The organism is Saccharopolyspora gloriosae (assembly GCF_014203325.1).
GTDB lineage: Bacteria > Actinomycetota > Actinomycetes > Mycobacteriales > Pseudonocardiaceae > Saccharopolyspora_C > Saccharopolyspora_C gloriosae.
In genome coordinates, this window is record NZ_JACHIV010000001.1 from 626,909 (window position 1) to 684,112 (window position 57,204).

Here is a 57,204-nt window from a genome sequence, read left to right on the forward strand (position 1 = left end):
GCATGGCGCTGGTCCCGCCGACCGAGGCGGAGGTCGAATCGGCCCGGCAGTACGCGATCGGCGGGCTGCTGACCTCGACGTCCTCGCAGTCCGGGATGGCGTCGATGCTGCTGACGCTCGCGGTCGCCGGGCTCGACCACCACTGGCTCACCGCGCACCCGGACCGGTTGCGCGCCGTCACCGCCGAGCAGGTCGCGGAGGCGGCGCTGTTCTACGCGCCGACCCGGTTCACCGGTGTCGTGGTGGGCGACGCGGACAAGATCGGCGACCGGCTCGCGGCGCTCGGCGGGGTGGTGCTGCCGTGACGGAGGCGTGGGCGCCGCCGATCGCGGCGGACGGCGGTTTCCTGCTCGACTCGGCGCCGCTGCTGTCCCGGTCCACCGTGGATCGTACGGAACTGCTGCGGGAGGGGCCGGTCACCGAGCTGTGGTCGTCCGGCCGGGTGCTGCTGGTCGACGGCAAGGGCCGCGCCCAGATCGGCCCGGACGGGCGCCTCGTCTACGAGGACGCCGCGGTGTTCGGCGAGCAGCCCACGCCGCACGCGGTGCTGCTGGGCAGCCAGCAGGGCACCGTGTACTGGGCGCTGCGCACCGAGCGCGACGGGTCGCAGGAGGGCTGGCAGGACCTGCGGATCGCGGGCGCGCAGCTCGACGACACCGACGCGGGCCTGCTCACCACCGCGGTCGGCCTGCTCAACTGGCACGACCACTCCCGCTACTGCGCGGTGTGCGGCGCGGCGACGAACCGGGTCAAGGTCGGCTGGGCGCGGCGCTGCTCCGGCTGCGACCGCGAGGAGTACCCGCGCACCGACCCCGCGGTGATCTGCCTGGTCCACGACGGCGCCGACCAGGTGCTGCTGGCCCGCCAGCCGGTGTGGCCGCCGGAGCGGTTCTCCGTGCTCGCCGGGTTCGTCGAGGTCGGCGAGTCGCTGGAGGCCTGCGTGCAGCGGGAGGTGGAGGAAGAGGTCGGCGTGCACGCCACCGACATCCGCTACCTCGGCAGCCAGCCGTGGCCGTTCCCGAGGTCGCTGATGCTGGGGTTCGCCGCGGTCGCGGACCCGGCCACGCCGCTGCGGCCCGCCGACGGCGAGATCGAGGAGGCCCGCTGGGTCTCCCGTGCCGACGTGCGGGCGGCGATGAGCACCGACGACGGCATCATCCCCGGCTTACGCCTGCCGCCTAGCGTCTCCATCGCCCACCGAATGCTCAAAGGCTGGGCCTTCTGGTCCTGACGTGAACAGGAGGAACTCCCCGTCGCCGGACGAGAACACCGGCGACGGGGACGTTCCCCCGTCGATCGCGACCACGAAAGCCGCCGATCTCGTCTTGTCGGCGCCGAATCCGCGAACGGCTCTGCAGTGTGACTTTGCGGCGAAGCCGTGCTCTGCGGCGTAGCCGTGCTTGTATGCGCGAAGCGCATAGCCCACGTCGAGAACCCGCCACCCGACCCCTGCGCAGAGCACGAACGATGCGAGGATGCCGGGCATGGCCGATCAACCGCGACTGCTGGAAGGGCTCGATCCGGAGCAGCGGGCGGCGGTCACCGCGCCACGTGGGCCGGTGTGCGTGCTCGCGGGTGCGGGCACCGGCAAGACCCGGACCATCACGCATCGCATCGCGCACCTGGTCCAGCGCGGGCTCGTCGTTCCGCAGCAGGTCCTGGCGGTGACGTTCACGGCTCGCGCGGCCGGTGAGATGCGCACCCGGTTGCGCGCCCTCGGTGCCGCCGGGGTGCAGGCGCAGACCTTCCACGCCGCCGCGTTCCGGCAGTTGCGCTACTTCTGGCCGCGGGTGCACGACTCGCAGGTGTGGCCGCTGGTGGACAACAAGTTCCGGCTGGTCATGCAGGCCGCGAACCGGGTCGGCCTGTCCACCGAGAAGGAATCGGTGCGGGACCTGGCGGGCGAGATCGAGTGGTCGAAGTCCTGCCTGATCTCCCCCGACCAGTACGCCACCGCCGCCGCCCGCGCCGGGCGCGACGCACCGGTGGTCCCGCAGCAGCTCGCGAAGGTCTTCGCCACCTACGAGGAGCTCAAGAACGACGCGCGGATGCTGGACTTCGACGACCTGCTGCTGCACACCGTCGCCATCTTGGAGGAGCACGCGGAGGTCGCCGAGGAGTTCCGCGGTCGCTACCGCTCCTTCGTCGTCGACGAGTACCAGGACGTCAACCCGCTGCAGCAGCGCGTGCTCGACGCGTGGCTCGGAGGCCGCGACGACCTGACGGTGGTCGGCGACGCGAACCAGACCATCTACTCGTTCGCCGGGGCCGCCCCGAAGTGGCTGATCGGGTTCCCGAAGCGCTTCCCGGAGGCGGCCGTGGTGCGCCTGGAACGGGACTACCGCTCCACGCCGCAGGTCGTGTCGCTGGCGAACCGGGTGATCGGAGCCGCCCGCGAACGTCCTGCGGGCACCCGGCTCAAGCTGATCGGGCAGCGCCCGGACGGCCCGGAACCGGACTTCGCCGAGTACGACCACGAGCCCGCCGAGGCGGAAGCCATCGCCCGCAAGATCGCCGCGCTGGCGGGCAAGGGCGTGGCGCTGTCCGAGATCGCGATCCTGTTCCGGGTCAACGCCCAGTCCGAGGTGTACGAGAAGGCGCTGTCCGACGCCGAGATCCCCTACCAGGTGCGCGGCGGCGAGCGGTTCTTCAACCGCCCCGAGGTGCGCCAGGCCGTGGTGGCGCTGCGCACGGCGGCGAACCGCGGCGCCGATCCGGGCGCCGACCTGCCCGCGTCGGTGCGCGCCGTGCTGGCCGAGGTGGGGCTCACCGAGGAACCCCCGGCGGGGGGTTCGGCGCGGGAGCGCTGGGAGTCGCTGATCGCGCTGGTCGAACTCGCCGAGGAGCTCGCGGCCGTCGCCGACGAGGCGGACCTGGCCCGCTACGTCGCCGAGCTGGAGCTGCGCGCCGAGGCCCAGCATCCGCCGACGGTCGAGGGCGTCACGCTCGCGTCGCTGCACTCGGCGAAGGGTTTGGAGTGGGACGCGGTGTTCCTCGCCGGGCTCGCCGAGGGCACGATGCCGATCCAGCACGCCGACGACGACGCGGGCGTCGAGGAGGAGCGCAGGCTGCTCTACGTCGGCGTCACCCGGGCCCGCGAGCACCTGCACCTGTCCTGGGCGCTGGCGCGGGCCGCCGACGGCCGTCGCTACCGCCGCCGCAGCCGCTTCCTCTACGGCGTGATCCCGGAGCGGCACCCGGCGGCGCTGACTTCGAAGGGCCGCACCCCCGAACCCGGCCCCACCCGCAAGCAGGCCACGCCGCGCTGCCGCAACTGCGAGTCGGTCCTGGTGAGCACGATGGACATCAAGCTGGGCCGCTGCTCCACGTGCCCGTCCGACGTGGACGAGGGACTGCTGGACCGGTTGCGCGCCTGGCGCGGTGATCGGGCGAAGCAGCTGAAGGTGCCCGCCTACGTGGTGTTCACCGACGCGACGCTCACCGCCATCGCCGAGCAGCGCCCCACCGACGAGGCGGCCCTGGTCGCGATCTCCGGGATCGGAGCCAGCAAGGTCCGCCGGTTCGGCGACGACGTGCTGGCGTTGATCCAGCGCGAGCACGGCCGGAACTGAACGCCCGCTGACCAGGAATTCCGCCTCCATCGGCGGAACTTCGAAAAATCGGTTGCGGCGCGCTTCCGGCGCCTCATAGTCTGCAACTGCGCAAGCCGTGGTGGACGGAACCCGGCGTGATCCGGAGGGGAGGTGGCAGCGATGACCGACACGCAGATGCTCGGTACCCCTGGCCACCTGACGTCCGGGGGTATCGCGCTGTTCCGCGGTCGCACAGCGACCCAGCCTGGCTATGAGCGAGTCATCGATGTGCCGCGTCCGAACGACGGCGGCCTCCCGTTTGATGGCCGTTTCCCGCCGGTTCGCGCGGAGCTCGATCCTTGATCTCCTGACCGAGGACACGCTCCAGGCTCTTCTTGAAGGCCGCGGACCCGCACCAGCCGGGTCCGCGGCCTTTTTTGTATCTCCACTTCGAGAAGTAGCGCCATGTCGATGTGTTCCTGGGGAACCACCCACCGTCCGTGCGGGCACGTGCACTGCCCCGAACAGACAGGAGGAGAGATGTTGACCACCAGCGTCCCGATGCAGCCCGAGGGCAGGGCTGTCGACGCAGGATGTGACGGCGCCGTCGGAGCTCTGCTCGACGGCGCCACCGACCGGGCCGACGAGGTGCCCTGTCGGCGCGACCCCGACCTGTGGTTCGCCGAGAGCCCCGGCGACCTGGAACGGGCGAAGACCTTGTGCGGGGGGTGCCCGCTCAAGCAGCGCTGCTTGGACGGCGCGCTGTCCCGCGGCGAACCCTGGGGGGTCTGGGGCGGCGAGATCTTCGAACGCGGAGCGGTGGTCGCGCGCAAGCGATCCCGCGGACGCCCCCGCAAGAACCCCGAACCCGCCCGTCCCGCGACCGTCCAGGTCGCGACCGGCGATCCCGCACGACGACCCGAGGAGCACGCGGCATGACCCGCTTCGACCACACCCGCATCCACCCGCACGCCCCCACCGGCTCGACGGAAGTGAATCGAATGCTGATGCCCGAAGACATGGCACGGATCCGACAACACGACTTGTTGATCGAGGCGCGCCGCGACCGGCTGGCCCGCCAGGCCACCGCCGGTCGCTGGTGGCGCCGCTTGGCGCGGTACGCGCATCAACGCGCGGACCACGCGGAGGGAGCGATCACCAGGCCGTAAAGTGCACGTTCGTGGCTCACTCGCACGATGGAATCGACTGGGACGCCAAGATCGCGCGGTTGCGCGAAGGCGACGAACTGGCCGCCCCGGAGACCGCTGATCTGGTGCGCGACCTGCTCCGCCCGCAGGACCGCACGGTGATCGACATCGGTTCCGGCGCGGGTGGTGCCGCGACCGCGTTCGCGGACGCCATGTGGGACACCGGGGGGACGATCATCCTCGTCGACTCCGCGCCGGAGCTGCTGGCCGCGGCGGCGCGCAACACCGCCGCCACGGCCGGTCCCGACGTCCGGGTGCTCTCGGTGCAGGCCGACGTGGCCCGCGGCGACCTGTCCGCCGTGGGCCAGGCCGACCTGGTGTTCGCCTCGTTCGTGGTGCACCACCTGCCGGACCAGCTCGCGGGCCTGCGGCGACTGCTGAAGCTGGTGCGGCCGGGCGGGCGGCTCACACTGGTCGAGTCCGGCCTGGAACCGCGGGTGCTGCCGTGGGACGTCGGCGTCGGAGAACCCGGCCTGGAACCGCGGCTCGCGGCGGCGCGGGCCGACTGGTTCCGCGAGATGCGCGCCGAGATGCCCGGCTCGGTCCGGTTGCCGACCGGCTGGGCGCGGGCCATGGCCGACGCCGGGCTCGACGGCGTGCTGTCCTGGACGCAGCTGGTGGATCGGCCGGCACCGGTGTCCGGGGCTGCGATGACGGCGGTGCTGCGCAGGCTCGAATGGCTGCGCCGGGGCGCGGAGGGACGTGTCGCGCAGGCCGACTTGGACGCCGTCGACGCCCTGCTCGACCCGACCGGCCCGCACTACGCGGGCTCCCGGGACGACGTCTACTACCTGCTCGCCCAGACGATCCACGTCGGCACCCGCCGAGCGTGATCCCGGCGGCGGAGGGCAGGTTCAGTCCGCGGCCGGTTCGGGGTCGGCGAAGCCCGGCTGCCAGCGGACGATGATCTCCTGAGCTTCGAACTCGGCGTCGAGCTGGCAGAGGATGCCCGTCGCGCCCAGCGTCACGCGGTGGATCAGCAGGTAGTCCGGGGGCAGGTTCAACGCCCTGCCGGTGCGGAAGTCCGGGCTGCGCAGGTCGCCGACCCGCTCCGCCTGCCGCTGCATCCAGGAGCGGCTGAAGTGGAACCGCGGCTCGCGCACGGGGTCCACGAACGGCCCCAGGTAGGCCAGCACGTCCTCGGCGCGCAGTTCGCTGTCGGTGTGCACGAAGCGTTCGGCGCGCAGCATCTCCAGCAGTTCCTCGGCCCGGTCCTCCATGGCCAGCCGGAGCATCCGCCCCATGTCCGCGGGCAGCCCGTCGGGCAGCCGAGCGACCGCGCCGAAGTCCAGCACGATGAGCCTGCCGTCGGGCGCCAGCAGGAAGTTGCCGGGATGCGGGTCGGCGTGCAGCAGCCCGGACCGCTCCGGTGCGGAGAAGTGGAATTCCGCCAGCCTGCGGCCCGCCTCGTTCCGCTGCCGCCGATCCCCGTCGGCGATGATCGCGGAGAACGGGGTGCCCTCGACCCATTCGGTGACCATCACCTGCGGTGCGCTGGCGACGACCTTCGGGATCAGCACGTTCTCGTCGCCGTCGAAAGCGGCGGCGAAGGTCCGCTGGTTGTCGGCTTCCGTGCGGTAGTCGAGCTCCTCGACCATCCGGTCCTGCAGCTCGGCGAGCAGCGGTTTGATCTCCGCGCCGGGAGCCAGCGACTGGAACAGCCGGGAGAACCGGCTCAGCTGGCGCAGGTCCGAGCGCAGCGCCTCGCCCGCGCCCGGGTACTGGAGCTTGACGGCGACGTCCCGGCCGTCGTGCCACACCGCGCGGTGCACCTGCCCGATGCTGGCCGCGGCGGCCGGAACGTCGTCGAACTCGGCGAAGCGGTCCCGCCAGGTCCGCCCCAGTTGCTGCTCCAGCACCCGCCGCACGCTGTCGGCGGACATCGGGGGAGCGGCGGACTGGAGCTTCGTCAGCGCTTCCCGGTACGGCTCGGCCATCTCGTCGGGCACGGCGGCCTCGAACACGCTGAGCGCCTGGCCGAACTTCATCGCGCCGCCCTTGAGCTGTCCCAGCACCGCGAACAGCTGCTCGGCCGTGCGTGCGGTGAGCTCCGCGTTGATCTCGTCGGCGGATCGGCCGCTGAGGCGCTTGCCCCACCCGGCGGCCACCCGCCCCGCGACGCCCAGCGGAAGGCTGGCCAGTTTGGCGGTGCGGTGCGCCGCCCGGCGGGGAATGTCGGTCACGAGGGCTCCTTTGCCGCGCGCAGGAGAACCACCCCGGCTCCGAGAGGTATTCGGATATCCGGGGCCGGAGCACATCGTAGTGGTTCACCGACCGGTTGTGGGACGCCTGAGCGCCGCTGTGGTGGTGTTCGTTCCGAACCTCACTCGTGGCGCGGGCCGGCCGTGAAGCCGGCTACCGGGCGAGACATCACCTCGAGGTGCCGTCGCCCGGTCACCCGAGCCGCGTTGGTTCCGCCCCCGGCCGTCAGGCCTTGCCGAGGATTCGGGTCATGCGGGTGCCGCACACCGGGCAGGTTCCCTTGGCCATCCGGCGTCCGTTGGTCTCCGTGATCTCGCCGGGGAAGTCCCGCTTCTCCCGGCATTTCACGCAGTAGCCGTTGTAGGTCTCGGCCACGGCGTCCTCCTTGGTGTTGTGATCGCTACGGCGCGTGCCCGTTCGGGCTGCGCTGGAGGAACCGTACAGGTGGCCGTATCGATATCACTGCATTCAGCTGATCGCATGTTAGGGGGAATGGAGTAATGCTTTAGGTGATCACGCGCAGTAGGCATGTGGAAAACCGCACTGTCGTGTCCTCATGTCGGTACCACTCGCTAAGGTCAGGTCTCGTGGCAGAACCGCAGGTCGAGGTGCGTCGCAGCAAACGCCGACGCCAGACGGTCAGCGCGTACCGGGACGGTGACAAGGTCATCGTGCTGCTCCCGGCTCGGATGAGCAGAGCCGAGGAGAAGAAGTGGGTGGCGGAGATGCTCAGCCGCCTGCAGCGCAGCGAGACCCGCCGCCGGTCACCCGCGCGGGACTCGGACACGGCGTTAGCGCAACGCTGCGTGGAACTCTCCGAGCAGTACCTCGACGGCCGCGCCGAACCCCGCTCGATCCGCTGGGTGCCGCCGATGCGCACCCGCTGGGCGTCGTGCACGCCCAGCACCAAGGCCATCCGGATCAGCGATCGGCTGCGGGACGTGCCCGGTTGGGTGCTGGATTACGTGCTGGTGCACGAGCTCGCGCACCTGCTGGTCCCCGGCCACGGCGCCGACTTCTGGAAGTGGGTCAACCGGTATCCGAAGACCGAGCGGGCCGTCGGCTACCTCGAAGGGCTCTCCGCGGCGGCCAACCTGGGCCTGACCATGGGCGACCAGGAGGACTGACCGCTCGCGAAGCGGCGGACCCGCGCACGAGCGGATCCGCCGTCAGGGGGGAACGTGAGCGCGGGCGGTGCGGAGCCGGGCTCCGCACCGCCCGTCGCGGCTCACTTCGCGCCGGGGCCGTCGCCCTCGTCGTCCGAGTCCTCGGAATTCCCGGCGGAGTCCGCCGGCTTGCCCTCGCCGGATTCGGCGGCCCGCTGCTCGGCCTCCTCGGCGCGCTTGATCGCCGCGATCGGGTCGTCCAGGTCCGAGGAGCCGCCCCAGCGGTCGGCGAAGTCCAGCGGCTCGTCCAGGTCGGAGGCGTCCGGCAGCAGGTCGGGGTGGTCCCACACCCGGTCCCGGCTGTCGGTGCCGTGCCGCTCGGTCATGAGCCGCCACAGGTTCGCCGCGTCCCGCAGCCGCCGCGGGCGCAGCTCCAGCCCGATCAGGGTGGCGAAGGTCTGCTCGGCGGGGCCACCGCTGGCCCGGCGCCTGCGGATCGTCTCGCTCAGCGCGCCCGCGCCCGGCAGCCGCTCGCTCAACGCGTCGGACACGACCACGTCGACCCAGCCCTCGACGAGCGCCAGCAGCGTCTCCAGCCTGGTCAGCGCAGCTTCCTGCTCCGGGGTGGTCTTCGGCTCCAGCAGGTTGGAGCCCATCAGCTCCTGCATCGAGCTCGGGTCCGTCGGGTCGATCTTGCTCGCGAGGTCCTCCAGCGAGGACGTGTCCACCTGGATGCCGCGCGCGTACTCCTCGACGGTGGCCAGCAGCCGCTGGCGCAGCCACGGCACGTGGCTGAACAGGCGGTGGTGCGCGGCTTCGCGGGCGGCGAGGAACAGCGTGACCTCGTCCAGCGGCCGGTCCACGCCCTCCGCGAAGCGGGACACGTTCGCAGGCAGCAGCGCGGCCGTGCCCTCCGGTGCCAGCGGCAGGCCCACGTCGGACGAGGTGAGCACTTCGGCGCCGAGCTCGGCGAGGCTGTTGCCCAGCTGCGAACCGAACCCGAGCCCGCCCATCTGGCCGAGCATGGACAGCAGCGGCCCGGCGGCCTGCTTGGCCTCCTCGGGCATCGCGTCGAGCCATGCGGTGGACATCCGCTGCGCCACCGGGTCGCACAGCCGCTGCCAGGTCGGCAAGGTCTGCTCCACCCAGTCGACCGACGACCAGACCCGCGCCGTGCGCACGCCCGCGGGCAGCGCCGTCGTCGGGTCGAGCCACAGCTCCGCGAGGTGCACGGCGTCCTCGACGCCCTTGACCTCCTGCTGGCTGGGGCGTTCCGTGCGCTGCTTCGAGTGCAGCTGCTGCACCGCGAGCTGCTTGGCGAGGTCGTAGTTCACCGGCCCGGAACCGCCGCTGCCCGAGTGGCTCAGCACCTGGCCGAGCTGCGAGAACATCTGCCCCAGCTGGCCCATGTCGAAGTTCATGCCCCCGGGCATGCCGCCCATGCCGCCCGGCAGGGCGCCGCCGAAGCCGAAACCGGACTGCTGTCCGGAGTTGCCGGCGCCACCCTCGGAGCGCCCTTCCGACGACTCCCCTTTGTTGCGGTCGTCGTCGGGATCCTGCGGGCTGAACCCGAACGGCATGTCATTCATGCCTCCACCGTACGCGGATCGCGCCCACGCGGATAAGCAGCTCGCCACCTCCGCGGGCGCGATGTCCGCAGCTCGCGGCTCGGTCGGCGATCACCCGCCCGGGGATCTCGCCGAGGGCGAACACGTACCCTGTCGCCTCGTGAGCCGTCGAACCTGGACGTTAGTGACCAGCGTCATCCTGGTGGCCGCTTTCGGGCTGCTCGGGGCATTCGTCCCGGTGCCGTTCGTGGCGCTCGGTCCGGGACCGACCTACAACACCCTGGGCGAAGAGGCCGGCACGCCGGTCATCCGGATCGACGGTCAGCGGACCTACCCGACCGCCGGGAACCTGAACATGACCACGGTGTCGGTGACCGATCACCTCTCGATGCTCGGCGCGCTGGGGTTGTGGGTCAGCGGTCGCTACGCGCTGGCGCCGCGCGAGGTCTACTACCCGCCGGAGAAGTCCGAGCAGCAGATCGAGCAGGAGAACACCCAGGCGTTCAACGACTCGCAGACCTCCGCGGAGACCGCGGCGATGCACCACCTGGGCTACCCGACGAAGGTGCTGGCCGGGCAGGTCGTCACCGGCAGCCCCGCCGACGCGGTGCTCGAACCCGGTGACCAGCTGATCGCCGTGAACGGCAAGCCGATCACCGATCCGGCGGCGCTGCAGGCCGAGGTCGGGCGCTACAAGCCGGGCGACCCGATCCGGCTCACCTACCGCCACGGCGCCGATCCGGAGCGCACGGTCCCGGTGGTGCTGGGCTCGAACGCAGACGGGCGCCCGCAGGGCTTCCTGGGAGTCGGCGCGGTCGGCCGCCCGGACGTGCCCTTCGAGATCGAGATCAGCCTCGCCGACGTCGGCGGTCCCTCCGCGGGACTGATGTTCTCGCTGGCCATCGTGGACAAGCTGACGCCGGGCGAGCTCAACGGCGGCCGGTTCATCGCGGGCACGGGGGAGATCGACGAGACCGGCAAGGTCGGCCCGATCGGTGGCATCCCGTTCAAGATGACCATGGCCAAGGAGGCCGGGGCGACCACGTTCCTGGTTCCCGCGGGCAACTGCGCCGAAGCGAAGTCCCAGGCCCCCGACGGGCTCCAGCTCGCCCGGGTCGGCACCTTGGGCGAGGCGACGCACGCCCTCGACGTGATCCGCGAAGGCGGCGTCCCGCCGAGCTGCTGATGCGACGCCGGTGGCGGGCGGGTGACCCGGCCGCCACCGGTCCGGCTTCAGGCCGCGAAGGTCTCGTGCAGGGCGCGCAGGAGGTTCGGGGCCAGCGACGGGTCCTGCACCCGCTCGCCGGCTTCGCCTTCCTCGCCGCTCGCGCGCAGCCGCAGCACGCAGGTCTCGTGACCGGCCCGCAGCACCGCGGCGACCAGTCGCGCCTCCTGCCGGTCGGGGTGCTCGGCGGCGGCGTTGCGGGCCTGCTCGTCCTCGGCGGGCAGCGAGGCCTCCGCCTCCGGGGGCAGCACCACGATCTCCTGCACCAGCGCGCATCCCGCGACCTGCTCCGGCCACACGATCCGGGACAGCGCCTCAGCGAGGTCCTCGGCGGGCAGCGACTCCTGCGCGATCGGCGTCAGCGGGGAGTTCCCGTCCACCTCGTCGGCCAGGTTCGGCTCGGCGGCGAGCAGCTGCTCGGTGGGGACCAGGGCGAACACCTGGGTGGGCTGGTCCCAGCCCGCGGCGGCCACGAAATCCTCGATCTCGCGGGCGGCTCCGGGCAGGGCGGCGGCGAGGTCCTCGCCGTGAGCGGCTGACATGCGTTCCATGGTCGCACCCCGCGTGCGACCACCCCGGACCCGCCACGACCAGGCGAACTGATGTCGGATTCGCCGGAATTCGAGTGCGATCGGGGGAACCCGGCGGGACATCGTAGAGTTGAACATCGCGAGGGGCGTGCAGCGCCCCGGCCCGTCGATCGTCGCCTGGAGTGTGCCCTGTGGCCATGCGGCCCCCGGTTGGAATGCCGAAACTGTCCCGGCGGAGCCGGATCCTGCTGATCATCGGCGTGGTCGTGCTCGCCGCCTTGATCGTCTGGTCCAGCCTCGTCGGCGCCTACGTCGACTGGCTGTGGTTCGGCGAAGTGGGCTATCGGGGGGTGTTCACCACCCAACTGCTGACCCGGATCGGACTCGGCGCCGCCGCCGCGGTCTTCCTCGGCGCCGTGCTGCTGCTGAACCTGTGGATCGCCTACCGGAGCCGGCCGGTGTTCGTGCCGATCACCGGCCCCGACGATCCGCTGGCCCGCTACCGGACGGTGATCAGCGCGCGGCCGGTGCTGCTCGCCGTCGGCGTCTCCGGCGCCGTCGCGGTGCTCGGCGGACTCGCGGCGCAGGCCGATTGGCAGACGTTCCAGCTGTTCCTCAACAGCGTGCCGTTCGGGCAGACCGATCCCGAGTTCGGCCACGACGTCAGCTTCTACACGTTCCAGCTGCCGTTCTACCGCTGGCTGCTGTCCTGGGCCTTCGTCGCGGTGACCATCGCCTTCCTGGGGTCCTTGGTCACGCACTACATCTTCGGCGGCGTGCGGCTCGCCGGACGCGCCGGGCAGCTGTCGGCCCCCACCCGGGTGCAGCTGGCGATCCTGGCCGGGCTGTTCGTGCTGCTGAAGGCGGTCGACTACTTCTTCGACCGCTACGACCTGCTGCTGTCGCGGCGGAACTCGCTGTTCACCGGTGCCACCTACACCGACCTGAACGCGGTGATGCCGGCCAAGCTGATCCTGCTGTGCATCGCGGTGTTCTGCGCCTTCGCGTTCTTCGCCGCGGTGTTCCTGCGCGACCTGCGGATCCCGGCGCTGGCCACGGTCCTGCTGGTGCTCTCCAGCGTGCTCGTCGGCGCGGTCGGCCCGGCGCTGCTGGAGCAGTTCTCGGTGCGGCCCAACGCCAACCAGCGCGAGGCGGAGTCCATCCGCCGCAACATCGCGGCCACCCGCCAGGCCTTCGACATCGGCGAGGACAAGGTCGAGGTGCACGACTACCCGGGCGTGACGAACCTGCGTCCGCAGCAGGTCGCCGACGACACCGGGACCATCCCGAACATCCGGTTGCTGGACCCCAGCGTCCTGTCCGACACGTTCACCCAGCTCACCCAGCAGTACAACTTCTACGGCTTCCCGGACAAGCTCGACGTCGACCGCTACCGGGACGAGAACGGGAAGCTGCAGGACTACCTGGTCGCGCTCCGCGAGATCAACACGGCGGGGCTGGCCGAGAACCAGCAGTCGTGGATCAACCAGCACATGGTCTACACGCACGGCAACGGGTTCGTGAGCGCGCCCGCCGACCGCGTCGACTCCACCCTCGAGGACGGCCGCACCCAGGGCGGCTACCCGGTGTTCTCCGTCAGCGACGTCGCCAACGACGGCCGCGGCAAGATCCCGGTGGACCAGCCGCGCAGCTACTTCGGCGAACTCGCCTCGACCTACGCCATCGTCGGCGGCAATCCCGGCGAGGCGCCCCGCGAGTACGACACCGACCGCAGCGCCTACACCTACGACGGCAAGGGCGGCGTGCCGCTCGGGAACTGGTTCAACCGGCTCGTGTTCGCGGCGCACCACGCCGAGCGCAACATCCTGTTCAACCAGGCCATCGGGGAGAACTCGAAGATCATCTACGAGCGGAACCCGCGGGACCGGGTGCAGAAGGTCGCACCCTGGCTCAAGGTCGACGGCGACCCGTACCCCGCCGTGGTCGACGGGCACATCAAGTGGATCATCGACGGCTACACCACGCTGAACAACTACCCGTACTCCGAGATCACCGAGTTCGGCGAAGCCACCAACGACACGTTGCGCGGCGTGCAGCGCCAGCCGAACCAGCAGATCAACTACATCCGGAACTCGGTGAAGGCCACCGTCGACGCCTACGACGGCACCGTCGACCTGTACGAAACCGACGACACCAAGCCCGACCCGGTGCTCAAGGCCTGGGAAGGCGTGTTCCCCGGCGTCGTCAAGCCCTCCTCGGAGATCAGCCCGCAGCTGCGCGAGCACTTCCGCTACCCGGAGGACATGTTCAAGGTGCAGCGCTCGCTGCTCACCAAGTACCACGTCGACAACCCCGGTGACTTCTACTCCACCCAGACCTTCTGGGAAGTCCCGCCGGACCCCACCAGCGGCGGACAGGGCGGCGCGGCCGAAGACGGCAACCAGCAACCGCCGTACTACGTCGTCGCCCAGGTCGAAGGCCAGGACCAGCCGACGTTCCAGCTCACCAGCGCCCTCACCGCGCTGCGGCGGCAGAACATGGCCGCCTGGGTCTCCGCGTCCTCCGACCCGGAGAACTACGGCAAGCTCAACGTCCTGCGGTTGCCGACCGACACCCAGACGGCCGGGCCCAACCAGGTGCAGAACCAGATGGAGTCCACCCCGGAGGTCACCGAGAACCGGACGTTGTTCAACAACCCCAACGTCAAGGCGATCTTCGGGAACCTGCTGACGCTGCCCGTCAAGGGCGGCCTGCTCTACGTGGAACCGATCTACATCCAGCGCAACGAGCAGGACTCCTACCCGCAGCTCGCCAGGGTCCTGGTGTCCTTCGGCGGCAACGTCGGCTTCGCCGAAACCCTGCCCAAGGCGCTGGAACAGGTCTTCGGCGCCGGAGCCGGGGACGCCACCGGTGACGGAGGCGGCGAGCAGCCTCCGGGGCAGCGGCCCCCCAGGCCGCAACAGCCCGGGCAGCAGCCCACGCCCGAACTCAGCAGCGCCGTCAACGACATCCAAGGCGCTCTGGAGCGGGTGCGGACCTCGCAGCAGTCCGGCAACCTCGGTGACCTGGGCAGCGCGCTCCAGCAGCTGGAGCAGGCCGTCGGCCGCTTCGAGCAGCTCCAGGGCAACGGCGGTTGATCTCCTCGTTCCGCGGGTCGGCCCGGCTCTGACCAGGGCCGACCCGCGGAACACCGGAGTGCGGCGCGGACGGCGTCGCCTTAAGGGCCCCCCGGTGTCACCTCAGGTTCGGCGTCGAGTAGGCTTCTGCACACAACGAAATACAGCGCAGCGATGAGCTGCGCAGCGGCGCGGGGTGGAGCAGTTCGGTAGCTCGCTGGGCTCATAACCCAGAGGTCGCAGGTTCAAATCCTGTCCCCGCTACTGTGAGCGTGTTCGAGGCCCCCTCTCTGGCGAGAGGGGGCCTCTTTCCGTTTCTTGTCGTTTTTACGGGGGCCGAGCCCCCGTAGGCCCCCACGGTGCGGTGGTTCCGTTGGGACGGGTGTGGTCGGGGTTTCTTTTGTGCGGTCTGGGTTGCTCGCGCTTCGCGCTCGGGTGGTGGGGCTCGCGCTTCGCGCTTCGTGCTTTGCGTGCCGGGTGGGGGTTCGTGCTGGTGGTGGGGTTTTCGGGGGGTGGTGTTGGAGTGGATTCGGGGGCGTGTAGAGTTCCTTTCACAACGAAATACAGCGCAGTGATCAGCTGCGCAGCGGCGCGGGGTGGAGCAGTTCGGTAGCTCGCTGGGCTCATAACCCAGAGGTCGCAGGTTCAAATCCTGTCCCCGCTACTGTGAGCGTGTTCGAGGCCCCCTCTCTGGCGAGAGGGGGCCTCTTTCCGTTTGTCGTCGTTTTTACGGGGGCCGAGCCCCCGTAGGCCCCCACGGTGCGGTGGTTCCGTTGGGACGGGTGTGGTCCGGGTTTCTCGTGGGCGGTCTGGGTTGCTCGCGTTTCGCTCGTTGCGCTTGGCTGCTCTGGATTGGTTTCCGCTGCGGACTTCTGCGTGTCGTCAGGGTTTGGGGCGGGCCCAGATCTTGGCGCAGGCGGGGGAGCAGAGGCGTTCCGCGGGAGGAACCCCGGGGACCGGTCGCATGGTTCGGCCGCACACCGCGCAAGCGTGACCGGGGATGCGGATTTTCTTGCTCGCACAACTGAAAACTCGGCCTAGTGGCTCATTGCGACGCATCACGACCTCCGTCCGAAAGCGACCGCCAGAAGCGCCGATCGCCGCTCACAGCATGCGAGTCACTCCCGGTAATCGGCTGCTCCGACGCGCGAGCGCACCGTTTCGTGCAGGTAGACCGCACGATCAGGTAGCGATCCGTGCTGCTCGGGACACCGCGTGCGGGCGGGCGGCCGAGCCGCGACGCCTGCCGTTCCCCTCGATGGCACAACGATGTGCGCCAAAGCACGCTGAGTCGGCGGCATCCGCTCACGCAGCGCCAGCAGGGGATGGTCCACTCGGACCAGCCCATTGCAACCACAGTGGACAGAGTGGCCGACCATTGTGGACAGCCTGCGAGGGCCGTGGCACGGTGGATTCGTGACTGAGCTGAACTCGACATCCGCCGCCCTGCTAGGGCTGCTGCACGACGGCCCGAAGACCGGGGGGCAGCTCGTCGCTGCCGCCACCGAACGATTCGGTGGATTCTTCAGCGTGACCCGCAGCCAGGTGTACCGCGAGCTCCCCGCGCTCACCGAGTCCGGATTGCTGCGCCTCGGCAAGCAGGGGCCGCGGTCCAGCCAGCAGTACGCGATCACCGCGGCCGGCAAGCGGGCCTTCAAGTCCTGGCTGAACACCGAACCCGGCCCCGACAACGTGCGCAGCCCGCTGATCCTGCGCCTCGTGCACGCCGGTTCGCTGACGCCGAAGCAGCGCGCCGCGCTCGTCGAATCGGCCAGGGTGCAGTACACCGCGCGATTGGACGAGGCGAAGAACGCGGCGAAGGCCTCCGCGGACCCGTACGAGAAGGCCGCGGCCGATTTCACCGTCGCCCACAACCGGGCCATCGTCAAACTCCTGGACAGCATTCCGGAATGAGCCGACCGGAATGATCCGCCGGCTCCGCTCGCGGCGGCATCATCGCCGGGAACGGTCGGCACCAGCAGCGGCCGGGGCCGTCCTCGTGGGCGGCCGCCCGCCGGTGAAGTACCCTCGAACATTGTGAATCCCGACGTCGCCGCAGATATCAAGGACCTGTCCACCACGCTCGAAGGCATTGAGAGCGTCATGGGCCTCGACGAGTTGCGGGCGAAGATCGCCGAACTGGAAGCCGAGGCGGCGAAGCCGAACCTCTGGGACGACGTCGAGTACGCGCAGAAGATCAGCAGCCAGCTGGTGCACCGCCAGGCCGAGCTGCGCAAGATCACCGACCTGCGCCAGCGCGTGGAGGACCTCGAAGTCCTCTACGAGCTCAGCGAGGACGAAGGCGATCAGGCCGGGCTGGACGAGGCCGACGGCGAGCGCAAGCGGCTGAAGAAGGAGCTCGACGCCCTCGAGGTCCGCACGCTGCTGTCCGGCGACTACGACGAGCGGGAAGCCGTCGTCACCGTCCGGGCCGAAGCGGGCGGGATCGACGCCGCCGACTTCGCCGAGATGCTCATGCGGATGTACGTGCGCTGGGCCGAGCGCCACGAATACCCGGTCGAGGTCTACGACACCTCCTACGCGGAAGAGGCCGGCGTCAAGCAGGCGACCTTCCGCATCAACGCGCCCTACGCCTACGGCACGCTGTCGGTCGAGCAGGGCACGCACCGGCTGGTGCGGATCTCGCCGTTCGACAACCAGGGCCGGCGCCAGACGTCGTTCGCCGGTGTCGAGGTGCTGCCGGTCGTGGAGGAGACCGACCACGTGGAGATCCCGGAGAAGGACATCCGCGTCGACGTGTTCCGCTCCTCCGGTCCCGGCGGGCAGAGCGTGAACACCACCGACTCCGCGGTCCGCATCACCCACGCTCCCACCGGGATCGTGGTCTCCTGCCAGAACGAGAAGTCGCAGCTGCAGAACAAGGCCGCCGCGCTGCGCGTGCTCCAGTCGAAGCTGCTGGCCCGCAAGAAGGAAGAGGAGCGCGCCGAGCTCAACGCGCTCAAGGACAGCGGCTCCAGCTGGGGCAACCAGATGCGCTCCTACGTGCTGCACCCGTACCAGATGGTCAAGGACCTGCGGACCGAGTTCGAGGTCGGCAACCCGGACGCGGTGCTCGACGGGCAGATCGACGGGTTCCTGGAAGCGGGCATCCGCTGGCGCCGCCAGCAGGACGGCTGATCTCGCCCGGAAGGATCAAGAGCCGTCGCGCGCGGTCCCTAGCGCATCGGGACCACGCGCGTCCGCGAGACCGCGCGGGACCGCCCGCTCGGGTGAAGCCCGCCCGGGCCCCGGGATTTCCGCGCGCATTCGTCGATCATGGGTTGACCTGCGAAGAGACGGCCGATCACGAGCTCGATCGGCGCTGGTCCGGGTGAGCCGTCGTCCCCCGAAAGGTCGCAGGTAAACTCACGCCCCGTGATCCGGCTTGAGCACGTGTCCAAGGGATACAAAACCTCGACCCGCCCCGCGCTCGACGACGTCTCCGTGGGTGTCGGCAAAGGCGAATTCGTGTTCCTCATCGGCCCTTCCGGCTCGGGGAAGTCCACGTTCCTGCGGCTACTGCTCCGCGAGGACGTGCCGACCCGCGGCCGGGTGTTCGTGGCCGACTGGAACGTCGCGAAACTCCCGCGGCGCCGAGTGCCGCGGCTACGACAGCGAATCGGCTGCGTGTTCCAGGACTTCCGGCTGCTCACCAACAAGACCGTCGCCGAGAACGTCGCGTTCGCGCTGGAGGTCATCGGCAAGCCCCGGCACACCATCCGCAAGGTGGTGCCCGAGGTCTTGCAGCTCGTCGGCTTGGAAGGCAAGGCCGACCGGATGCCGAACGAGCTCTCCGGTGGCGAGCAGCAGCGCGTGGCGATCGCGCGGGCGTTCGTGAACCGGCCGCTGGTGCTGCTGTGCGACGAGCCCACGGGCAACCTCGACCCCGACACCAGCCAGGACATCATGTTGCTGCTGGAGCGGATCAACCGCACCGGCACCACGGTGATCATGGCGACGCACGACCACTCGATCGTGGACTCGATGCGGCGTCGAGTCGTGGAACTGAGCCTCGGCAAAGTGATCCGCGACGACGCCCGCGGCGTCTACGGCGTCGGTCGCTGAGCAGCCCCGCACCCCCGAACCCAGCCAGGAAGCACACACCAAGATGCGCGCGAGCTTCGTATTCAGCGAGGTCGTCAACGGCCTTCGGCGCAACGTGACGATGACCATCGCCATGATCCTCACCACGGCCATCTCGGTCGGCCTGCTCGGTGGCGGTCTCCTGGTGGTCCGGTTGATCGACCGGATGCAGGAGGTCTACCAGGACCGCGTCGAGGTCGTGGTGTTCATGACCGATGACGTCAGCGCCAACGACCCGGACTGCACCCAGCAGCCCTGCGCGAACCTCAAGTCCGAACTGACCCGCTCGTCCGGCGTGGACTCGGTGAAGTACGAGAACCGGGAAGCCGCGTTCCAGAACTTCAACAAGGTCTTCGAGACCATGCCCGAGCTGCGCGACGTCGCCCGCGTCGAAGCGATGCCCGCCTCGCTGCGGGTGAAGCTCACCGACCAGGAGCGCTTCGGCGCGATCCAGCAGAAGTTCGAAGGCCAGCCCGGCGTGGACAGCGTCGTCGACCAGGCCGACTACCTGGACCGGCTGTTCAGCGTGCTCAACGGCGTGCGCAACGCGACCTTCTCGATCGCGCTGGTGCAGGCGGTCGGTGCGCTGCTGCTGATCTCCAACACCATTCAGCTCTCCGCGTTCACGCGGCGAACGGAGACCGGCATCATGCGGCTGGTGGGGGCGACGCGCTGGTACACCCAGCTGCCGTTCCTCCTGGAAGCGATGGTGTCCGGTCTGATCGGTGCGCTGCTGGCCGTCGTCGGACTGCTGATCTCGAAGGCGGCGTTCATCGACAGGGTCATGTCGCCGGTGTTCGGCACCGGCATCATCCCCGAGATCGGCTACGGCGACATCGCCGCGGTGTCCCCGATCATGCTGCTGGTGGCGGCGGCGATCTCCGCGACGACCGGTTACGTGACGCTGCGGCTGTACGTGCGGCTCTAGACCGGACCGCCTTCTCGATCGAGCGGCTGCGCTCGCGTGTTCCGCACGCGGACGCAGCCGCTTCGTCGTGCCGGGGCAGGGTGGTGTGAGAACTCGGTTGACCGCGGGTCTTAAAGTGCAGGCATGGTGAAGGAACGCGGGCGCAAGCCGATCGCGCAGAACCGCAAGGCGCGGCACGACTGGTCGGTGCTGGACACCTACGAGGCCGGGATCGTGCTGACCGGCACCGAGGTGAAGAGCCTGCGACAGGGCAAGGCGTCGCTGGTGGACGCGTTCGGCACGGTCGACCACGGCGAGGTGTGGCTGCGCAACGCGCACATCCCGGAGTACACCGAGGGCACGTGGACCAACCACGAACCGCGGCGCTCCCGGAAGCTGCTGCTGCACCGGGGTGAGATCCTCCGCCTCGTCGGCAAGATCAAGGAGAACGGGCTGAGCCTGGTCCCGCTGTCGATGTACTTCTCCGACGGCAAGGCCAAGGTCGAACTGGCCCTGGCGCGCGGCAAGAAGGCGCACGACAAGCGCCACGACATGGCCAAGCGGGACGCCGACCGCGAGATGCAGCGCCACATCGGCAGGATCCGCAAAGGACGGGTGTGAGCCCGCTCGCCGGACCGGCCACCGACGTGGACGTGCGCGGCTGGCTCGACGAGCTCGGCATCCCCGGCCTCGTCGACCTGCACACCCACTTCCTGCCGGAGCGGATGCTGCACAAGGTGTGGGCGTACTTCGACCAGGCGCGCACGCACTACGGCATGGACTGGCCGGTGCAGTACCGCCACGACGAACCCACCCGGCTGCGGCTGCTCGACGAGCTCGGGGTGACGACGTTCGCCCCGCTGGTCTACCCGCACAAGCCCGGCATGGCGGAGTGGCTCAACTCGTGGGCGCTGGACTTCGGGCACCGCACACCGGGCGCCGTGCCGACGGCGACGCTGTACCCGGAGCCGGGCATGGCGGGGTCGATGCGCGACGCCCTCGACGCGGGGGCGCGGTGCGTGAAGGTCCACGTGCAGGTCGGTGGTTTCGACCCGCGCGACGACCTGCTCGACGAGGTGTGGGGCGTGCTCGCGGAAGCCGCGGTGCCCGTCGTGATCCACTGCGGGCACGGCCCGATCCGGGGCGAGCACACCGGGCTCGACGTGTTCGGCGAAGTGCTGCGACGGCACCCGTCGCTGACCGTCGTGCTGGCCCACGCCGGGATGCCGGACTACGAGGCAGCGCTGCGGCTCGTGGAGAGCTTCCCGCGCGTGCACCTGGACACGACGATGGTCGGAGTGGCGTTCAGCGAGCGGTTCGCCCCGCTGCCCGCCGACTGGCCAGCGCGGCTCGTGCCGGTGCGGGACCGGATCGTGCTGGGCACCGACTACCCGAACATCCCGTACCCCTACGCCGACCAGCTCGCCGCCATCGCCGGCTGGGCCGCCGCCGACGAGCGGTTGGGGGCGGAGTTCCTGCGCAGCGTGCTGCACGACGCGCCGAGCCGACTTCTGGGTCTGTGACCTGCGGAAAAACAATTACCCGATATTGGAATGATCCGCCGGGGCGGTGACGTTATGCTGTACGGAACGCGCGGCCGGGAAGGTACGGCCGCTACGAGGGGGTGAACGGTTTCGACTCCGGACGTAGATCCAAGGGAAGCGTGCCGGTGCAGGCGGGAGACCACCGAGAGCGTCGCCGCAATTTAATAAGCGCCGACAAGAGTCAGCGCGAGTTCGCCCTCGCCGCCTGAGCGAGGAGCGACTCTGTCGGACCGGGAACGCCTCCGTCCCGGAATCCGGCATCGACTAGGAGGCTCTTACCGCCAGGTCCGGCCGCGGGACCTGGTGGGACATCGAACAGCGGCTGGGCTCGTCACCTCGGCTAGTTCGCGAGACCGAGGGAGCCAAGCAGAGGCATAGCGGACTGCGCACGGAGAAGTCTTGGTGAAGCGACGGAGGACCCGGGTTCGATTCCCGGCACCTCCACTTGGAGCCTGGTTGACGCCTTTGGCGTCTTCCCGGCTCCTTTTTGTTCGTACGGGGGCCGAGCCCCCGTAGGCCCCCACGGTGCGGTGGCTGGGTGGGGAGGTGCTCCTTGCGTTGTGTGTGGGTTGGGCTGGGTGGGAACCAGCTTGAGGTGGGGTGATGTGGCCTCGGCCTCGCCTTCGCGTTCGCTCGGCCTCGGGCTTCGCCTCGGACTTGGCTTTCGCCTCGGACTTGCCTTTGGTTTGGGGGTGGGGCTTTGTTTTTGTTTGTGTGGTCAGGTCTGGGGTGGGGGGTTGTGGTGGGGGGTCAGTAGGGCTAGTAGGGCGCTTGTTGCTAGTAGGGCGGCTAGGGTTGCGTAGCCGTGGGGGAGGGTGGCGAGGGTGGCGACTCCTGCTACCAGGAGTGGGCCGCCTGCGTCGCCCAGTTCTCGTCCTAGTTCGGCGGAACCCATGGTCTGGCCCATCCGTTCCTCGGGAGTGGCGGCGGCCAGGGCTGCGAAGCCGAGCGGCGTGATCAGACCCGTGCCCGCGCCGATGAGCGCGGCGGCGACCAGCACGCCTGCCAGGCCGTGCAGCATCGCGGCGGCGAGGCCGACCGCCGTGATGAGCAGTCCGGTGATCAACCCGGTGCGGGTGGTCAGGCGCCCTTCGTCCAGCGCCCGGCCGACCCGGGGCTGGACGACGGCGGCCGTCGCGGCGAGCACGGAGACGGCGGTGCCCGTCGCGATGGTGCCGAGTCCCGCTGCCGCGCCGGTGACGGGCAGGAATCCGACACCGACCGACAGCGCCGCGGTCGCGGCGGCGAGGGACGCGGTGGGCCCCAGGAAGGAACGGTCGGCCACCCGTCGGGCGAGGTCGGCGAGCGTCTGCCGCTCGCGGGGCAGCGGAGGCACCGCGGGCACCGCCACCGCGGCCCACACCGCGACCACCGCCGCGCACAGGGCCATCGCCGCGAACAGCAGCCGCATGCCGCCGCCCCAGACGAGAACGCCACCGAGCAGCGGGCCGAGGGTGTAGCCGATGGACTTGAAGAAGCCGTAGCTGCCGAAGGCGCGGCCCCGCCCAGCGGCCGGGTTGATGCGGGCGACCATGGCGGAAGCGGCGGGGGAGAACGCGGAGGCGGCGGCGCCTTGGCCGAACCGGGCGGCCCACAACCATTCGGGACCGGCCGCGATCACGTACAGCGCGGAAGCCGCGGCGAAGGTGATCAGGCCGCCGAGCAGGACGGGTTTGCCGCCGATCCGGTCGGCCAGCGAGCCGAAGATCGGTTTGAGCACGACCTCGGCGCCGTCGTAGAGGGCGAGCAGTCCACCCAGGACGAGCAAGGAGGTGACGGCGTCCTCGGAGAACCCGCCGAGGTTGGCCGCGATGCCGTGAGCGCCGAACGCGGTGGTGAAACCGGCCGCGTACAGCGGCCACATCGCGCGCTTGGTGGCCGCCGGGGACAGGGGCTGTCGGATCACGATGCGCCTTCGTCGGTCAGGTGCAGCGCGTTGAAGACGCGTTCCGCGTAGTCCTCGCAGGCCGCGGTGCAGTGCTTGAGGCGTTCAGCGGCCTCGGCCGCTTCCGGCGCCCCGAAGACGTCCCGGACGGTCAGGTCCCGGTGCCAGCGGCGCAGCCGTTCCAGGCTCTGCTCCTCTTCCTCCAGCTCGGCCAACGTGAACTTGGCCGTGCGGATCTCCTTGGCGAGCTCGTCCTCGAACTTGCCGCAGTCCGCGAGGAATTCCGCCCAATCCGCCGACCGGGCGGCGGTGAACATCTCCCGGAAGCGGGCGGCGTCCGCGTCGGTGCGGCCGGACGCCTGCAACGTCACGCCCTGCCCGCCGGCGCCGTCGGTGAGTGCGCGGGCGCGCTGCACGCCCTCGGTGAAGGCGGGCACCTCCGGCACGGCCCACACGCCCTGCCCCAGCGACAGCGCGCCGATCTTGCGCAGCTCCCGCCACACCGCCACCCGGTGCCGGGACGGATCCGCGGGCAGCTTGATGACCAAGATCAGCCACGACACTTCTTCGTCTGTCACAGCGCCGAAAGTAGCACGCGTTACATCGTCAGCAGTAGCGCTCGGGCGTGCGCGGTTTCACGGTGCGTGGCGAAGCGTCGCTGCGAGTGCTTGATTGTTTACGAAAAGGTTGCGAAAGCAGGTTTCGGGGTCGTCGGTGATTGTCGGCCGGTCGTGTCGGGCGTCACGCTGAGGGCGTTGCCTACTGGGTAGTAGGTTTCGGTTTGCACTCAACGAGGAGTTGCCCGTGAACCTCCGTCCGTTCCAGCGCGCGGCTGCGACCGTGGTGACCACCGTGGTCGGGGTGTCGTTCGCCGTTGCGACCGCGTCCGCCGCCGACGCTGAGGAGCGTCCGCCGTTCTACGAGCCGCCCGCCGAGTTACCGGGGAGCAACGGTGACCTGGTGCGCTCCGAACCGTCCGAGTACTTCCTGGACCCGCTGAAGGCGATCAAGGTCGATGCGGACGTGCAGCGGGTGATGTACCGCTCCAGCGATCGCGGCGGCGCGCCGATCGCGGTGACCGGCACGGTCATCACGCCGAACGGCGAGTGGACGGGGGAGGGCGAACGTCCCGTCGTCGGCTACGCGCCGGGAACCCAGGGCATCGCCGACCACTGCGCGCCGTCCCGGCAGCTCGCCAACGGCACCGAGTACGAAGGCGTCTTCGTGAAGGCCATGCTCAGCAAGGGCTATGCGGTCGCCATGACCGACTACCAGGGCCTCGGGACGCCGGGCGTGCACACCTACATCAACCGCGAGGTCAGCGGCAACGCGGTGCTCGACGCGGTGCGCGCCGCGCAGCGGCTGCCCGGGGCGGACGTGCCCGACGACGGGCCGGTGGTGCTCTACGGCTACTCCCAAGGCGGTGGCGGTGTGGCCGGGGCGGCCGAGCTGGCCTCGTCCTACGCACCGGAGCTCGACATCCGGGGGGCCGCGGCCGGTGCCGTGCCCGCCGAGCTCGGCGGGGTCGGCGCGAACCTCGACGGCGGCTTCTACGCCGCGTTCCTCGGCTACGCCGTGGCGGGGGTCGCCGCCGGTTACGACATCGACCTCGAGCCCTACCTCAACGAGAAGGGCGAGCAGTTCCGCGACGACGTCGAGAACTCGTGCACCATCGACGGGATCGCGCAGTTCGCGTTCGCGCAGACGAAGGACTTCACCGAGGACGGCAGGCCGCTGACCGACTACCTGGCGGAGGAGCCGTTCGCGACCGCGGTCGGCGAGCAGCGGATCGGCAACGGCAAGCCCGCCTTCCCCGTGCTGATCGGGCAGAGCCGGCTGGACGACGTGATCCCCTTCGAGCAGTCCGAGACCCTCGCCGGCGAGTGGTGCGCCCAAGGGGCGGACGTGCAGTTCGCGCCGAACCTCGGGCCGACCCACATCGGTGGTGCGATCGCCTCTTTCCCGCGCGCGTTCGCGTGGCTCGACGACCGCCTCACCGGTGAGCCGACCACGCCGAACTGCGGGAACGCGGAGCAGGCTCCGGTCGACCCGGAGATCCCCGTCGACGAGCGGCAGCCGCTGCTGCCCCAGCTGTCCGAGCGGTTGGACCTCGACTGAGCGAGGGGCCGGGCGCCGTCCGTGCGCCCCGGCCTTCCGCATGCCGGCCGCGTGCCGTCCCTTCCCGCTCGGAGGGACGGCACGCGGCCGTTTCGGTCCCCGCCGTCGCCGGGCGGCGGGGCGGTCGCGTTCCTACGTTCCCGGTGCCGGGTGGGCGGGCGCGGTGGACAGCGGGTGGACCTCCGACACCTGCAAGGGGCGGCCGGGAAGTTCGGTCGCGTGCCGGTGCGGGCGCAGGCCGTCGAGCATGATGTGCAGCGCCCGTTCCGCGATGCGCTGCTGGGCAGGGTCCGTCGGGCGGCGCAGCAGCATCGAGTACATCGCCGCGATGTCGCCGGCGCCCACGTCCGTGCGCAGCGAGCCCTCGGCTTGCGCGGTGCCGACCACGCCTTCCAGGATTTCCAGCAGGGAGTCCCGGAGTCCCTGGGTGACCTGGTCGCCTTTGACGACGTCCCAGGCGCGCGGTGAGGTCATGCCGAGGCGGACGCTGAGCTGCAGCTCGTCGGAGCTCTTGAGCAGCCGCACCAGTGCGTTCCAGCCGGTCGTTTCCTCGGTGGCCGCCGCCTGCGCGTGCGTGAGCGCGTTGGTGAAGTTGTCCCTGGCGACGGCGCGGATCAGCGCCTCGCGGTCGGGGAAGCGCCGGTAGAGGGTGCCGACTCCGACTCCGGCCCGGCGCGCGATCTCCTCCATCGGGGCGTCGGGACCTTCGGCGGCGAAGATCGCCTTGGCCGCGTTGATGATCTGGTCGCGGTTGCGGCGTGCGTCGGCGCGCAGCGGGAGTTCGCCTTCCGGTGCCGAAATGTCCGAGTTCACCGGTGGATTCTCGCATCCACCCGTTCGCAGGTGGACGGAGTGCTTCCGCTTCAGTACTTTCGAGTGTAAGCGGAAGGTTTTCTTCCATATTGGGAGGTCGCACCATGCCCGACGTCACCGACGACGCAGTGCGGGAGTTCCCCGTCGCGCGGCGATGCCCGTACGCACCACCCGAGGAGTACGCGCAGCTGCGCGACTCGGCGCCGGTGTCCCAGGTCAGAACGCCGACGGGCTCGACGGCGTGGGTGCTCACCCGGCACGAGGACGTCCGCTTCGCGCTGTCCGACCCGAGGTTCAGCGCCGACCGGCGCAACCCGGCGTTCCCGTTCCTCGCCGCCGGTCAGCAGGAATCGATCAGCGCGTTCCGGCCGAACATGCTGTCCATGGACGAGCCGGAGCACGGGCCGGTGCGGCGTTCCGTGCTGGGCGAGTTCACCGTGCGGCGGATGCGGGAACTGCGGCCCCGGATCCAGCGGATCGTCGACGACTGCCTCGACTCGATGCTCGCCGGGCCGAAGCCCGCCGACCTGGTCGCAGAGCTGGCGCTGCCGGTGCCCTCGCTGGTGATCTGCGAGCTGCTCGGCGTCCCGTACGCCGACCACGACTTCTTCCAGGAGCGCTCCTCGGCGATGCTGCGGCGCAGCACCGGGGCCGAGGAGCGCGTGCGGGCCGCGGCGGAGGTGCGGTCGTTCCTCCGCGACCTGATCACCGCGAAGAAGTCCGCTCCGGGCGAAGACCTGCTGAGCCGCCAGCTCGCCAAGCAGCGCGAGGAGGGCGTCGAGGACGACGAGGCCCTGGTCGCGATGGCCACGCTGCTGCTCGTCGCCGGGCACGAGACGACCGCGAACATGATCTCGCTGGGCACCCTCACGCTGCTGGAGAACCCCGACGACATCGCGGCCATCAGGCAGGACCCGCGGCGCACGCTCGGCATGGTCGAGGAACTGCTGCGCTACCTGACGATCGTGGAGACGGTGACCTCGCGGGTGGCGACCGCCGACGTCGAGGTCGGCGGCACGCGCATCCGCGAGGGCGAGGCCGTCATCGCGCTCGGCCACACCGCCAACCACGACCCGGCCACGTTCCCGGAACCGGCCGAGTTCGACATCGATCGCGGAGCCCGCCAGCACGTGGCGTTCGGCTACGGGCCGCACCAGTGCCTCGGGCAGAACCTGGCGCGGATGGAGCTGCAGATCGTGTTCGACTCGCTGTTCGCCCGGGTCCCGTCGCTCGCGCTGGCGGTGCCGCGCGACGAGCTGCCGTTCAAGGACGACGCCGTCATCTACGGCGTGTACTCGATGCCGGTCACCTGGTAGCGCCGGGGCGCTTCACCAGGCCGCGCGTTCCAGCGGGTTCGGGTCCGCGACCACCTCGGGTGGCCGTCCGAACCGCCGCACGGGCCGCCGGGGCGTGGTGTGGCGCTCCCAGCCGGGGTCGCCGGAGGTGGCGAAGCGGACCCAGGCGGCGTGGACCTCGGCGCCCAGCTCGGACGGGGGGCCCGCGCCGAGCAGGGTGTTCGGGCCGTGCAGGCCCGGGTCGTCGGCGATGTCGAAGACGAACGGCAGCTCCACGCCGTGCGCGGCGCCCAGCGATCCGCCGAGCGCCGAGGAGCGCCAGGCGAACTCGTAGCGGTAGGTCGCCGCCGCGTGCGCGGAGTGCGCGTCGGCGAGCGCGCGGGTGCCGGCGCCGAACAGGGCGTCGCCGAGCACCGCCGACCGCAGCTCACCCGCGGCGGCGGACGGCCGTTGCGCCCGGTACGCCGCGACGAGCCGGTCCGGGGCCGGATGGGCTTGCGCCGCAACGGACCGCACGTCGTCCATGGTGGACTTCGCCAGGTCGCCGCTCGGGGCCAGGTAGAGGTTGCCTTCTTCGGCGTTGTTCCCGACGAGCAGGTCGATGCCGGCGCCCGCCCCGGCGGCGACCGACGTCCCGGGCTGCCGTGGCAGCACCAGGCCGAACGGGCTGAGCCGCAGCAGCGGATCGGGCCGCCCGTCGATCGCGAGGTCCAGCCCGCGCAGCCGCGCGGTCGCCGCGAGCAGCCGCTCGTCGGGTACCTCGGCGAGCTCCGCGATCGGCCTGTCCAGGACCGCGCCGAGCCGGTTCGCGACGAGTTCCGCCTGCGCGGGCACGAACGCGCCGAGCCCGTTGCCGCTCTGGACGATCACCCGGCGGAACAGGCCGCCGCCCGCGTGCTCGGCCAGGGCCGCGCCGACGATGGTGGCCCCGGCGGACTGCCCGAACAGCGTGACGTTGCCCGGATCGCCGCCGAACGCCTCGATCTCCTCCTGCACCCAGCGCAGCGCGGCCAGCACGTCGAGCAGTCCCCGGTTGTCCGGAGCACCCGGCAGCGCGAGCCATCCGGGGGCGCCGAGCCGGTAGTTCAGCGTCACCAGGACCACGCCGTCGCGGGAGAACCCGGCGCCGTCGTAGAGCGCGGCCTGCGCCGAACCGGAGGTGAAGCCGCCGCCGTGCACGAACACCATCACCGGCAGTCCGCGGGTGGCGGTGTCCGGCGTCGACACCGTCACCGTCAGGTAGTCCTCGCCGCGGACCCAGCCGGGGCCGAAGAACGGCGCCATGTCCAGCGCGCCGAACGCCCGCTCCGACTGCGGCGCGGTGGGGCCCGGCCGCGCCGCGTCCCGCTCCCCGTCCCAGCGCGGAGCGGGCCGGGGAGCGGCGAAGCGGGCGGGGCCGACGGGTGCGGCGGCGTACGGAATCCCGGAGAACACCAGGCCGTCCCCGTGCCGCCTCCCCCGGACCCGGCCCGCCGCGGTCGTCACCGAGGTCATCGGTCGCTCCGCTCCGGCCGGTCGAACGCGGCCCAGTCGACGATCTCGAAGCGGTCCCCGGCGCGGCGGACCTCCGCGGCGCCGTGCCCGCCGAAGTGCGCGGGCACGACCAGCGCGGTGCCGTCCGCCGCGAACTCCAGCAGGCGCCGCCGGGAGGCGCGGGCGGCGGCCGGGTCCTCGTCGAAACCGCAGTTGTGCACCGGGTCCCGCAGCTGAACCGGGGTGTGCAGCAGGTCCCCGATGAACACCGCGCGGTCCGAACCGGAACTCAGGTGCAGCACCGACGAACCGGGCGTGTGCCCCGGAGCGGGCAGCAGCCGCAGGTTCTCGTCGATGACCCGCTCGCCCTCCCACAGCTCGGTGAGACCGGCCTCGTGCACGGGCGCGACGCTGTCCTCGAACACGTTCTGGTGGCTGCGCGCGCTCTTCGGCCGGTGCTCGCCCAGCGGGTTCCAGTAGTCGAAGTCGAGCCGCGGCAGCAGGTAGGTGGCGCGGGGGAAGGTCGGCACCCAGTCCCGGCCGACGAGCCGCGTGTTCCACCCGACGTGGTCCACGTGCAGGTGCGTGTTGATCACGATGTCGACCTCGTCCGGGTCGACGCCCGCGGCGGCGAGGCCGTCGAGGTAGCCGGTGTCGAGGTGCCGCCAGTGCGGCGAGTACGGCCGCTCCTTGTGGTTGCCGACGCCGGTGTCGACGAGGATCGTGCGGCCCGCGCTGCGCAGCACCCAGGTCTGCACGGCCGCGGTGAACCCGTTGTCGTCGGGCGACCAGAAGTCCGGCGCCAGCCAGGACCGCTCGGCCTCGAACACGTCGGCAGGGATCTCGGGGAAGAACTCGTCCATGCCCATCGCGCGCCCGTGGAACTCCAGCACTCGCGTGACTTCGACGTCTCCCAGCGTGATGCTCTGCATGCCGAGAACTGTGCGCCGCGCACCAGGTCGCGGGGTATCCGTCACGTGACCGCACCTGCGCGAGCAGGGCTACAGTCGGTGGGCGGGAGGCGGTTGTGCAGCAGATCATCGGCCGGGACGCGGAGCTCGCGAGGGTGCGGCGGGCAGCCCGGAAGACCGGGCAGGTGCTGATCGTCACCGGCGACCCGGGCATGGGCAAGACGACGCTGCTCGACGCGGCGGCCGAACCGCGCGCGCTGCGGGCCACCGGCAGCGAGAGCGAGGCGAACCTCGCGTTCGCCGGACTCCACCAGCTGCTCGCGCCGGTCCTGCACCGGGCGCCGGAGTCGTCGCGGCTGCTCGCGGCGTTCGGCGCGGGGGAGCGCTCGGCCGAACCCGACGTGATGCGCCTGGCCCTGGAAGTGCTGGAGCTGCTGTCCGACACCGGTGGGCTGCTCGTCGTCGACGACGCGCACTGGCTGGACCGCGCCAGCCTGGAGGTGCTCGCGTTCCTGGCCCGCAGGCTCGACGCGGAGCCGCTGAGCCTGCTCGTCGGCGCCCGCGAGGACCAGCCGCTGCCCGGCTTCGACGGCCTCCCGGTGCTGTCCCTGGAACCGCTCGGGGACCTCGACGCGAACCGCGTCCTCGACGGGCTGCCGCGGCCGCCGACCGGCGCGCACCGGCTGCGGGTGCTGGCGGAAGCCGGGGGCAATCCGCTGGCGCTGGCCGAGTTCGCCGCCGTGCCGCAGGAGACCGGTCCGGGGCCGCTGGTCACCACCGAACGATTGGAGAAGATCTTCGCCGCGCGGGCGCAGGAACTGCCGCAGGAGAGCGGGGAACTGCTGCTGGTGCTGGCCGCCGCCGACACCGCGGACCCGGTGCGGGTGCCGGAATCCGGTTGGGAACCGGCGGAACGAGCCGGGCTGGTGCGCTGGACGGGCTCCCGCTACCGGTTCCGGCATCCGCTGGTCAGGTCCGCGCTGTACCACTCGGCGCCGGTCGCGCGGCGGCGCCGGGCGCACCTCGTGCTGGCGGCGGCGACCGCGGACGAACCGGACCGGCGCGCCTGGCACCTGGCCGCCGCCGCGAGCGGGCCCGATGAGGACGTCGCCGCGCTGCTGGAGGACACCGCCGGGCGCGCCCGCCGCCGGGGCGGCTACGCGGCCGCGGCGACGGCGCTGGAACGCGCCGCCGAGCTGAGCCCGGACCGCGGGCAACGCGCCCGGCGGCTCGTGCTGGCGACGGACGCGGCGCTGTTCACCGCCCAGGCCGGGTGGCTGGAGGACTTGGCGGCGCGGATCGCGGACCTCACCGACGAGCCGGAACTGCTGGCCGTCGCCGCGCTGCGGGCCGGGCAGGCGCTCAGCGTCACCACCCGGCACGCGGCGGCCTTCGCGCAGCTGTCCCGCACCGCGACCGCGCTGGCGCGGCAGGCCCCGGACACCGCGCTCACGGCGTTGGCGGGCGCGGCCGTCGTCGCCTACTACTCGGCGGAACCCGGCCGCCGCGAGCAGGTGCTCGCCGCGCTGCGGCAGATCCCCGGCCCGCAGGACCCGGTGACCAGGGCGTGGGTGCTGACCGTGGCGGATCCGGTGGGCAGCAGGGCGGAAGTGCTGCCGCTGCTGCCCGAGCTCGGCGCCGCCGAGTCCGGTCCGGGGCAGGCCATCGCGGTGGCGACCATCGCGTGGCTGCTCGACGAGGCACCGCTGGCGGAGCGGCTGTTCGAGCAGGCCTTCGACCAGTGGCGGCTCCGGGGCCCGCTGCCGGAAGGGCTCGGCTGCGCGCACGGGTGGACGCTGTTCGACACCGGCGGCTGGGCGCGGGTCAGGACCATCGCGGCCGACGCGGTGAGCAACGGCGCCCGCGCCGAACTCCCGCACGTCATCGCCGGGTCGAAGACGATGGACGGTGCCGTGCTGGCCTTGCGCGGCGACTCGGTGCGAGCCGGCGAGCTGGCCACCGATGCACTGTCCATGGTGGACCCCGCGGGGAGCCGGATGGTCGCGGTGCGGGCCAGGTACGTGCTGGGCATGATCGCCGCGGCCGACGGCGACCACGCCGCCGCCTACGCGCAGTTCCGCCGGATGTTCACCGCCGACGGGGAGTTCGAGCACTACCACCAGTCGGCGGTGGCGCTGCCCGAACTGGCCGCAGCCGCGGCACGCCTCGGGACGCCGCACGACGCCGAACGCGTCGTGCGGGCCGCCGCGGAACTGCTGGGCGGCGGTGCCTCGGCGCGGATGCGGGCGCTGCTCGACCACGCACGCGCGATGCTCGCCGACGATCCGGAGCCGCTGTTCGCCGCCGCGCTCGCCGACCCCCGCACCGGGCAGTGGCCGTTCGAACGCGCGCGGACCCTGCTGCACCAGGCCGAATGGCTTCGCCGCGCCCGCCGCATCACCGAGTCCCGCGCTCCGCTGGCGGAAGCGCTGGAGACGTTCCGCAGGCTCGGCGCCCGCCCGTGGGCCGCCAGGGCCGAGGCGGAGCTGCGGGCCTCCGGCGGCGCGGACCCCGGCCCGGCCGCCGCCGACGTGCTCGACGAGCTCAGCCCGCAGCAGCAGGAGATCATCCGGCTGGCCGCGCGCGGCCTCACCAACCGGGAGATCGGCGATCGGCTGTTCCTGTCCCCGCGCACCGTGGGTTCGCACCTGTACCGGTCGTTCCCGAAGCTCGGCGTCAGCACCCGCGGCCAGCTGCGCGACCTGCTGCCGAACTAGCCGGTCACTCGTCGGCCTCCTCCAGGGCGCCGATCCACAGGTAGTCGCGGGCGCGCGTCGTGGCGACCAGCAGTTGTCGTTGCAGCGCTTCGAGTTCGTCGCGGTGGAAGCCGATGGGCCGGTGCTCGTCGGGCAGGAACACGGCGCGGAACTCGAAGCCCTTCGCCTCCTGCAACGTCCCCACCCGCACCGCCGCCGACGACCGGTGGGTGAGCCGACCTGCCCGGAAATCGTTGCGGCGCAGCACTTCCAGCCACTCCTCGGCGGCCGAGCGGGTGCGGGTGAGCACGGCCGCTCCGGTGTCGTCGCCGAGTTCGCGCAGCGCCGCCAGCAGCGCCTCCTGCTGCGCGGAGCCGTTCCACCGCACCACCTTGCCGCCGCTGAGCACCGGCAACGCCGAGCGCAGCGTCAACGGCGGGCCGCCGTCGATGTCGTCGAACCGGTTCACCGCGTCGAGCTCACCGGCGGCCTCGACGATCGCGGCCCGGTTGCGGTAGTTGCGGCGCAGCACCTCGCTGCGGCCGCGCAGCGACACCCCCGCCTCCGACAGCCGCCAGCCACCGGCGAACACCTGCTGCTGCCCGTCCCCGACCAGCAGCAACCGGTTCGGGCCCTCGCCGCTGACGGCGTGCACCAGCCGCAGGCCGACCAGCGTCAGGTCCTGCACCTCGTCGACCGCCACCACCGAATAGCCGCGACCCAGGGGTTTGCGGCCGAGCTCGTCCCACGCGCGGATCAGCACGTCGTTGCGGTCGTAGATGCCGCGTTCGCACAGCTCCCGCTCGTACTCGCAGTAGAACTCCCAGACGTGGGCCCGGAAAGCGGGGCTGAGCTGGCCGCCGCGACCCCGCCGCGGAGCGGACTTGTACGACTCCAAGGTGCCCAGGCCGCGGCCCTTGATCACCCGGTCGATCTCGTCCTTCCAGTAGTGCCGCGAGGGTCGCGCGCTCGCCAGCGGCCCGGGGCGCCCCGAGCGCTCCCACACCGCGGCGAACGCCGCCTCCACCCGCGGTTCGTCCACTTCCGCGTCCCGGCCGCGTTCGGCGAGCAGGTCCGCGGCCCACGCGTGCAGGTTCCGGAACTCCACGCGGTGCGCCACCTGCGGCGCCAACGCGCGGAACTGCTCGCGGGCGAGCTCCGGCAACACGTCCAGGTGCGTGGTGAACAGCAGCTTGCCGGGGCTGCGCCGCGCCAAGTACGCCAACCGGTGCAGTGCCAGCGTCGACTTCCCGGTGCCCGCCGGGCCCGAGATCCGCGCCGGCCCGCCGTACTGCCTGCGCACCGCGCCGAGCTGCGCGTCGTCCAGGAACAGCCGCCAGTCCAACGCGGAATCCTGCGGCGGTGACTCGGCCCGCTCCTCCGTCAGCCGCCGGACCTCGAACAGCCCGGAGGAGCGTTCCGAGGAACCCACCTCGCCCGCCGCTCGCGGCTGCGGAATCCGGTGCGGGTTCCACGCGATGGGGGTCAGGTCGAACGTGCGGTTGTCCAGGTGCCGGGCCGCGGCCAGGGCGTCCGCCGCGTCCAGCAGCGGCTCGTCCCGCACCAGCACCCGGTCCAGCTCGGACTCGGTCACCACCAGGTGCTCGCCGTCGCCTGCGGTGCCGCGCCCGCCTTCCGGGAACACCACGACGGTGCGCAGCGCGGCCTCGGTGAGCAGCCCGTGCGGCGTGGCCAGGCCCGCCAGCAGCTCCGCGGTCCACACGAACGCCGCGCGCGTCGCCTCCGGATGCGGTTCGTGCTCGCGCAGCAGCACCACCAGCACCCCGCCGGGACCGATGAGGACCACGTCCGGGCGGTTGTCCGGGGTGTGCGGGGCGAACTGGTTGAGCAGCGTGTACCAGCCGGTGCCGCGCTCCACCGCGAACCGCTCCACGACCCGCTTCTGCCAGGTCGGCAACGGGGGGCGTGCGCGGAGCTGCTCGTCGGCCTGGCGCCGCAGCCGCTCGCGGTGGTGATCGTATGTCCCTGTCACGGCGACTCCCGGATTCGCACGCAGGTGCTCTAGCGACATTACGGTCTTCCGGCGCGATTTCGAGAGTTGCGAACTCGGATCACCTTAATGTCGCAGGCGGATACGAAACTCGGGCGGAGACCTCCACAATGGACGTGTGGACCCGCTGCACGATCCTGACGACGACGCCCTGCTCGACCCGCGCCAAGCGCGGGAACTGGCCGGGCTGGTCGAGAACGCCCGCCTCGCCTCCGGTGCCGTCCGGTACGGCCGCATCGGCAAGGTGGGCGCGGCCACCGTGGTGCTCAACCAGGACAACCCGCTGCCCACCGCGAACCACGCCTGCGGCCTGTGGGGAACGCTGGCGGAGGTCGCCACGACGCTGCTCACCCTGGAGCAGTCCTTCGCCGACGCCGGCCGCTCCGAGGCCGTCGTGTACGCCTCGCCCACCACGGTCGGGGAGATCGAAGGCATCGCCGACGACTCCGGCTGGCGCGCGGTGGAGGAGAACATGGCGCTGCTGCACCGCAGCCGCAAAACCCCCACCAGCCCCGTGCGCCCCGCCACCGACGACGACCTGCGCGGCATCGCCGAACTCATCGGCGACGACGCGGGCCTGTCCGACTCGGGCGAACGACGCCTGGTGCGCACCCTGGCGCACCGCGGCGACGACCCGCGCTGCGTGCTGCGAGTCCTCGACGACCCCGAAGCCGACCGCCTGGCCGGATTCGCCCAGGGCTTCGTCGAACACGGCGTCGGCCTCGTCGAACACGCCGTGGTCCGCCCCGGCCGCAGACGCCGCGGAGCAGGTTCTTCCCTGGTGGCGGACGTGGTGGACGAGCTCTACGCCAAGGGCGCCCGCCTCATCGCCGCCTACGACGACGAGGGAGGCCCAGCAGAACGCTTCGCGGAAACCTGCGGCTTCGAACCCGTCTACCCGGTGACCGCCTACGCCCGCCGAGTCGACGAACTGCTCGACTGACCGTTCGTGGAGCCTTCCCGGCTTGGGCGTGTGGCTGGGTTGTGGAGTCCCGCTCGGCTTGGCGTGTGGGGTCGGGTTTTAAGGCCTTCCCGGGTTTGGGCGTGTGGTTTCGGTGGTGCGTGGAATGTCGGGTTTACTGATTGCTTCCACGGCTCGTGTGGCGTGGGTGTCCGGGTAGCGGAACCTCAGTCGGTCTCTCGCTGCGGGATCTTTTTCCCGAGTGGCTCCGCCACGAGGGAAAAAGCTGTCCTCGCGAGAGACCGACTGAGAACCCGCCGGTGGTCGGCTTTGTGACGTGGGCTATTCGCTGCGCGAATACGGGCACGGCTTCGCCGCGAGGCAGGCTTGCTTCGCCGCCCACGGCACGGCCTTCGGCCGCGAGGCAGACTTCGCTTCGCTCGTCCACTGCACGGCTTCGCCGCGAGGCAGCCCGACGCTGCACGTCAAGCCGAACGGGACTCCACCCGCCCCCGCGTCAAGCCGCACTCGGCTCCGCGACCTGCACGCTCGTCAAGTCGAGCGAGACTTCGCGGCTCGGGTCAGGTGTCCGCACTCCCCGTTCGGGGTATGTCGTCGTTGGCGCTGACGAACGCAGTGCCCGAGCCCGCGGTGAGGTGGTGATCACGATGACGGCGACCATGCGGCTGCCCAAACCGGTGGCCGAGACGTGGGAGTGGCAGTTGCAGGCGGCCTGCCGGGACTTGAGCACGAGCACGTTCTTCCACCCGGAGAACGAGCGCGGCAGCGCTCGCAGCAACCGCGAGGAGCAGGCCAAGCAGATCTGCCACCGCTGCCCGGTGATGCTGTCGTGCCGGGAGCACGCGTTGGCCGTGCAGGAGCCGTACGGCGTGTGGGGCGGGCTCAGCGAGCGGGAGCGGCAGGAGCTGCTGGCGAAACGGGTGCCGAAGCAGCGCGCCGCGGCGTGAGGGCGGGGGAGCGGAGATGAGCACCGGCGTGCCCGGCGTCGATCTCGCGGAGCAGGACTTGCTGCGGGAGATCGAACAGCTGCACCTCACCCGGAACGAGACGTTCCTGCACGGTTCGCACGACGCGTTGCGCGAGCACACCGCGCGTTCGTTCGAGCTGGAGCAGGAGTACCTGCGCAGGCATCCGGACCGCGAGGTCGATCCGCGGCGGACCCGCGCGGGCGCGAGAGGAGACCCGGTTCATGGCCAGTGACGCGGACCAGCAGATCCCCGAACAGCAGTCCACCGGTCCGGCCCCAGGTCAGGGGCGCCGGAAGCCGCGCATCGTGATCGTCGGCGGCGGCCACGTCGGGCTGACGGTGGCCATGCGGCTGCAGAAGCAGCTGGAGCCCGGCGAGGCGCGGATCACGGTGATCGATCCGCAGTCGCACATGACTTACCAGCCGTTCCTGCCGGAGGCGGCGGCCGGTTCGATCGAGCCCCGGCACATCGTGGTCCCGCTGCGCCAGACGCTGCGCCGCAGCGAGGTTCTGACCGCGCAGGTCACCTGCATCGACCACGGGAAGCGCGAGCTCACCGCGACGCTCGCCGACGGCACGGAGGAGCACGTGACGTTCGACGTGCTCGTGGTGGTGCCCGGTTCGGTTTCGAAGGCGCTGCCCATTCCGGGGTTGAGCGAGCGCGGCGTCGGGTTCAAGACGATCGGTGAGGCCATCTACCTGCGCAACCACGTGCTGTCCCGGCTCGACATCGCGGCGAGCACGTCGGACGCGACGTTGCGGCGGCGCCTGCTCACGTTCGTGTTCATCGGCGGCGGTTACGCGGGCATCGAGGCGATGGCCGAGCTGGAGAGCATGTCCCGCGAGGCCGTCCGCAGCTACCGGACGTTGGACACCGGCGACATGCGCTGGATCCTGATCGAGGCCACCGGCCGCATCATGCCGGAGGTCAGCGCCCCGATGGGCGAGTACACGCGGCGCCGCCTGGAGGAGCGCGGCATCGAGGTGAAGACGGACACGACCGCCAAGTCGCTCACCGGTGGGCACGTGGTCCTCTCCGACGGCGACGAGTTCGACGCCGACACCATCGCCTGGACCGCCGGGGTCAAGCCGCATCCGATGCTGGAGGACTCGGACCTGCCCCGGGACGGCAGGGGCCGCGTCGAGTGCACCCCGAAGCTCCAGGTCCGCGGCACCGAGGACGTCTTCGCGGCAGGGGACTGCGCCGCCGTTCCGGACCTGACCAGCGACGACGCGGACGCGTTGTGCAGCCCGTCGGCGCAGCACGCGGTGCGGCAGGCGAGGGTGCTGGCCGACAACGTGGTCGCGTCGCTGCGCGGCCACGAACTGCGCGACTACCGGCACCGCCACGCCGGTTCCGTCGCGGGCCTGGGCCTGTTCCAGGGGGCCGCGGAGGTCTACGGCATCAAGCTCAAGGGCCTGCCGGCTTGGCTGCTGCACCGCGTGTACCACCTCGCGAAGCTGCCCACGCTGCGGCTGAAGGCCCGGATCCTCGGGGACTGGCTCATGGAGCTGCCGCTGAGCAGGCAGACCGTCGCCTTGGGCGAGCTGCACGATCCGCGCGCCGAGTTCGTCCGAGCCGCCAACACCCGGGGCCTCCCCAGCGAGCACGGCCGAGCAGGCTGACCACATCGGAGGTTTTTGCAGCGCACGGCCCCTTCTAGGCTCGCGGGGCCGTGCGCCCGGCCCGGATGATGATCTAAAAGGGACCCCCCTTTTCAAGCCCTCCGGGGACCTGTTGTACGGTATGCAGGCACGCGATGAACGGGACCGAAACACCGGAACCGAACACCGCACAAGTGAATCAGGGGCTGTGGCGCAGTTGGTAGCGCACTTGACTGGCAGTCAAGGGGTCACGGGTTCGAATCCCGTCAGCTCCACTCGGAGGAGTCTGGTCGACGCTGTTGCGTCTTCCCGGCTCCTTTTTGCTTGTACGGGGGCCGAGCCCCCGTAGGCCCCCACGGTGCGGTGGCCGGGGTGGGGTCGGCTTTTGCCGTTGGGGAGTGTCCTGATCTGGTCACACCCTAAGATCGCAGGTCGCACGCCCGACGCTCAGCTGAGCGTCGGGCCTGTTCTGCATCGAACCACCCCTTCCTGCGCCGTTCCGGGAGGTGGTCATGACAGGACGCGGGCGCGTCCTGTCAGAGGATTTCCAGCGGTGTCGCTCGGTCCGGCGCGGGGAAGTGCGCGTCGAGCTCGGCGAGATCGTCCGCCGACAACCGGATCTCCAGCGCCGCGTGGTTCTCCTCGACGTGGCCGCGAGTCGCAGCTTTCGGGATCGCGCACAATCCTTCGCCGGTCAGGACCCAGGCGACGGCGATCTGCGCGGACGTGACCCCGTGACGTTCCGCGATCCGTCCCAACACCGGATCTCCGAGCACGCGGCCCTGCTCGATCGGTGAGTACGCCATCACCGGCAGCTCCCGTTCTCGGCACCACGGCAGCAGGTCGAACTCGATCCCGCGCCGCGTGAGGTTGTAGAGCACCTCGTTGACCGCGCTGCCGCTGCCGCCTTCCTGCGCCCACAGCTCCCGCATGTCGTCCGAGTCGAAGTTGCTGACCCCGAAATGGCGGATCTTGCCGCTGCCGCGCAGTTCCTCGAACGCTTCGAGCGTCTCGGACAACGGCGTTCCACCTCTCCAGTGCAGCAGGTAGAGATCGAGGTGATCGGTCCCCAGCCGACGCAGGCTGCGCTCGCACGCCTCGATCGCGCCCTTCCGGTCGGCATTGTGCGGAAACACCTTGCTGACCAGGAAAACCTCGTCCCGTCGGCCGTCGATGGCCGCGCCGACCACTTCCTCGGAACCACCACTGCCGTACATCTCAGCGGTGTCGATCAGGCCCATGCCGAGGTCGAGTCCGCGCCGCAGCGCCGCGGTCTCCGCCGCGCGGTCCGAACCGCGCTCGCCCATGCCCCAGGTTCCCTGCCCCAACACGGGCAGGTCGCCGCCGGACGGCAGTCGCAGCTGTCGCATCGTTCGCACTCCGTTTCGCGTCGTCGACGGACGGCCACGCCGGTACAGGCCCTGCAGCTGCCGAGCCGTCGACTGCGTCATCGGCCGGGGCAACGGACGCACTCGGAGCGTGACCTTCTCGAAGAGCACGTCGCGCCGGGCGAAACGATTGAATTCGAAGCCACCGCAGCACAATCCGATGTCGGCGAGCAATTCGAGGGTAGCCGCCGTCCCGCGGCTGAACCACTCGCCGACGCGGCGCGGAGTCTTGCGAAGCCGGTGGACTCGTTGATGGCCTGTCGCGTGCCCGTCGTGGGGGGCGAAGCCTGGAGTTCTCACCGCGACCGCCGGTAGTACTTGAGGGGCGGACTTCGCCGGTGGGGACGGGCCTTTCGGCCGGGTACGCATGGTCGAACGGAGGTGCCCGGGGTGGATCTCCTGTTGGGACAACAGAAGAGTGGAAAACCCCAGTCGTGCTGAGAGCCCCCTGCCCCTGAAAGCGGTACGTCCCGCGTCGTCCCGCAGCGTGTTGAGCTGGGCCGTAGGGCGGCCGTACCTGGTGTGCGGGTTCGTGTTCGCCGTGTGCGCTGCGGGGCTCGTGCTCGCGGTTCGTGCGCTGTGGGCGAACCCGGGTGACCTGGAGGTCTACCGCGCTGCGGGAACAGCGGTGTTCGAGGGCCGCTCGTTGTACGAACGGCCGTTGGTCGACGGGCTGTACTTCGTCTACCCGCCCGTGGCGGGGCTGCTGTTCCTCCCGTTGGCCCCGTTGTCGATGGGTGCGGCGCAGGCCGTGTTCGTCGTGGGCGGCTGCCTCGTGCTCGTCTGCTGCGCGTGGTGGGCGTGGCGCGCGGTGGGCTTCGAGAACGGGCGCGCCGTGGTGCTGACCGCGTTGGTCGCGGCCGGGGTCCTCGCGTTCGAGCCCGTGTACACCAGTCTCCACGTCGGTCAGATCAACCTGGGGTTGATGGCGTTGGTGCTGTGGGATCTGCTGCGCGCCGACCGGTGCCGGAGCAAGGGAGTGGGCGTGGGGCTCGCCGCGGCGATCAAGTTGACGCCGCTGCTGTTCGTGCTCTACCTGGTCGCCACCCGACGGTTCAGGGCGGCGGGTGTGGCCGCGGGGTCCTTTTCGGGCGCGGTTGCGCTCGGTGCGGTCGTGTTGCCCGCGGACTCCGCGAGGTTCTGGCTGACCGGTGCCTTCGCTGATTCGAGCAGGATGTGGCCGGATGCCGGCGACCCCCAGAACATGTCCTTGAACGGGCTGTTGATCCGGTTGATGGGGGAGGTCGGCAGCACGACCGTGCTGTGGCTCGGACTGGCCGGGATGCTCGTCGGCCGCACGATGGTCTTGGCGTCCCGCGCCGGCCGGCTCGGCGAGCCGCTGCTGGGAGTCGCGCTCGTCGGTCTGTGCACGGCGGCGGTTTCCCCGTGGTCGTGGGCGCATCACTGGGTGTGGGTCGTGCCGCTGGTGGTGTTCGCGGGAGCCCGGCTCCTGCGCGCGACGAATCGGGTCGTGCTGCTGCTGTGGATTCCGCCGGTCGCCCTGGCCGCGCTGTCCGTCGTTCCGGTGCTGGTCCCCGGTCCTGGCGGTTCGGCGGACGTTGCGTCGCACAGCCCGGCCGGGTGGTTGCTGGGCGACGTCTACCTGATCCTTTTCGTCGTGGCGTTGCTCTCCGCTTCGGGGCACCTGAAGGCGCTCGCGCTCGACGCGGCCTCGCAAGGGGACACTTCCGCTCCTGCTCCGGCCGAGCCACAAGCGCGGGAACCGCTGCTACCGGCCGGGGTTCCCTGACGAGCGCTGGTGCTGCGCAAGCGAACTCGGCGGTCGAGCCCCGTCAGCTCCACCCGATGAAACCCCGCTCACCAGGTGAGCGGGGTTTCCGCGTGCTGCGGCCTGAGCCGTGCGCTCCCGTTCTGGGCGCGGCTCAGGGTGCGCCACGTTCCGGTGGTGTTTCCGTGAGCGGGGCGGGGAGGCCGGTAGGTTCGCCGTGCCGGATCTTGTGCAGCTGTCCTCAGGGGAGGGGCGTGGGGTGACCGTCCCGGAACGGCGTGACCGGTGGTTGATCCTCGTGATGGGGACCTTGACGGGGCTCGGGCCGTTGTCGATCGACATGTACCTGCCCGCGTTCCCGGCGTTGGCGGCGGAGATGGCCGCTGATCCCGCCGCCATCCAGCTGACGCTGGCGACGTTCACGGTCGGCCTCGCCGTCGGGCAGCTGCTCGCCGGGCCGCTGTCGGACGCGGTGGGGCGGAAGTGGCCGCTGATGGTGGGGTTGGGCGTGTACGCCGTGGCCGGGGTGTCGGCGGCGCTCGCGCCTTCCGTGCCGGTGCTGGCCACGATCCGGTTCGCGCAGGGGCTGGGGGCCGCCGCGGGGATCGTGATCGCCCGAGCGGTGGTCCGGGACCGGTTCTCGGGGGCGGCGCTGGCGCGCTTCTTCTCGTTGCTGATGCTGGTCAACGCGGTCACCCCGATCGTCGGGCCGTTGCTGGGGTCGCAGCTGCTGCGGGTGGTCTCCTGGCGCGGGACGTTCGTGGTGCTCGCGGTGACCGGCGTGGTGCTGCTGCTCGCCGTGGCGAGGATCGAGGAGTCGTTGCCGCGGTCGGCGCGACGGGGCGGAGGGCTGGCGGCGACCCGCGACGACGTCCGCGCGTTGCTCGTCGACGGTCGTTTCGTCGGATACGTGCTGGTGGCCGCGCTGCCGTTCGCGAGCCTGTTCGCCTACATCTCGGGGTCGACCTTCGTCCTGCAAGGGGTCTTCGGGCTCAGCGTGCAGGAGTTCGGTCTCGTGTTCGGGATCAATTCGCTGGGGACCCTGCTCGCGGGGGCGTTCAACACCCGGCTGCTGACCTGGTTCAGCGCGCAGCAGCTGCTGCGCACCGGGCTGGTCGTGCTGTCGGTGAGCGGGCTCGGCGTCCTGGTGAGCGCGGTCGGCGGCCTCGGGCTGCCGGGGATCCTGGTGTGCCTGTTCCTGGTGATGGCCGGCATCGGGTTGATCCTCCCCAACGCGACGACGCTGGCGCTGGACCCGCAGGGGACGCGGGCCGGGAGCGCATCGGCGCTGCTGGGCGTGGTGCAGTCGCTCGCCGGTGGGATCGCCGCACCGCTGGTGGGGTCCGGCGGTGTGGGCACGGCGGTGCCGATGGGGGTGACCATCGCGGTTCCGGCGCTGCTGGCGCTCGCCGTGGGCCACGTCGTGCTCACCGCCGACGGTCGGCGCGGGCAGAAGTCGACGAGCGCGGTGTAGCCGGAGCCTCCGAGCGAGATCGTGGTCGCTTCCGCCGGCGCGGCGCGGAGTACCGGGCGGCGAATCCCGCCTGACCACGGTGTTCCACCGACCGCCCGTCCGCACCGGAGCGCGTGAACTCCCAGCGGCGGCGTACCGACATTCGAGGGATGTCCGACCGGCCGACGAACCTCCCGGCACGACGTGCGTCTTTCCCGATGCGGGGGGATCGCGGATCACCCGCGGGCGGGGTCGCTCGCGCGGACTCCGCTCGGGTCTGAGGGGGCCGGTGGACGTGAACGTGCGCAGGGGTGTCTGGATCGCGTTGGGGCTGGTAGCGGTCCTGTGCGTGGTGGGAGGGGTGGTGGCCGCGGCGAACTCCGATCGGTGGAGGTCGTCGTGCGGCGGCTCCGTGTCGAGGGGGTCCGCGCAGGAAGGGCTGGCCCGGTCGATCAGGGAGAAGCTGCCGTCGTTCGACGAGGGCACCTCCGTGGCCATCGACGTGGTCGACCTTGACGCGTGCGCGGAGGTCACCGCGCTCGACGCCGACAGCGGGTTCCCGACCGCGTCCGTGGTGAAGCTGCTGATCGCGATCGACGCGGTCGAACGCTCCTCGGGCACCGACCTCGACGACATCCAGCGGATGCTGTCGGCCAGCGATGACCAGGTCGCCAGCCGCTTGTGGACCGCGGGCGGCGGCCCGGACATCGTGCGGCGCACGGCGGCGGAGCTGGGGCTGGCGGACACCGAGCCGCCGGTGTCCGCAGGGCAGTGGGGCGACACCCGGATGAGCGCGCGCGACGTCGCGCGGGTCTACCGGTACCTGACGTCGGAGGCCGATGCGGACACGCGGAAGCTGCTGCTCGGCGCGCTGGGCGAGGCCTCGGACGCGGGCGTGGACGGATTTCCCCAGCACTTCGGGATTCCCGACGCGCTGCCCGGCCACGCCTGGGCGATCAAGCAGGGCTGGGGGTCGACCGATGCGAACACCGTCCTGCACACCACGGGTCTGGTCGGCGGGGACCGCTCCTTGATCGTCGTGCTGCTGAGCACGTGGCCGCCGGACACCGACTGGACGGTGGCCAGGGCGGCCCTGACCACGGCGGTCCACTCGCTCGACCTGGTCGTCTGACCGGACCGCCCGGTTCCCCCGCGGGGGAACCGGGATCGTTCGGCCGCGAGCTCGTTCGGGCAGCCGGAGTTCACCGGCTCGCGCAGAAAACGTCGCCATCGGAGACGCGCAGGCTTGGGAGGCGAACGCGCCCACCACTTCCTCCGGCGGCCCGCGCCGGAATCGTCGGTGCGGCGGCGGGCTCCACACCGCCGGAACGCTTCCGGCAACGGGCGCGCCAGGGCTGAGCCGACACTAGTTCAACATTTGAAGTAGTGGGTATGCTCGACGGCATGGTGTCCTGGCGGAATTCGTTGCAGCGGAAGGCGTGGCGGCCCTACATCGAGGCGAGCCTGCTGCTGGAGACGCGGCTCGACGAGGACCTGCAGGCGGTCTCCGGGATGACCTTGAAGGACTACAACGTGCTGCTGGTGCTCTCGGAAAGCCCGGCGCACCGCCTTCGGATGGGGGAGCTGGCCGCGCGCATGGTGTTCTCGCCGAGCCGGCTGACCTACCAGATCAAGGTGATGGAGCGGCGCGGCTGGGTGCTGCGGCAGGTCCTGCCCGACGACAAGCGGGTGCACCACGCGGTGCTGACCGCGACCGGGCTCGAAGCGCTGCACGAGGCCGATCGCCACCACATCGCGACGGTGCAGCGGTTGTTCACCGACGGCCTCGACGAGGACGAGCTTCGGGTGCTCGCCCGCGTGTTCACCCGGCTGCAGGACCAGCTGCAGGACCGGCCCGAGCAGGACTCCGCGTCGGGCGGCGACGCGGAACCGGACAGGAGCGACCGATGAGCAACGTCGAGCACGATCCCGCCGAGCAGACCGTGTGCTCGGTCGACGCGGCAGTCGCCGCCGAACCCGAGGTCGAGCTGCTGCAACCGCGGGACGTCCCGCTCGGCGGGCCGCGGGCGATGCGGGTGCGGCGCGCGCTGCCGAACCGGGGCCGGCGGATGGTGGGGGCGTGGTGCTTCGCCGACTCGTACGGCCCGAGCGACATCACCGGGCAGGCGGGAATGCAGGTCCCGCCGCATCCGCACATCGGGTTGCAGACGGTGTCGTGGCTGGTCGAAGGCGAGATCTGGCACCAGGACAGCGTGGGCAGCCGTTGCCTCGTGCGTCCTGGGCAGCTCCCGCTGATGACCGCCGGGCACGGCATCGCGCATTCCGAGCAGTCCCCGCCGGAGCACTCGTCGAACCTGTACGGGGCGCAGCTGTGGGTGGCCCTGCCCGAGCGGTCCCGGCGGATCGCGCCCGCGTTCGAGTTCCACTCGTCGCTGCCGAGCCACGAACTCCGGCAGGGCCGCGTCACCGTCCTGGCCGGGGACGTCGACGGTGCGGTCTCACCGGCCACGACGCACACGCCGCTGGTGGGCGCGAGCGTGGCCGTCGACGCGGGCGGGCGGGTGACCGTGCCGCTGGAACCGGACTTCGAGCACGCGGTCCTGGCCTTGTCGCCCGGATTGACCGTCGCGGACGTCGCCGTCCCGGTGGGAGCGATGCTCTACCTCGGCCGCGGGCGCGACGCGGTCGGGTTGGGCGCTGAGGTCGCGGGGCAGGCCATGCTGCTCGGCGGCGAGCCGTTCGCCGAGGACCTGGTGATGTGGTGGAACTTCGTGGGCCGCAGCCACGAGGACATCGCCGAGGCCCGCGCGACCTGGGAACGCGAGCACGACAGCGACCTCGCCGACCGCCGGTTCGGTCCGGTGCACGGCTACGACGGGCCCGCGCTGCCCGCGCCGGCGCTGCCCAACGCGCGGCTGAAGGCCAAGGGCCGCTACCACCGCTGACCCCGCCACCGTGGCGTGCCTCACCGCGGCGCGTCGCGCGGAATAGGTCCCGGAGGGCCGTTGTTGGCAGGGTTAGTTCAAATCTGAAGCAACAAGGGGTGGTCAGGATGCAGTTCGGGGTCTTCACCGTCGGCGACGTCACGCCCGACCCGACGACCGGTCGCACGCCCACCGAGGCCGAGCGGATCAAGGCGACGGTCGCCATCGCGCGCAAGGCCGAGGAAGTCGGCATGGACGTGTTCGCGACCGGCGAGCACCACAACCCGCCGTTCATCCCGTCCTCGCCGACGACGATGCTCGGCTACATCGCGGCGCAGACCGAGCGGCTGATCCTGTCCACGTCGACGACGCTGATCACGACCAACGACCCGGTCAAGATCGCCGAGGACTACGCGATGCTGCAACACCTGGCCGACGGCCGGGTGGACCTGGTGCTGGGGCGCGGCAACCAGGGGCCGGTGTACCCGTGGTTCGGCCAGGACATCCGCCAGGGCATCCCGCTGGCGATCGAGAACTACGCGCTGCTGCACCGCTTGTGGCGCGAGGACGTCGTGGACTGGCAGGGCCGGTTCCGCACGCCGCTGCAGGGCTTCACCTCCACACCGCGACCGCTGGACGGGGTGCCGCCGTTCGTGTGGCACGGCTCGATCCGCAGCCCGGAGATCGCCGAGCAGGCCGCCTACTACGGCGACGGCTTCTTCCACAACCACATCTTCTGGCCCGCCGAGCACACCCGCCGCATGGTCGAGCTGTACCGGAACCGGTTCGAGCACTACGGCCACGGCAAGGCCGACCAGGCGATCGTCGGGTTGGGCGGGCAGACGTTCATCCGGCACAACTCCCAGGACGCGATCAAGGAGTTCCGGCCCTACTTCGACAACGCGCCGGTCTACGGCGGCGGCCCGTCGCTGGAGGACTTCGCGGCCCAGACGCCGCTGACGGTCGGCAGCCCGCAGCAGGTCATCGACCGGACGCTGGGCTTCCGCGAGTACGTCGGCGACTACCAGCGCCAGCTGTTCCTGCTCGACCACGCGGGCCTGCCGCTCAAGACCGTGCTCGAACAGCTCGACCTGCTCGGTGAAGAGGTCATCCCGGTGCTGCGCAAGGAACTCGACGCGCGCAAGCCGGAGCACGTGCCCGACGCGCCCACCCACGACTCCCGCCGGGCGAAGCAGGACGAGGAGGAGGAGTCGGCATGACCCGCATCCTCGCGATCTCCGCAGGGCTGTCGCAGCCGTCGAGCACCCGGATGCTCGCCGACCGGCTGGTCACGGCCACCGGCGCCGAGCTCGGCGACGACGCCACGATCGACGTGGTCGAGCTCCGCGACCTGGCCCACGACATCACCGACAACCTGCTGACCGGCTTCGCGAACCCCCGCCTGCGGGAGGTGCTCGACCGGCTCGGCGCCGCCGACGGGCTCGTCCTGGTGACCCCGACGTTCACCGCCTCCTACAGCGGGCTGTTCAAGTCCTTCATGGACGTCGTCGACCCCGAGTCGATGGCGGACAAGCCGGTGCTGGTCGCCGCGACCGGCGGCACCGAACGGCATTCGCTGGTGCTCGACCACGCGCTGCGCCCGCTGCTGGCGTACCTGCGGGCACGGGTCGTGCCCACCGCCGTGTACGCCGCCAGCGGTGACTGGGGCGGCGACACCGGCCTCGACCGGCGCATCGCCCGCGCCGCGGGCGAGCTCGCCGACGTCGTGCGGGGCCGACCGGCCGAACCGAAGACCGACCCGTTCACCGATCCGACGCCGTTCGCCGAGCTCCTTCGAGAAACCGCGACGCAGTGAGGGATGCCATGACCGACGAGAACACCGACGTGGCGTTCGCCCGGTCGGCCGACCGGGACCGCTACGACATCAACGCCTCCGGAGCGCTGGCGGGATTCGCCGAGTTCGTCGACAAGGGCGAGCAGCGGATCTTCTTCCACACCGAGATCGGTGAGGAGTTCGGCGGGCGCGGGCTGGGAGGCGTGCTCGTCGGCCGCGCGCTGGCCGACACCCGGGAGGCGGGCCTGCGCGTCGTGCCGGTGTGCCCGTTCGTCGCGAAGTACCTCAAGAACCACCACGAGTTCGACGACCTCGTCGACGCGGTCACGCCGGACGCGCTGGCCGCGGTGCGCGACCGGACGAAGTGATCCCGTGGCGGAGCAGATCTTCATCGACAAGCGGACCCCGGCGGTGTTCAAGGCGCTGAACGCGACCGCGGCCGAGGTGACCGCCCAGGCGCGGGATCTCGGCCTGGAGCGGGTGCTGCTGGAGCTGATCAACATCCGCGCCTCGCAGCTCAACGGCTGCGCGTTCTGCCTGGACCTGCACACCCGCCGCGCGCTCGACGCGGGGGAGACGACCCAGCGGCTGGCCGTGCTGCCGGGCTGGCGGGACACCGGCCTGTTCACCGCGCGCGAGCGGGCGGCGCTGGAACTGGCCGAGGCGGTCACGCTGGTCGCCGACCGGCATCCCGGCGAAGCCGGCCGGGCGCGGGCGCGCGAGGCCCTCAGCGACGACGAGATCTCGCTGGTGATCTGGGCGGCCGTCACCATCAACGCCTTCAACCGGGTGTCGATCCTGTCGGGCCACCCGGTACGGCGGCGCACCGACGCCCGCGGCGAGTAGGGCGGCGACGAGCGGGGCCGAGGTCCGCCTCGGCCCCGCCCCGGCCGCGGAAGGTCAGGTCGGCTGCGCGTGGCCGGTGAGGTCAGATTCGATCTGCGGCACGAGATCGCCGAAACCCGTTGCAATCGTTCCTTGGTGCGTTGGATCAACCGGGACTTCAAGGGGTCCACGCAACGCTCGACGACTGCCGGGTGCCGGGCGGGGATGTGCACATCAGCACCGCCAGTGCGCGCGACGCAGGCAGCAGCGCTTCGGCGTCGCTGATCAGCGTCAACCCGAGCGCGCCGGTCAGTCGCTTCCAGGCATGCCGCGCGCAGGCTGCCACGACCTTCCCCTGCATCTCGGTGAGTCCGTTCGCGCTGCGCGATTCGGTTCTTCGCCACCTGGTCCGGCACCGAATCGAGTACGCGGCTCGACTCCGCGATCACCACGACCAACGTCACGAGCAGTTCGCACCAGAAGTGATCCGCGTTCCGGGCGTCTTCACCTCGGCGCTCGGCGCCACCACGCTGCCTGCCCCCAACTGCGCTTCCGTTGCTCGATGATCCACCGGCGGCCTGCGGCACGACGGGCTGCGACGGACCGTCCCCGTGGCTTCACCCGGCAGCGGCTGGCCGGGCTGGCCCAGCGCAGCCCAGTTGAAGCCGCTCCGCGCGTGATTCGTGACATAGGCGGGGTTATTCGGCTTGAGCATGCCGCAGCGGCACGGGTTTTGATCTGTTGTGCCACCTCACGGCACGGGGTGCGTGCGGACCACGGGTCATGCCGTCAGCAGCCGTCTTCGGCCTCACGGACGACCAGACCCGACAGGATCGCCGCACGCTCCCCCGCTCGGTACGAGAGCCGAGCAACCTCTGTCCTCTACCGGCCGAAACACGGTCGCCAACGACGAACGGAACCGCCATGACCTCGTCCCCCTCGACCCTCCGACGCCGCCCCGTCGCCGGCACCCTTGCCCTCTGGGTGTTGCAGGTGCTGCTGGCCGCTGTGTTCGCGTTCATCGCCATTCCGAAGGCCATGGGTGACCCCATCGCCGTCGCACCGTTCGATCTGATCGGACTCGGCATTCCCGGCATGATCGTCGTTGGCTGGCTCGAGCTCGCCGGGGCGATTGCGCTGCTCGTACCGCGACTGTGCGGCCTCGCCTCACTCTGCCAAATCCCGCTCATGATCGGCGCGACAGCCCTGAGCGCCATCGTGACCCCGGACCTGGTCACGGTCCCCGCGGTGACGCTTGTTCTGGTCCTGGTCGTCGCTTGGTTCCGCAGGCACGACACCGCCGCCCTCGTCCGGATGGTGCGACGTTGACGGGCATCACCTGGGAGGAGTATCGCGAGTACGACGCCTCGGGCTGGCCGGGCTGGTCGCGTCCGGGGAGGTGAGTCCGGCAGAGCTGCCGGAGACGGCGATCGCTCGCGCCGACGCCGTCGAACCGAGCATCAACGCGATCCGTCACCGCCTAGACGTCGCCGCCCTGATCGCGCTGGACACCGCTGTCCACGACCTCGGCCGAGGTGCTCGGCGAAGTGCCGCTCGACCGCGCGGTGGAACCAGAGCAAGTTCTCTGGGTTCTCGAAACCGTGCCCCGTCCTCGGCCAACAGGTATTCAACGGCGACACCGTGTTCGTGCAGGGAGGCGACGATGTTGTCGGACTCGGCCTGCACGACACGGGGGTCGTTCGCGCCCTGCACGACCAGGAGGGGGTCGCAGGTCCGATCGACCGTGGTGACAGGTGAGCGGGCCAGCATTTCAGCCTCCTGCTCGGGGTCGTCGGGTTCACCGACGTACCGATACCAATTGTTGGTGAGTCGGGGGCGGGCGAACGGCGGTAGGGTCCGCATGAAGTGGGCGAGGTCGGAGATACCCACGTAGTCGACCGCGGCGGCGAAGAGGTCGGGAGTGACCGTGACCCCGATCAGTGCGGCGTAGCCACCGTAGGAACCGCCCATGATGTGATTCGATGGTGGTTCGAGCTGGCGCTCTCCGGAGAGATGTTCCGGAAAAGTATAATGCCGGCAGTCGATTCGCCCTGACGAATCCGCGGTCGTTGGTTCTGGTTCTGTGAGCGGCTGCGAACTTTCGCCGCTCTCAGTGTCCAGGCTGTGCTCCACGCGCTGTCCAACCGCAGATTGCGAACCCGGTTCGGACGCCGCTCAGCGTACATATGACCGGCCGATGCCCCGGAGCAGAACCGAAAAGGCTCACCTTGCCTTCGAAACCCGTGCGGAGCATGTAAACGTCGTTGGCCACTCTCGCGGTGTCGAAGTCGTCCACCGAATCGGGCGTGGGTGGCGACCGCGCTGGTGCCGATTCTCACGGCGCTTCCGCTCGCTGCGCGGGCGCGCACCGGGCGCTCCTGCTGCGGTGGCCGGATGTACTCCGGCAACTAGCCGTGCGGGTGCCGCGAGGCCGACGAGCGTTGGTACGCCGTGCCCGGCGGTGGGGGATCATGCGGTCAAATTCAGCAGTGCCTCGGTCGTCAGCTCTCCCCGGCTTCCCCGGGCCTGCGCGGTCCCGAGGCACTGTTGCGCCTGGAAGACCGCCAGGTCGTAGTGCACGGTGTCATCGTTGACGGCGGTCACGGTGACGCCGATCTCGTAATCGCCTGGATAGGTCACCTCACCCGTGTACTCGATGCGCAGATCGGACGAAGCGAGCTTCGGCGAAGGAGTCGCACGTCCAGCAGCGGATGCGCTGAGCACGACCTCCGCGATGGCCTCCTCGTACCACGTCAACAAAACCTGAAAATTGACGTGGTGGTTGGAATCGAGGTCTGTGACTCGCGTCCGCAAGGGCGTCCAGTGCCGGTAGTGGTCGCGTGTCCTCTGCTCGGCGGATGCGCGGTCGGTGCCGTCCTCTGCACCGGCGACCCGCAGCCCACGAAGGTCGCTGATGAGTTCGTCGGGCAGCTGCAACGGCCCGGTGGCGCCGCCGAGAACAACCGTCGCCTCGCCTGTTCCGACGACGGCGTCGTCCTTGAACACAGTGTGCCGGTATGTGAACGACGACCGCCCGACCCGGCGAATCCCGGTTGTGACCTCGACCTCGTCACCGGGGCGACCCCGGGGATCGGACCGCTCGACCCGCTGCCCGACGAGCAAGATCCGGAACGGCTCCATCTCTCCCGAGGAGACCAGCCGCTCGAACCGCGGCATCGGTACTCGCAAACGAGCGTCCTCCAGCCAACGGGCCACACCGAGCGTGCTTATCCTGCCGTCACGACCAAGGTCCGCCTGCCGCACCGCGACCATCGTGCGCGCTGGCATCGGCTGTTCGCTCACCGTCATGAGCACCTCCCCTGTTGTCCTGAGTCCAAGAGCGCCAGAGTCGTCGCCACGCCGACCTGCCGGGCCAGGTAGTCCGCCGCGCTGTCGGAAAGTTCGCCACGGCTATGCGAAAGCAGGCCACCCGCGGTGCAGACGCGCAGCAATGCGGCACACCCCAGTCGCTTCGCCCGCACTTGCCTGGCACCAACGCGAGCTCGCCCTCGGCTGGCGTCCACCCACCGATCAGCGGCTTGACCTGATCGAAGTCGCGCACCACCCGCGGACGCTGCCCCGTCGATGAACACCGGCTCCATCCACTCGTTTGCGGCGGTTGCCCAAGCTCGATAGGCGCCCCGGAGGGTGCGATCGTGCAGAGATCCCCGACAAGACTCACAATTTCTTTGCCCGCTCCCCGACAATCTACCCGAGCTCTGGACCCGACATTGACGGCCCGTCCTGGTCCTCGAAAGGGCGCATCCATTGGCCTGAACGGACTGAACCGGCGGCCACACCGCAATTGCTACTCGCATGAACAGCGCATCAGATTCGGCTCCGGGGCAACGGTGACGGCACGGCCGAGATTCTCGAACTAAATCGTGCGCAGCGCCGTCAAGCGCGAAGCAGCCGCCGGCGCCCGGATACGGGCCCCGGTTGGCTGATGCCGGAAGGGCCGGTTTGCATATGCCGCACCGGCATGGTGTCCACTTCGATCGAACCGCAGTGCACGCTAGAAGAAGGCTGCGGTGCAAGTGAGAAGGAAGGACCACTGAGCATGAACGAAGCCCGCAGCCCAGAAGCGGTGTTGACTGCGGTCGGTGACCTTGCCACCGCGGCGGAACAGGCCGCGCTGGTTCGGCTGGCTCTATCCTCGGGCCTACTCCAACGATGCGCGGAGCCGATCGCCGTCGACGATCTGGCCGACATTCTGCAAATTCCGCGGGAGCGGCTCTCGGGGGTCTGCGATGCGCTGGTCGCGATGGGGGCGCTCGTCCACGACGGGACACGTGTCCGGCTGAGCGCGACCTGGACTCCGCTAGCCGACGACGGCGTGCACGTGACTCTCGAACGCGCCCTCGTCGGCGCCGAGGCGCGCCGATCAGTGATGGCGACGGCGTTGTCCCCGTCGGCCGATTATTGGGAGGCCGACGCCCGGCAGCGACTCGCGCTGGCCGACGGAGTGACGATGGCGACCACGACCGAGTTCGGCAGGACCGCCGTGTCCGGCGTGCTCGCCGCCCTCCCCGAGGTCACCGAGCAGCTCCGCACCGGGGCGCGGTGGCTCGAACTCGGATGCGGGGTCGCCGGGATGTTGCTGGGCGTCCTGCACGCCCATTCGAGCGTCACCGCGGTCGGTGTGGACCTCGCCTCCGACCTGCTCGCCGTGGCCCGTGAGCGGGCACGTGAACTCGGCGTCGCAGACCGAATTGATTTCGTCGAGGGTGACGCGACCGCCTACACCGACGACGAGCCGTTCGACATCGTGTTCTGGAGCCAGTTCTTCTTCCCGACGCGAACCCGGACCGCCGCATTGGCGAACGCTTTCGCACGGTTGCGACCGGGCGGATTGTTGTTGTGCCCGCTCGTCCCCGGCGATCTCGAGCCCTACGGTACGGGATCAGCGCTGGCCCAGCAGTCGTCATTGCACGCACTCGTGTTCTCCGGCTGGGACATTCCGATCCGCTCCGGCGACACCCTCACCGAGGAACTGGAGGAGGCGGGCTTCCAGGTCCGACGCGTGCACCGCGATGGCCTGCCCGTCACCGTCGTGGCACAGCGCCCCGCGGCCTGACCCACTTCGAAGTCCCTTCTCTGCCGGAGGAACCGACGCAGCAGGTGTCCGGGCCACACCCCGGGCACCGCGTCCCCGAAACCGGTTGGAATCAATGTCGCCGGTCTCGGTTTCGTCGTGCGGATCGCAGGCGCCGGAGGTCAGCGATCTGAATTCGTCGGCCTAGCCGTTCGTCTCCTCGAGCAGAGCTCGGCCGCACGCCTGGCACCACGACTGACACGCTGAAGGGCCTCGGCGCACTGGTCAACGGAGCGTCCAGTGCCATCGCGCAGCGCGTCGACTGGCCGGTGCGGGGACGGCTGTCGTCGCGCGTTCCGCCGCCAGGCTTGAGGCTCGTCGGCTAGCTCCGTCAAGACGGCGGGGCCGCCGAGCGCCGGAACAGCGATCAGAGCGACCAGGAGTGGGAAGAGGACTGGCTGTTCATGGCCGGTCGCTACTGGGACAACGACGAGGTGCGCCGCGACGTCCTCGACGACCTCAACTGGGGCCTCGGGGACGAGCGACTGGTTCGCCGCCTGGCAGCGCGCCAGCTCGCGGTGGGCTCCCGGCGCGCCGCCCTCCCGGCAGCGCGACGCGGTCCTGCGCCGCGACGCCGATCGCGGGTCCGGGCCCGGGGTGGCAGGCGCGCTCCGCGTCCGTCGTTGCCGCACCGGCTCCGGTGCCGGAGCCCGCCGTCGCGGCCCCGGCGGCACCCCTCGCACCGCTGCGCCGAGGTCCGCAGCGCGCTTACCAGCCAGAACTACCCGGCGCTTCGTGATGCTGATCACAGGCCCTTGAGTGTGCCGCAGCGGCACGCCTTTTCCTTCTCGGCAGGACAGCACACGGCGAACAACCGAGGGGTCACTATGGGCGTGCAGCAGGAACTTCGCAGGGACGAGCAGCAGACCGAGCGGATCGAGACGTCCGCGAAGACGGCGAATCCTTCGGTCCTCGACCAGATGGGCGGGCCGTCGGGCTTCGTCTACTCCACCGTTCCGGTCGTCATCTTCGCGGGGGCGAACTCGTTCCTGCCGCTGCCGGTGACCATCGCGGTCGCGGTCGGCTCGGCGGTGCTGCTGACCATCTTCCGGATGTTGAAGGGGGAGAAGTTCAGCTCCGCCATCGGCGGGGTGATCGGCGTCGCCGTCGCGGTGGGGCTGGCTGCCTGGACGGGTTCGGCCAAGGACTTCTTCGCGCTGGGGATCTGGGCCGCGTTGGCGGGCTTCGTGGTCACCTTCGCCTCGCTGCTGGCGCGTCGTCCCGTGACCGGCGTGATCTGGAACCTCATGCACGGCGGCGAGCACGCCTGGCGGGAGGACCGGCGGAGCCTGCGCGCCCACGACATCGCCACCCTCGCGGCGGCGCTCGTGTTCGGAGCCCGGTTCGCCGTCCAGCAGTGGCTGTACGTCATGGACACCACCGGTGGGCTGGCCGTCGCCCGCGTCGCGATGGGCACGCCGCTGACCGTGCTCGGCGCGCTGGTCGTCGTGTGGGCGTTCCGCCGCACCAGCAAGCGCCTCCTCCGCAAGGCGTGATCTCGCCCCGACCCCCTCGGCCCCGGAGCCCGCGACGGCTCCGGGGCCGATGTCCGCTCGCACCGCCGCGCGCCGCAGCCGGGGCCGCGACGACGGGCCACCTCCGCCGGGGAACCTTCTCGCGTGGTCGGTCGGATGGGCCCGCTGACGCCCCGCGGCCCCGTCGGCCCGCGGCGGAGGTGCGCCCCGCTCGCGGACCGCAGTCGCGCCGTTCCGGCGATCGGATGCCGTCCGCGGCGGGCAGGACTTGACCATGCCGCTGCGTCACGCGTTCTGCTTCCGGTGGCGCGCTTCCCCGCGCTGAAACCACCGCGACGCCGAAGGACGAATGTGAACGACGCAGCCACCACCCAACTCGACCGCACCGCACCTGCCCGGCCGGGGCCGCGCGCCGGATACGGCCGCTGGCGGGAGCGGGCCCGGCGGAACCGCGCCGCCGACCTCTGCTGGCGAGCGGGTGTCGGCATCGTCGGCACGGTCGTGCTCGTCGCGGGGATCATCATGATTCCGTACCCGGGTCCGGGGTGGGTCGTGGCGTTCGCCGGGCTCGCCGTCCTGAGCACCGAGTTCGAGCGGGCCCACCGCCTGCTCGGCGCCCTCCGCCGCCGGTACGACCGCTGGAACGCCTGGCAGCGGCGCCAGCACGGAGCGGTCCGCCTGCTGCTGCTCGCCGCCACGGGCGCCGTCGTGCTCGGCACGCTGTGGCTGCTCGGCGCGCTGGCGCTGGGCGCGGGCTGGCTCGGGCTCGACCTGCCGTGGCTGGCGTCCCCGATCGAACCGTTCGCCTGATCGCGGCGATCAGTTCCCGATCAGCGCCAGGGCCTCGGCGGCCGGGAGCGGTCCGGCGGTCCACGACATCGGCGGATCTCCGCTCAGGGACGCGGAAGCGGCGTGCTTCCCCACCGCGTACGGCACCGCACTGGGGATGCTGGGGCGTGGAACTGCTCGCGTTCCCGTTCGCTCAGCGCCATGCCGGTGACCGCAGGACGCACTCGCAGCAGTCGCGAGGCGGTCGGGGGCTCAGTCCGCCAACAGGTGTTCGCGACCGAACATCGCGGCTGCGGCGCGGGCCGTGGGGGTTCCGGCGTCGAGGTCCGCGCCCGCGTCGCGGAGCACGGCCACGACGTCCTCCGCCCCCTTGAACAGCGCCCCCGCGATCGGGGTCTGGTCCCGGGCGTTGCGCAGGTCGGGGTCCGCGCCGTGGTCGAGCAGCGCGCGCACCGCGCCCGCGTGCCCGTGGTAGGCGGCGAGCATGAGCGGTGTGTTCCCGCCCGCGTCGGCGACGTCCACCGGCAGCCCGTGCGCGACGAAGTCGAGCAGTTGCCCGGAGTCTCCCTCGCGTGCCAGGTCCATCGCGATCGCCACGATCCGCTCGACCTGCTCCGGGGTGAGTCCGCCTTCGGTCATGACCGCTGCTCCTCGATGCGGGGCCCCGGCGCGGTGCCGCGCCGGGGCCCGGTCGACGTCCGGGCTCAGAGGGTCCCGGCCGCCAGGGCCTCGATGGCCTTGCGAACACCTTCGCCGTAGGCCGGGTCGGCCTGGGTGCAGTTGTGGATGTGGCGCTCCACGGTCGCCTGGGAGGCACCGTCGATGGCCCGCGCGGTGTTCGCGAAGAGCACCTGCTGCTGCTCGGGCGACATGTTCCGGAACAGGTTGCCGGGCTGCTCGAAGTAGTTGGCGTCGTCCTCGCGGTAGTTGAACCGGTCGGCGACACCGCCCACGGCCTGCTGCGGCTCGCGGTAGGAGGGCTGCTCCTGCCAGCGGCCGTAGGAGTTCGGCTCGATCGCCGGGGTGGCCCCCTGGTTGCCGTCGACGCGCATCGCGCCGTCGCGGTGGAAGGAGTTCACCGGGTTCTTCGGCGCGTTGACCGGGATCTGGTGGTGGTTCACGCCGAGGCGGTAGCGCTGCGCGTCACCGTAGGAGAACAGCCGGCCCTGCAGCATCTTGTCCGGCGAGTAGCTGATGCCGGGCACCAGGTTGCTCGGCGCGAACGCGGCCTGCTCCACGTCGGCGTGGTAGTTCTCGGGGTTGCGGTTGAGCTCCCACTCGCCGACCTCGATCAGCGGGTAGTCCTTCTTCGACCACACCTTGGTGAGGTCGAAGGGGTGGAAGCGGTAGCCGTCGGCGTCGGCCTCCGGCATGACCTGCACGTACAGCTTCCACTTGGGGAAGTCGCCGTTCTCGATCGAGTCGAACAGGTCGCGCTGGTGCGACTCGCGGTCCTTGCCGACGAGGGCCTCGGCCTCGGCGTCGGTGAGGTTCTTGATGCCCTGCTGGGTGCGGTGGTGGAACTTCACCCAGAACCGCTCGCCGTCGGCGTTGATCAGGCTGTAGGTGTGCGAGCCGAAACCGTGCATGTGCCGGTACGACGCGGGGATGCCGCGGTCCGACATGACGATCGTGACCTGGTGCAGCGCCTCGGGGAGGTTCGTCCAGAAGTCCCAGTTGTTCTCGGCGTCGCGCATGTTGGTGCGCGGGTCGCGCTTGACCGCGTGGTTGAGGTCGGGGAACTTCAGCGGGTCGCGGAAGAAGAACACCGGGGTGTTGTTGCCGACGAGGTCCCAGTTTCCTTCGTCGGTGTAGAACTTCAGCGCGAAGCCGCGGATGTCGCGCTCGGCGTCGGCCGCGCCGCGCTCACCGGCGACGGTCGAGAAGCGGGCGAACATCTCGGTCTTCTTGCCGACCTCGGAGAAGATGTCGGCCGCGGTGTAGCGAGTGATGTCGTTGGTCACCGTGAAGGTGCCGAACGCGCCCGACCCCTTGGCGTGCATCCGGCGCTCGGGGATGACCTCGCGGTCGAAGTGGGCCAGCTTCTCCAGGAACCACAGGTCCTGCAGCAGCATCGGGCCGCGGGCGCCC

At 70.8% G+C, this 57,204-nt stretch carries 52 protein-coding genes, 3 tRNA genes and 1 other RNA gene (2 of these 56 only partly in view); 41 read left to right on the forward strand and 15 right to left on the reverse strand.

Going from position 1 to position 57,204, the window contains the following annotated elements; translation table 11 throughout:
* The 7 genes from BJ969_RS03000 to BJ969_RS03030 all read left to right on the forward strand — a co-directional run.
* Positions 1-305 carry the 3' portion of a M16 family metallopeptidase gene (locus BJ969_RS03000; RefSeq protein ID WP_184477082.1) on the forward strand. Its footprint begins 1,063 nt before the window's first position, so 305 of the gene's 1,368 nt are visible here — the last part of the coding sequence; its start codon lies beyond the left edge, outside the window; its stop codon occupies positions 303-305.
* Positions 302-1,231, forward strand: a complete 930-nt coding sequence (nudC, locus tag BJ969_RS03005; RefSeq protein ID WP_343071192.1) for an NAD(+) diphosphatase — start codon at positions 302-304, stop codon at positions 1,229-1,231. The genes BJ969_RS03000 and nudC overlap by 4 nt, the downstream gene beginning before the upstream one ends.
* A 253-nt stretch (positions 1,232-1,484) precedes the next feature.
* Complete coding sequence (locus BJ969_RS03010; RefSeq protein WP_184477084.1) at positions 1,485-3,572, forward strand: ATP-dependent DNA helicase UvrD2; 2,088 nt, start codon at positions 1,485-1,487, stop codon at positions 3,570-3,572.
* Between the two features lie 141 nt (positions 3,573-3,713).
* Complete coding sequence (locus BJ969_RS03015) at positions 3,714-3,896, forward strand: hypothetical protein (protein ID WP_184477086.1); 183 nt, start codon at positions 3,714-3,716, stop codon at positions 3,894-3,896.
* Positions 3,897-4,073: 177 nt separating this feature from the next.
* Positions 4,074-4,472, forward strand: a complete 399-nt coding sequence (locus BJ969_RS03020; protein ID WP_184477088.1) for a WhiB family transcriptional regulator — start codon at positions 4,074-4,076, stop codon at positions 4,470-4,472.
* The gene (locus tag BJ969_RS03025; RefSeq protein WP_184486135.1) at positions 4,469-4,702 is read left to right on the forward strand and encodes a hypothetical protein; all 234 of its coding nucleotides are present in this window, start codon (positions 4,469-4,471) and stop codon (positions 4,700-4,702) included. The genes BJ969_RS03020 and BJ969_RS03025 overlap by 4 nt, the downstream gene beginning before the upstream one ends.
* 11 nt (positions 4,703-4,713) lie before the next feature.
* Positions 4,714-5,574 carry a methyltransferase gene (locus tag BJ969_RS03030; protein ID WP_184477090.1) on the forward strand — a complete coding sequence of 287 codons (861 nt, stop codon included), beginning with the start codon at positions 4,714-4,716 and terminating at the stop codon, positions 5,572-5,574.
* A gap of 21 nt (positions 5,575-5,595) precedes the next feature.
* Here the strand turns inward: BJ969_RS03030 and BJ969_RS03035 are convergent, their stop codons facing one another.
* Together BJ969_RS03035 and BJ969_RS03040 are read right to left on the reverse strand one after the other, a co-directional pair.
* Complete coding sequence (locus tag BJ969_RS03035; protein ID WP_184477092.1) at positions 5,596-6,924, reverse strand: AarF/UbiB family protein; 1,329 nt, start codon at positions 6,922-6,924, stop codon at positions 5,596-5,598.
* A gap of 244 nt (positions 6,925-7,168) precedes the next feature.
* Positions 7,169-7,318, reverse strand: coding sequence for a DUF5679 domain-containing protein (locus tag BJ969_RS03040; RefSeq protein ID WP_184477094.1), 150 nt, complete (start codon positions 7,316-7,318; stop codon positions 7,169-7,171).
* Between the two features lie 212 nt (positions 7,319-7,530).
* Here BJ969_RS03040 and BJ969_RS03045 point away from each other — a divergent pair, with 212 nt between their 5' ends.
* The gene (locus BJ969_RS03045; RefSeq protein ID WP_184477096.1) at positions 7,531-8,070 is read left to right on the forward strand and encodes a M48 metallopeptidase family protein; all 540 of its coding nucleotides are present in this window, start codon (positions 7,531-7,533) and stop codon (positions 8,068-8,070) included.
* A 101-nt stretch (positions 8,071-8,171) separates the two neighbouring features.
* Here the strand turns inward: BJ969_RS03045 and BJ969_RS03050 are convergent, their stop codons facing one another.
* Positions 8,172-9,638, reverse strand: coding sequence for a zinc-dependent metalloprotease (locus BJ969_RS03050; protein WP_184477098.1), 1,467 nt, complete (start codon positions 9,636-9,638; stop codon positions 8,172-8,174).
* A gap of 163 nt (positions 9,639-9,801) precedes the next feature.
* Between BJ969_RS03050 and BJ969_RS03055 the strand changes: the two genes are divergently transcribed.
* Positions 9,802-10,803 carry a YlbL family protein gene (locus BJ969_RS03055; protein WP_343071193.1) on the forward strand — a complete coding sequence of 334 codons (1,002 nt, stop codon included), beginning with the start codon at positions 9,802-9,804 and terminating at the stop codon, positions 10,801-10,803.
* A gap of 47 nt (positions 10,804-10,850) precedes the next feature.
* Here BJ969_RS03055 and BJ969_RS03060 read toward each other — a convergent pair whose 3' ends face one another.
* A complete protein-coding gene (locus BJ969_RS03060) occupies positions 10,851-11,384 on the reverse strand; it encodes a PPA1309 family protein (RefSeq protein WP_184477102.1) in 534 nt (177 codons plus the stop codon).
* Between the two features lie 185 nt (positions 11,385-11,569).
* Between BJ969_RS03060 and BJ969_RS03065 the strand changes: the two genes are divergently transcribed.
* From BJ969_RS03065 to ssrA, 10 genes are all read left to right on the forward strand, one after another.
* Positions 11,570-14,470: a UPF0182 family protein gene (locus BJ969_RS03065; RefSeq protein ID WP_184477104.1), complete on the forward strand. Its 2,901-nt coding sequence runs from the start codon at positions 11,570-11,572 to the stop codon at positions 14,468-14,470.
* 169 nt (positions 14,471-14,639) lie between these two features.
* Positions 14,640-14,713 (forward strand) — tRNA-Met (locus BJ969_RS03070).
* A gap of 326 nt (positions 14,714-15,039) precedes the next feature.
* Positions 15,040-15,113 (forward strand) — tRNA-Met (locus BJ969_RS03075).
* A 752-nt stretch (positions 15,114-15,865) separates the two neighbouring features.
* Entirely contained in the window at positions 15,866-16,363 is a 498-nt protein-coding gene (locus tag BJ969_RS03080; protein WP_184477106.1) for a helix-turn-helix transcriptional regulator, read from the forward strand.
* Between the two features lie 123 nt (positions 16,364-16,486).
* The gene (gene prfB, locus BJ969_RS03085; RefSeq protein WP_184477108.1) at positions 16,487-17,587 is read left to right on the forward strand and encodes a peptide chain release factor 2; all 1,101 of its coding nucleotides are present in this window, start codon (positions 16,487-16,489) and stop codon (positions 17,585-17,587) included.
* A 237-nt stretch (positions 17,588-17,824) separates the two neighbouring features.
* On the forward strand, positions 17,825-18,514 hold the full coding sequence (gene ftsE, locus BJ969_RS03090; protein ID WP_184477110.1) for a cell division ATP-binding protein FtsE: 690 nt from the start codon (positions 17,825-17,827) through the stop codon (positions 18,512-18,514).
* Between the two features lie 43 nt (positions 18,515-18,557).
* Positions 18,558-19,460, forward strand: coding sequence for a permease-like cell division protein FtsX (gene ftsX, locus BJ969_RS03095; protein ID WP_184477112.1), 903 nt, complete (start codon positions 18,558-18,560; stop codon positions 19,458-19,460).
* A 123-nt stretch (positions 19,461-19,583) separates the two neighbouring features.
* Entirely contained in the window at positions 19,584-20,060 is a 477-nt protein-coding gene (smpB, locus tag BJ969_RS03100; RefSeq protein ID WP_184477115.1) for an SsrA-binding protein SmpB, read from the forward strand.
* Positions 20,057-20,962, forward strand: a complete 906-nt coding sequence (locus BJ969_RS03105) for an amidohydrolase family protein (protein WP_184477118.1) — start codon at positions 20,057-20,059, stop codon at positions 20,960-20,962. The genes smpB and BJ969_RS03105 overlap by 4 nt, the downstream gene beginning before the upstream one ends.
* 97 nt (positions 20,963-21,059) lie before the next feature.
* Positions 21,060-21,430, forward strand: a transfer-messenger RNA (tmRNA) gene (ssrA, locus tag BJ969_RS03110).
* A 271-nt stretch (positions 21,431-21,701) separates the two neighbouring features.
* Here the strand turns inward: ssrA and BJ969_RS03115 are convergent.
* Together BJ969_RS03115 and BJ969_RS03120 are read right to left on the reverse strand one after the other, a co-directional pair.
* Complete coding sequence (locus tag BJ969_RS03115) at positions 21,702-22,889, reverse strand: MFS transporter (RefSeq protein WP_343071194.1); 1,188 nt, start codon at positions 22,887-22,889, stop codon at positions 21,702-21,704.
* Complete coding sequence (locus BJ969_RS03120; protein ID WP_184477120.1) at positions 22,886-23,446, reverse strand: Chromate resistance protein ChrB; 561 nt, start codon at positions 23,444-23,446, stop codon at positions 22,886-22,888. Before BJ969_RS03120 ends, BJ969_RS03115 begins: the two co-directional genes overlap by 4 nt.
* 226 nt (positions 23,447-23,672) lie before the next feature.
* On the opposite strand from BJ969_RS03120, the gene BJ969_RS03125 reads away from it, so the two are divergent.
* Positions 23,673-24,986, forward strand: a complete 1,314-nt coding sequence (locus BJ969_RS03125) for a lipase family protein (protein ID WP_184477122.1) — start codon at positions 23,673-23,675, stop codon at positions 24,984-24,986.
* Between the two features lie 132 nt (positions 24,987-25,118).
* Here BJ969_RS03125 and BJ969_RS03130 read toward each other — a convergent pair whose 3' ends face one another.
* Positions 25,119-25,799, reverse strand: coding sequence for a TetR/AcrR family transcriptional regulator (locus BJ969_RS03130; RefSeq protein ID WP_343071195.1), 681 nt, complete (start codon positions 25,797-25,799; stop codon positions 25,119-25,121).
* Positions 25,800-25,903: 104 nt separating this feature from the next.
* Between BJ969_RS03130 and BJ969_RS03135 the strand changes: the two genes are divergently transcribed.
* The gene (locus tag BJ969_RS03135) at positions 25,904-27,115 is read left to right on the forward strand and encodes a cytochrome P450 (RefSeq protein ID WP_184477124.1); all 1,212 of its coding nucleotides are present in this window, start codon (positions 25,904-25,906) and stop codon (positions 27,113-27,115) included.
* A 12-nt stretch (positions 27,116-27,127) separates the two neighbouring features.
* Here the strand turns inward: BJ969_RS03135 and BJ969_RS03140 are convergent, their stop codons facing one another.
* Both BJ969_RS03140 and BJ969_RS03145 read right to left on the reverse strand, forming a co-directional pair.
* Positions 27,128-28,588 carry a carboxylesterase/lipase family protein gene (locus tag BJ969_RS03140; RefSeq protein WP_184477126.1) on the reverse strand — a complete coding sequence of 487 codons (1,461 nt, stop codon included), beginning with the start codon at positions 28,586-28,588 and terminating at the stop codon, positions 27,128-27,130.
* On the reverse strand, positions 28,585-29,499 hold the full coding sequence (locus tag BJ969_RS03145; protein ID WP_184477128.1) for an MBL fold metallo-hydrolase: 915 nt from the start codon (positions 29,497-29,499) through the stop codon (positions 28,585-28,587). Before BJ969_RS03145 ends, BJ969_RS03140 begins: the two co-directional genes overlap by 4 nt.
* Before the next feature lie 95 nt (positions 29,500-29,594).
* On the opposite strand from BJ969_RS03145, the gene BJ969_RS03150 reads away from it, so the two are divergent.
* Complete coding sequence (locus BJ969_RS03150) at positions 29,595-32,195, forward strand: AAA family ATPase (protein ID WP_184477130.1); 2,601 nt, start codon at positions 29,595-29,597, stop codon at positions 32,193-32,195.
* A 4-nt stretch (positions 32,196-32,199) separates the two neighbouring features.
* On the opposite strand, the gene BJ969_RS03155 is transcribed toward BJ969_RS03150, so the two are convergent.
* Positions 32,200-34,167 carry a UvrD-helicase domain-containing protein gene (locus BJ969_RS03155; RefSeq protein ID WP_184477132.1) on the reverse strand — a complete coding sequence of 656 codons (1,968 nt, stop codon included), beginning with the start codon at positions 34,165-34,167 and terminating at the stop codon, positions 32,200-32,202.
* 136 nt (positions 34,168-34,303) lie between these two features.
* On the opposite strand from BJ969_RS03155, the gene BJ969_RS03160 reads away from it, so the two are divergent.
* From BJ969_RS03160 to BJ969_RS03180, 5 genes are all read left to right on the forward strand, one after another.
* Complete coding sequence (locus tag BJ969_RS03160; protein WP_184477134.1) at positions 34,304-35,128, forward strand: GNAT family N-acetyltransferase; 825 nt, start codon at positions 34,304-34,306, stop codon at positions 35,126-35,128.
* A 626-nt stretch (positions 35,129-35,754) separates the two neighbouring features.
* Positions 35,755-36,054: a WhiB family transcriptional regulator gene (locus BJ969_RS03165; RefSeq protein ID WP_184477136.1), complete on the forward strand. Its 300-nt coding sequence runs from the start codon at positions 35,755-35,757 to the stop codon at positions 36,052-36,054.
* A 16-nt stretch (positions 36,055-36,070) separates the two neighbouring features.
* The gene (locus BJ969_RS03170; protein WP_184477138.1) at positions 36,071-36,307 is read left to right on the forward strand and encodes a DUF6158 family protein; all 237 of its coding nucleotides are present in this window, start codon (positions 36,071-36,073) and stop codon (positions 36,305-36,307) included.
* Complete coding sequence (locus BJ969_RS03175; RefSeq protein WP_184477140.1) at positions 36,297-37,700, forward strand: NAD(P)/FAD-dependent oxidoreductase; 1,404 nt, start codon at positions 36,297-36,299, stop codon at positions 37,698-37,700. Before BJ969_RS03170 ends, BJ969_RS03175 begins: the two co-directional genes overlap by 11 nt.
* A 181-nt stretch (positions 37,701-37,881) precedes the next feature.
* Positions 37,882-37,954: transfer RNA gene (locus BJ969_RS03180), tRNA-Ala, on the forward strand.
* Positions 37,955-38,215: 261 nt separating this feature from the next.
* Here the strand turns inward: BJ969_RS03180 and BJ969_RS03185 are convergent.
* Positions 38,216-39,049, reverse strand: coding sequence for an aldo/keto reductase (locus BJ969_RS03185; RefSeq protein ID WP_184477142.1), 834 nt, complete (start codon positions 39,047-39,049; stop codon positions 38,216-38,218).
* A 508-nt stretch (positions 39,050-39,557) separates the two neighbouring features.
* Between BJ969_RS03185 and BJ969_RS03190 the strand changes: the two genes are divergently transcribed.
* From BJ969_RS03190 to BJ969_RS03240, 11 genes are all read left to right on the forward strand, one after another.
* Positions 39,558-40,817: a glycosyltransferase 87 family protein gene (locus BJ969_RS03190; protein ID WP_184477145.1), complete on the forward strand. Its 1,260-nt coding sequence runs from the start codon at positions 39,558-39,560 to the stop codon at positions 40,815-40,817.
* 280 nt (positions 40,818-41,097) lie between these two features.
* The gene (locus BJ969_RS03195) at positions 41,098-42,270 is read left to right on the forward strand and encodes a multidrug effflux MFS transporter (RefSeq protein WP_184477147.1); all 1,173 of its coding nucleotides are present in this window, start codon (positions 41,098-41,100) and stop codon (positions 42,268-42,270) included.
* Positions 42,271-42,661: 391 nt separating this feature from the next.
* Positions 42,662-43,381: a serine hydrolase gene (locus BJ969_RS03200; protein WP_184477149.1), complete on the forward strand. Its 720-nt coding sequence runs from the start codon at positions 42,662-42,664 to the stop codon at positions 43,379-43,381.
* A 260-nt stretch (positions 43,382-43,641) separates the two neighbouring features.
* Positions 43,642-44,160 (forward strand): MarR family winged helix-turn-helix transcriptional regulator, encoded by a 519-nt coding sequence (locus BJ969_RS03205; protein ID WP_246457433.1) that lies wholly within the window; start codon positions 43,642-43,644, stop codon positions 44,158-44,160.
* A complete protein-coding gene (locus BJ969_RS03210) occupies positions 44,157-45,155 on the forward strand; it encodes a pirin family protein (protein ID WP_184477151.1) in 999 nt (332 codons plus the stop codon). Before BJ969_RS03205 ends, BJ969_RS03210 begins: the two co-directional genes overlap by 4 nt.
* Before the next feature lie 107 nt (positions 45,156-45,262).
* The gene (locus BJ969_RS03215; RefSeq protein ID WP_184477153.1) at positions 45,263-46,354 is read left to right on the forward strand and encodes an LLM class flavin-dependent oxidoreductase; all 1,092 of its coding nucleotides are present in this window, start codon (positions 45,263-45,265) and stop codon (positions 46,352-46,354) included.
* Positions 46,351-46,950, forward strand: coding sequence for an FMN reductase (locus BJ969_RS03220; RefSeq protein ID WP_184477155.1), 600 nt, complete (start codon positions 46,351-46,353; stop codon positions 46,948-46,950). Before BJ969_RS03215 ends, BJ969_RS03220 begins: the two co-directional genes overlap by 4 nt.
* 8 nt (positions 46,951-46,958) lie before the next feature.
* Complete coding sequence (locus BJ969_RS03225; RefSeq protein ID WP_184477157.1) at positions 46,959-47,297, forward strand: GNAT family N-acetyltransferase; 339 nt, start codon at positions 46,959-46,961, stop codon at positions 47,295-47,297.
* A gap of 4 nt (positions 47,298-47,301) precedes the next feature.
* On the forward strand, positions 47,302-47,775 hold the full coding sequence (locus BJ969_RS03230; protein WP_221315696.1) for a carboxymuconolactone decarboxylase family protein: 474 nt from the start codon (positions 47,302-47,304) through the stop codon (positions 47,773-47,775).
* 140 nt (positions 47,776-47,915) lie between these two features.
* A complete protein-coding gene (locus BJ969_RS03235) occupies positions 47,916-48,320 on the forward strand; it encodes a hypothetical protein (RefSeq protein WP_184477159.1) in 405 nt (134 codons plus the stop codon).
* Between the two features lie 358 nt (positions 48,321-48,678).
* Entirely contained in the window at positions 48,679-49,083 is a 405-nt protein-coding gene (locus BJ969_RS03240) for a DoxX family protein (protein ID WP_184477161.1), read from the forward strand.
* A gap of 144 nt (positions 49,084-49,227) precedes the next feature.
* Here the strand turns inward: BJ969_RS03240 and BJ969_RS03245 are convergent, their stop codons facing one another.
* Both BJ969_RS03245 and BJ969_RS03250 read right to left on the reverse strand, forming a co-directional pair.
* A complete protein-coding gene (locus BJ969_RS03245) occupies positions 49,228-49,725 on the reverse strand; it encodes an alpha/beta hydrolase family protein (RefSeq protein ID WP_246456666.1) in 498 nt (165 codons plus the stop codon).
* 498 nt (positions 49,726-50,223) lie between these two features.
* Positions 50,224-51,063: a hotdog domain-containing protein gene (locus BJ969_RS03250; protein ID WP_184477163.1), complete on the reverse strand. Its 840-nt coding sequence runs from the start codon at positions 51,061-51,063 to the stop codon at positions 50,224-50,226.
* Positions 51,064-51,814: 751 nt separating this feature from the next.
* Here BJ969_RS03250 and BJ969_RS29780 point away from each other — a divergent pair.
* The 3 genes from BJ969_RS29780 to BJ969_RS03265 all read left to right on the forward strand — a co-directional run bounded on the left by BJ969_RS29780 (position 51,815) and on the right by BJ969_RS03265 (position 55,134).
* Positions 51,815-52,831 (forward strand): SAM-dependent methyltransferase, encoded by a 1,017-nt coding sequence (locus BJ969_RS29780; protein ID WP_221315697.1) that lies wholly within the window; start codon positions 51,815-51,817, stop codon positions 52,829-52,831.
* 845 nt (positions 52,832-53,676) lie between these two features.
* Complete coding sequence (locus BJ969_RS03260; RefSeq protein ID WP_184477165.1) at positions 53,677-54,345, forward strand: DUF3159 domain-containing protein; 669 nt, start codon at positions 53,677-53,679, stop codon at positions 54,343-54,345.
* 330 nt (positions 54,346-54,675) lie between these two features.
* A complete protein-coding gene (locus tag BJ969_RS03265; RefSeq protein WP_343071196.1) occupies positions 54,676-55,134 on the forward strand; it encodes a TIGR02611 family protein in 459 nt (152 codons plus the stop codon).
* 231 nt (positions 55,135-55,365) lie between these two features.
* Here BJ969_RS03265 and BJ969_RS03270 read toward each other — a convergent pair whose 3' ends face one another.
* Both BJ969_RS03270 and BJ969_RS03275 read right to left on the reverse strand, forming a co-directional pair.
* The gene (locus BJ969_RS03270) at positions 55,366-55,752 is read right to left on the reverse strand and encodes an ankyrin repeat domain-containing protein (RefSeq protein WP_184477167.1); all 387 of its coding nucleotides are present in this window, start codon (positions 55,750-55,752) and stop codon (positions 55,366-55,368) included.
* Between the two features lie 65 nt (positions 55,753-55,817).
* A protein-coding gene (locus BJ969_RS03275; protein WP_184477169.1) for a catalase crosses the window boundary here: on the reverse strand, positions 55,818-57,204 show its 3' portion. 77 nt of this gene lie beyond the right edge of the window; only the last 1,387 of its 1,464 coding nucleotides appear in the window; its start codon lies off the right edge, out of view; the stop codon is at positions 55,818-55,820.

Coding starts and splice junctions, on each gene's coding strand:
- BJ969_RS03010 (WP_184477084.1), top strand. CDS start 1,485: ATGGCCGATCAACCGCGACTGCTGGAAGGGCTCGATCCGGAGCAGCGG.
- BJ969_RS03015 (WP_184477086.1), top strand. CDS start 3,714: ATGACCGACACGCAGATGCTCGGTACCCCTGGCCACCTGACGTCCGGG.
- BJ969_RS03020 (WP_184477088.1), top strand. CDS start 4,074: ATGTTGACCACCAGCGTCCCGATGCAGCCCGAGGGCAGGGCTGTCGAC.
- BJ969_RS03025 (WP_184486135.1), top strand. CDS start 4,469: ATGACCCGCTTCGACCACACCCGCATCCACCCGCACGCCCCCACCGGC.
- BJ969_RS03050 (WP_184477098.1), bottom strand. CDS start 9,638: ATGAATGACATGCCGTTCGGGTTCAGCCCGCAGGATCCCGACGACGAC.
- BJ969_RS03060 (WP_184477102.1), bottom strand. CDS start 11,384: ATGTCAGCCGCTCACGGCGAGGACCTCGCCGCCGCCCTGCCCGGAGCC.
- BJ969_RS03065 (WP_184477104.1), top strand. CDS start 11,570: ATGCGGCCCCCGGTTGGAATGCCGAAACTGTCCCGGCGGAGCCGGATC.
- ftsX (WP_184477112.1), top strand. CDS start 18,558: ATGCGCGCGAGCTTCGTATTCAGCGAGGTCGTCAACGGCCTTCGGCGC.
- smpB (WP_184477115.1), top strand. CDS start 19,584: ATGGTGAAGGAACGCGGGCGCAAGCCGATCGCGCAGAACCGCAAGGCG.
- BJ969_RS03135 (WP_184477124.1), top strand. CDS start 25,904: ATGCCCGACGTCACCGACGACGCAGTGCGGGAGTTCCCCGTCGCGCGG.
- BJ969_RS03140 (WP_184477126.1), bottom strand. CDS start 28,588: ATGACCTCGGTGACGACCGCGGCGGGCCGGGTCCGGGGGAGGCGGCAC.
- BJ969_RS03145 (WP_184477128.1), bottom strand. CDS start 29,499: ATGCAGAGCATCACGCTGGGAGACGTCGAAGTCACGCGAGTGCTGGAG.
- BJ969_RS03165 (WP_184477136.1), top strand. CDS start 35,755: ATGACGGCGACCATGCGGCTGCCCAAACCGGTGGCCGAGACGTGGGAG.
- BJ969_RS03170 (WP_184477138.1), top strand. CDS start 36,071: ATGAGCACCGGCGTGCCCGGCGTCGATCTCGCGGAGCAGGACTTGCTG.
- BJ969_RS03175 (WP_184477140.1), top strand. CDS start 36,297: ATGGCCAGTGACGCGGACCAGCAGATCCCCGAACAGCAGTCCACCGGT.
- BJ969_RS03185 (WP_184477142.1), bottom strand. CDS start 39,049: ATGCGACAGCTGCGACTGCCGTCCGGCGGCGACCTGCCCGTGTTGGGG.
- BJ969_RS03195 (WP_184477147.1), top strand. CDS start 41,098: ATGGGGACCTTGACGGGGCTCGGGCCGTTGTCGATCGACATGTACCTG.
- BJ969_RS03205 (WP_246457433.1), top strand. CDS start 43,642: ATGCTCGACGGCATGGTGTCCTGGCGGAATTCGTTGCAGCGGAAGGCG.
- BJ969_RS03210 (WP_184477151.1), top strand. CDS start 44,157: ATGAGCAACGTCGAGCACGATCCCGCCGAGCAGACCGTGTGCTCGGTC.
- BJ969_RS03215 (WP_184477153.1), top strand. CDS start 45,263: ATGCAGTTCGGGGTCTTCACCGTCGGCGACGTCACGCCCGACCCGACG.
- BJ969_RS03220 (WP_184477155.1), top strand. CDS start 46,351: ATGACCCGCATCCTCGCGATCTCCGCAGGGCTGTCGCAGCCGTCGAGC.
- BJ969_RS03225 (WP_184477157.1), top strand. CDS start 46,959: ATGACCGACGAGAACACCGACGTGGCGTTCGCCCGGTCGGCCGACCGG.
- BJ969_RS03240 (WP_184477161.1), top strand. CDS start 48,679: ATGACCTCGTCCCCCTCGACCCTCCGACGCCGCCCCGTCGCCGGCACC.
- BJ969_RS03245 (WP_246456666.1), bottom strand. CDS start 49,725: ATGGGCGGTTCCTACGGTGGCTACGCCGCACTGATCGGGGTCACGGTC.
- BJ969_RS03250 (WP_184477163.1), bottom strand. CDS start 51,063: ATGACGGTGAGCGAACAGCCGATGCCAGCGCGCACGATGGTCGCGGTG.
- BJ969_RS29780 (WP_221315697.1), top strand. CDS start 51,815: ATGAACGAAGCCCGCAGCCCAGAAGCGGTGTTGACTGCGGTCGGTGAC.
- BJ969_RS03260 (WP_184477165.1), top strand. CDS start 53,677: ATGGGCGTGCAGCAGGAACTTCGCAGGGACGAGCAGCAGACCGAGCGG.
- BJ969_RS03270 (WP_184477167.1), bottom strand. CDS start 55,752: ATGACCGAAGGCGGACTCACCCCGGAGCAGGTCGAGCGGATCGTGGCG.